This is a genomic window from Photobacterium proteolyticum (assembly GCF_001939735.1).
GTDB classification, from domain to species: Bacteria; Pseudomonadota; Gammaproteobacteria; order Enterobacterales; family Vibrionaceae; genus Photobacterium; species Photobacterium proteolyticum.
On sequence record NZ_MJIL01000048.1, the window covers coordinates 57,672 to 115,342 of the forward strand.

Consider the following 57,671-nt stretch of genomic DNA (forward strand, 5'->3'; position numbering starts at 1 on the left):
TGGCACGCTGCGAGATCTGATGAATGGATTCTTCGCCCGACACATACAGGGCAGATTTGTCTGCCGCTACCGCGCCGATGCTCTGCAGCAGCAGGGTCGACTTACCCGCACCGGGATCGCCGCACAGCAAAAGAACTGAGCCCGGTACGATACCGCTTCCCAGCACGCGGTCCAGCTCGGAGATCCCGGAGCTGAAACGGGGAAGATCTTTGCTCTCGACTTCAGAGAGCTTCTGAATTTTTGTTGCAGCCCCGGCATAACTGCTTGTGGCGGCCTGAGCCCCGGTCCCGATTGCCGAGCGGGTCTTCGGAACGGTAAATTCTGTAATGGTATTCCAGGCGGCACAGGCACTACACTGCCCCTGCCATCGAGGAAAATCCGCACCGCAATCACTACACACATAGGCACGCTTTGTCTTGGCCATGTTTCCCCTTTACTCGTTGATCGTCAGCACACTATTTGCTGCAGGAATAACTTTACTGGTACATCCAGCAAGAAATACTAACGACAGACTAAACTTTTGCTGCAAAATGCAGATAATAGACTAAGGACTAATGTATCAGAAAGAGCTATGTTGCTGGACGATTATAAAGGATTGATTGAACAACTTATCCCTGTCTATGACAGTGAGGATTTTGAGGACGTCTTTCAGATGATGACCCAAGAGGCCAGTGGCCCGGCCCGGCTCCAGATCAAAATGGAGCTAAACCGGATCATGGCCCCGTGTCATCAGCTTGTCGATCTTCGCGGCCGGGTCAAGGGGGAATGCCGCCCCTATGAGTTAAACGGCCTCAAACACTGGCTCGATGACGTTGCAATCAATACCTATCACAAGCGGATCAAGGTCTTTGGCGGCAAGTATCGAATCGGGCTATACGAAGCCCTAATGAATACCCGCAACAACTTCCGCGTCCTCCACCAGCAGGAAAAGCAAGATACCAATACCGCAGAGCAGCCTCAGCGAGATACCCAGTTTGATGCCAACCTTATACGCTTTGGCCACTACCTGACCCGGGGCGAGAACCGTCTTCAAATCACCACCCAGGTCAACCTGGCACTGCCATTCAACCAGTCGGTTCACGGCGTGACCTCAGATTTGTCCTACTCCGGCGCCAAATTCAAGGTACCGGCGGCATTTAAGTACAACCTCGGCCAGACCATTGTCGCCAAGTTTCCGAAAATGGCCGAGAAGTTCAATGATCCCCGGCTTGACCTCGGTACCGAATACCGAATTCTCGGCATTGATGACCACAAGGAAAATGACAGCTTCAAGTGGCTGCGGCTTAAAATCACCAGCGACAACACCGTCATCAAACAGGCGATTGACCGCAGCCAGCAAGTCTTGCAGCGCCGTACCCGCAGAAACCATGAAGACAAGGTTATTCAGGTCCGGACCAAGGGGTATGAACACTGCTACCTCAAGCACACCACCAGCATGCCGCTGTTTTTTGCCGGTGACGAGCTGAAGTATTGCCTGCTAACCGATCATAACCGGCACATCTGGGATAGCTGGCATGATGAGAGAAACCAGCCGGTCATCAACCACCTGCTTTCCAAAGAGCGCATGGCCAGCCTTGGCAAGGCGGGGCTCAAACAGTGTAGTACCTTAATTTATAGCTTCGCTCACGAACATGACCGTAAGCACTTTTTCTACTCGGCCGCCTTGCCGGAAATGAGCATAGAAGAACGTCACCTGTTCTGGCACGTCGGGGCAACCAGAAAAAGCTGGCAGGTGACCCGCCTGACCGTTCACCCTATCAGTGAAGAAGACCTGAAACGACTGCAGGATATTGCCCCCGAGATGTTTGACCAGCTGAGCAAGCTGACCCACATCGGCATTTTGCAGGATATCACCAATGAACAGGCGCAGCAGGACTACCGCCTGCCGGTCAAGCCCAAGCTACCGGGCAAAGCCCTCCAGGCCTTCCGGCACGTCAGGAACCCGGTATCGACAGCCAAGGCGATCTATTTTGATCCCAAGCCTCAGCGCAGCGAGTCGCGGTTTAAGTTCCAGACCCCAATCGAACTGCATCACCCGGACTTTCCGGCTGTTACCGGTATTACCCTCGATTTCTCGATTCGCGGCCTGAATATCGATCTCAGCCAGCCGCTCCCTATCAAGCGCGGCGATGAAGTCACCATCAAGTTTGTCGATCTACTCAAGCTCGACAAGAATGCACCGCTTAGCCATATGCCGTATAAGGTGGTCAGGGTAAGCCCAGACTTTAGCAACATCCAGCTCACCACAGGCAGCGGTGACTGCGCATTGAAGGGAGAGCAGTTTCTGCGTCGCCTGATCCAGCACAACGAAAGCAAGTTCAAGCTGCTGGAAGAGATCCTCCCGACCGGCGAGCTGCTATTGGCGATGCACCAGATGCTGCTAACCCGCCTCAACTGCATTCCGTACTTTACGGAAAAGCTCGACCACAAGATCAAGGTCAAGGCCATCGGCTGCAACTTCCCGATACCGGCACTGCCGAAACTGTTCAACCAGGTCGCCGGCGGGCAGGATTACTCGCTTGAGCCTCTTTTCAAAAACCGCCTCAAGCGGATGCTGGCCGAGACCATGCGCCCGGTCGAGATCCGCAAACCCTATGTTCACGAACTCTATCTATGGATTGAGAGAAAGGGCAATACCATCACCCGCCTGGACAGCAAACTCACCGAAGAGTTTGGCACCATTGACGAACGGATCAATTTCATCAAGGGCGCCAAGGCTAAAGGGGTATTCATGGCACTGCGGGTAACGGCCGTGCCGGTGCTGAATCCGATGACGGCCCTGACCGGTATCGAACTCGGTGAACTGGCCCGAATGGCTCTGCACCGTGCCCGTGCGCTGGAAGTAGAATTCAACTCGCTCATCGGCTGTGGTGAGATTTATGATATTACCGATGAAGTGCAGATAAGGCTGGAAATCGGTTAGAGGTACTAGGTACTAGGTACTAGGTACTAGGTACTAGGTACTAGGTAGAAGATACAATAAGAAAGCGAGAGGTGTACGCCTCTCGCTTTCTTTTAGCCCAAGGCTATGTAATAACAACCTAAGAAATTAAGCTCTTCCTAGAAACTCACCTCTAAAAACGAGTACCTTCCGTCTACCAGCTGATCCCTTGTGGCATCAGTGAGGCAGACAGAATACACATCACCCCACCCAAATCGGCTTGGCGGATCACCGCGGGAGCCTCAGCCTCGACTTTCGGCTTGGCATGATAGGCAATCCCCAGTCCGGCCGCCTTGAGCATCAGAAGATCATTGGCACCGTCACCGACAGCAACGGTATTGTGCAGGGCAATCTCGTGCTGATCCGCCAACTCGCGCAAAATATCAGCCTTGACCTGCGCATCAACCACGTCGCCCAGCACCTTGCCGGTCAACTTGCCGTCGACAATTTCCAGCGTATTCGACTGGGCATGAACAAGCTGTAACTCTTGTTTGAGGTAGTCCGAGAAATAGGTAAACCCGCCCGAGGCAATAGCGACTTTCCAGCCATAGTGATGGAGGGTTGCAACCAGCTCGCGCAGCTCCGGCATCATCGGCAGTGTCGAGCGCACGGATTCCAGAATCGATTCATCAGCCCCCGCCAGTGTTGCCACTCGCTGACGCAGGCTTTGTTCAAAATCAAGCTCGCCCTGCATTGCTCGCTCTGTCACCTCGGCAACTTGCTCCCCGACCCCGGCCAGCACGGCAATTTCATCGATACATTCGATCTCAATGGCTGTCGAGTCCATATCCATCACCACAAGGCCGGGCTCGGACAGATCCGGCAGATCGCTGGTAGAGGCATAGTCTAACCGGAAGTGGATCAAGGCCTGTTCCAGCAAGGCCGACAGCTCATCCCGGATCAGCAATGCATCATACGATCCCACCTTCCATGCGGCGACCACATCCAGATCATCACCGACATATGCCGCTATGTCCGCCAGCAGCTCAGGCGTTATTCGCCGCCCGTAAACCAGCAAGCCGGCTTGCTGTCTTATCAGATTAGAGGCTGAATTTATGCTGGGGAAGCGCTGTTGCAGCGAAGTGTGTTTTTTAACTTTTAGCACGCTATCTACATCCATGTTTAAGTTTGGTCATATTAATCCACTGCTACCAAAGTACCCTATTGCAATTTATTAGGGCAAGCCCCAATATGGCATTCGTGCATTTCGGCTTAGATTCCACTATATGTTGATATGATGATACTGAAAAAAACGCGACTACAGCGAACATGGCAACTCCTGGTATTGATAGCTTGCCTGGGCGGCTTGGTTACCATGCTGGAATATGGCTCGGACTTAAATCTCCGCAGCTACCGGGCGCTCAGCGAGCAGACCCAGTCTCTGTCACGCATTATCGTTCGGCAAGCCGCCGGGACGGCAGCCAAAGATATTCTTGATAACAATCAGGACAAGCTTCAGGCGCTGGTTCAGCAGCTCTCCGAGGAGCCACTCATTCTTGATGCCAGCATCTACGATCTGGAGGGTATCGCTGTCGCCAAAACAGAAGAGGCGATGCCGTTGGAGCAGGTTACGGGGATTTCGACCCCGCTGTCTGTTGCCAGCTTTGGCCGCCAGCAAATTGTCGAGCCGGTGATGGCCGACAAGCAGGTGATTGGCTTTGTCCGTATTACCCTGGAGCACGGCAAGCTATTGGAAGATGCCGCCAGCCAGGTTGAATACATGACCAATATCATTCGGGGACTGATACTGGCCGCCTTGTTCATCGGCTTCCTGCTGGCCTTCACCTTCGGCCGCCGCAAAGATATCTGGCACTTCCCGTTCCTGCTGACGTCAAATGCGAAGGATTAACTCGAGGTTCGAGGTTCGAGGTTCGAGGTTCGAGGTTCGAGGTTCGAGGTTCGAGGTTCGAGCATAAAAAAGGGCTTGCCATCACGGCAAGCCCTTTTTCAATCTAGCTTCTCGAAGCGAAGCGCACACGAAGCGCAGCAATCCTCGCCTCTTCTGCGAAACAGACCTTATTCAGCATCACCTAGCAGAACAGATTCCAGTGCAATTTCCATCATGTCGTTGAACGTCAGCTGGCGCTCTTCAGATGTCGTTGCTTCACCACGTAGGATGTGGTCTGAAACCGTACAGATAGTCAGTGCTTTAGCACCAAACTCTGCTGCCAGGCCGTAGATACCAGCCGCTTCCATTTCAACACCAACGATGCCGTATTTCTTCATCGTCTGGAAGAAATCGAAATCAGGGTTGTAGAACAGGTCTGCAGAGAAGATGTTACCCACTTTAACGTCGATACCCTTCGCTTTTGCCGCTTCTACTGCGTTTTGCACCATACCGTAATCAGCCAGTGCTGCGAAATCGTGATCGCCGAAACGGATACGGTTTACTTTAGAGTCAGTAGATGCACCCATACCGATAACAACATCACGCAGGTTTACATCGTCACGTACTGCACCACAGCTACCAACGCGGATGATTTTCTTCACGCCGAAATCTTTAACCAGCTCGGTCGCGTAGATTGAGCATGAAGGGATACCCATACCGTGACCCATTACAGAGATCTTACGGCCTTTGTACGTACCTGTGTAGCCGTACATGTTACGAACGTTACACACTTCTTTTGCATCGTCCAGGAACGTTTCAGCAATGTACTTGGCACGTAGCGGATCACCCGGCATCAGAACTACGTCTGCGAAATCACCCATTTCTGCATTAATATGTGGAGTAGCCATCGAAATTTCCTTCCATTTCTCCGTCGGCCCGATTCTAACCAACGGCTGTCATTAGTATTAGGTTGCTGTTTCGAACTATAACAACTATAGAACGAAACAGCGGCAGGGATATGTTATATGCGTTACAGGAACGACTTACCGTATTCCATGTCCGACGTACCGAAGTACTCAGCCAGGGTCTGGCCGATATCGGCAAATGTCTCGCGGCGACCCAGTGAACCTGCTTTCACTTTAGGACCTGTTACAAGAACAGGGATGTGCTCACGGGTGTGGTCAGTACCTTCCCATGTTGGATCACAGCCGTGGTCGGCAGTCAGGATCAATACATCGTCTTCCTGAAGCAGCTCAATGATCTCAGGCAGGCGCTTATCGAAGTATTCCAGTGCAGCCGCATAGCCTGCAACGTCACGACGGTGGCCGTAAGCTGAATCGAAGTCAACGAAGTTGGTAAATACGATAGTGTTGTCACCCGCTTCCTTGATCTGCTCAAGTGTTGCCTCGAACAGTGCCGGAATACCAGTCGCCTTCACTTTCTTAGTGATACCGCAGCCGGCATAGATATCAGAGATCTTACCGATAGAAACAACGTCACCGCCTTTCTCGTCAACCAGCTTCTGCAGTACAGTTGCTGCTGGCGGCTCGACAGAAAGGTCACGGCGGTTACCGGTACGCTCGAACTGACCTTTGCCAGCACCGATGAACGGACGCGCGATCACTCGGCCGATGTTGTACTCTTCCAGCTCTTCACGAGCAATCTGGCAAAGCTCCATCAGGTTATCCAGGCCGAATGTCTCTTCGTGACAGGCAATCTGGAATACAGAGTCAGCAGAGGTATAGAAGATAGGCATACCTGTCTTCATGTGCTCTTCACCCAGGTCATCAAGAACCTGAGTACCTGATGCGTGGCAGTTACCCAGGAAACCTGGCAGGCCGGCACGCTCAAGAATGCGATCGGTCAGCTCTTTCGGGAAGCTGTTTGAGTGATCAGTGAAGTAACCCCAGTCAAATAGTACAGGTACACCGGCAATTTCCCAGTGGCCTGACGGCGTGTCCTTGCCTGAAGACAGCTCTTTGGCATGGCCATACGCGCCGGTGATTTCAGCAGCCGCGTCAAGACCTTCAGGGAAAGTACCTGATGACTCTTCACACGCCTTACCCAGACCCAGCTTGTTTAGGTTAGGCAGGTTAAGCGGACCGCTACGGTCGCCGTTGTCAGCCTCGCCACGGGCACACTGCGCTGCAATATGGCCTAGGGTGTTCGAACCTACATCGCCGAAATCAACAGCATCTTCTGTTGCGCCGACACCGAAAGAATCGAGTACAAGAATAATTGAACGTTTCATTTTGACTCCATTAAACATCTTCAGGGCGAACGCGACGGTAAACCTCAGGAGTAGGCTCAGGTTTCTGCTCTGAAATCGTGATGTTCTCACGAACAGCCTTCGCCGCTTCTTCCCATTGCGCTTCAGTACGCGCATGGATAACCGCTAGCGGGGTATCAGCATTCACTTCAGTACCCAGTGCGATCATATCGCTCAGACCCACTGCATAGTCGATAGTGTCGGATGCAACGCGGCGACCGCCACCCATACCCACAACAGCCATACCCAGACCACGCGTATCCATCGCGAATGCATAACCTGTGCTCTCAGCATAAACAGGTTTCACGATTTCTGCTTTATCCAGGTAGTTGTCGTAGTTTTCCATGAAGTCAACCGGACCACCAAGGCCTGCAACCATCTTACCGAAACACGCTGCGGCTTTACCGTTATCCAGTACTTCCTGCAGTTTCGCGTTCGCTTGTTCCAAATCAGTAGCCAAGCCACTGTTTACAAGCATTTCGGCACACAATGCCATGGTCACGGCAAATAAGCGAGGGTTACGGTATTCACCGGTCAGGAACTGAACGGCTTCACGAACTTCCAGTGCGTTACCCGCAGTAGAAGCCAGTACCTGGTTCATGTCGGTTAGCAGTGCGGTCGTCTTGGTACCCGCACCGTTTGCGACAGCAACAATCGATTTTGCCAGCTCTTCAGATGCTTCGTAAGTTGGCATGAAGGCGCCAGAACCCACTTTAACGTCCATAACCAGCGAGCCAAGACCGGCAGCCAGTTTCTTAGACAGGATTGATGCAGTGATCAGCGAGATGTTGTCAACAGTTGCGGTTACATCGCGAGTAGCATATACACGCTTGTCCGCTGGTGCCAAATCGCCAGTCTGACCGATAATTGCCACGCCAGCATCTTTTGTCACCTGACCAAATACTTCATTGGTCGGCGTAATGTTATAGCCAGGAATAGATTCTAGCTTGTCCAGCGTACCGCCGGTGTGGCCCAGACCACGACCAGAAATCATTGGTACATAACCACCGCATGCTGCCACCATTGGACCAAGCATTAGCGATGTTACATCACCAACACCACCGGTAGAGTGCTTATCAACAATCGGACCGTCAAAATTCATATGATCCCAGTTGATCACCATGCCTGAATCACGCATTGCACATGTTAGGGCTACACGCTCGTTCATGGTCATGTCGTTGAAGTAGATTGCCATCGCAAAAGCAGCAATCTGGCCTTCAGAAACAGTGTCTTTAGCAACACCCTGGATAAAGAAGTTAATTTCGTCTGCAGATAGTTCGATGTTGTCGCGTTTTTTTCTAATGATTTCTTGTGGTAAATACATGGTATTCCCCGGTCAGATAATAATGTAGGGCAGATGACAATTTACCTTGCGCAACCCTTTTTATTGGAAAAAGTGGCTCACAGTATGATTCTCAGCCGCACAGGTGCCGCTCGCGCCGCAGCCGGGCAAGAACCAAACAGTAAATAGTCACAGGCAAAAAAAGTAAGGTGGCAATAAATGCCACCTTACGGGATTAGATTAGTAGCCGCCTTCAGCAGCTTTTTCGCCTTCACCTAGAGTGTGAAGTAGGTTAGCTAGCAGGCTAGATGCACCAAAACGGTAGTGCATGTTGTCAGCCCACTCTGCACCGTGAATACGGTCAGCCATGTCTAGGTATTGCTGTGCGTCTTCAGCAGTACGAACACCACCTGCAGGCTTGAAGCCAACAGTTTTCGCTACGCCCATCTCTTTGATCACGTTTAGCATGATCTCAGCGTATTCTGGTGTTGCGTTAACAGGCACTTTACCTGTTGATGTCTTGATGAAGTCAGCACCGGCTTTGATAGACAGCTCAGATGCTTTCTTGATTAGCTCTTCTGTTTTCAGCTCTCCAGTTTCGATGATCACTTTCAGCAGAATGTCGCCACAAGCTTCTTTACACTGCTTAACCAGCTCGAAGCCCACTTCTTCGTTACCCGCCATTAGGGCACGGTATGGGAATACAACGTCAACTTCGTCCGCACCGTAAGCAACAGCAGCTTTAGTTTCTGCTACTGCAATTGCGATGTCGTCGTTACCGTGTGGGAAGTTTGTAACAGTTGCAATACGGACTTCAGGTGTACCTTGCTCACGCAGTTGCTTCTTCGCTACAGGAATGAAACGTGGGTAGATACAGATAGCTGCTGTGTTGCCTACAGGTGTTTTCGCGTTCTTACACAACTCGATCACTTTTGCATCAGTGTCGTCATCGTTCAGAGTGGTAAGATCCATTAGTTTAAGTGCACGTAGTGCAGCAGCTTTTAAATCGCTCATGACTATCTCCAGTCCAGTTATTTTCTACCAAGCTTATAGAAACTGTTCCATACGCTTGACGGCAATCTGTTGCTATACCGTCAAACGGCCCGCCTACAGCGAACAGTTAGATGAGCGGACTTGGTTCCTTGAAGACTCAGGGAAACAATGCGAGATTGCCGACCTGATTGATATCCTTTTCACCGCGCAAGAAGCTCAGGAAACCTGAGCCCTTGCAAATTTTTATGCCGTCCAGCAAACCGTGACAGTACTCCCATCACGACGGGGAAACGCTGTAACAGCAATCGTCAGTTAATGATGGTGCTCACGTATAATACCAAGCTCCGGTACGCCTCACCATCAAAGTCGTGTTTCCAGTGGTGGATAATGTGTTTACCGCAAGAAAAGCCTGTAAACATATGTTATTACTCAAAAATCCTATTTAAGTAAAGAAACGTTCCACAATCCACTGATAAGCAATACCCCCTGCGTATACCCCGAAAATTCCCATCACTCCGGAGAGGACCGGCGGTGCCGGTATCGGCAGCTTTATCGCGGAAAATAACACCCCGACGATAAACCCAGCTATCAGCGCTAGTATGACTTCACTCATAACGTTTCTCTCTGTGTTTTACAGAAACAAACAAAGTGTAGCCTGCAGATACTGAGGTGTCGCTTGCAACGTAAAATGATGGTAGCAAAGGAATGTAACAGAAACCGGAGCGCAATCGATTTTATGATACAAAGAGTGAACGTGTTACAAGTTTTTACCGAATCTGTTGATCAATATTGAGGGGCTGAAGCCCTGGATTTTGAATCCGTGGAGAAGTATCGAGGGACCAGTGACACAACGCGAAAAAACATACCAGTCTGGGTAAATAATTATTCAGTTAGTGGCGCATGAGATGCCCTGAATAAGTCGCAGGAAGAAGCAGTGAATTGCGGCTAAATAGTTACTCTAATTTCAACTGTAGAGGCTCAGTTAACAGTGATTAATAAGCAGTGGCTGATAACCAGCAAAACTGTGCAAGAGCAAAGACGGGAGGATTGAAGATCGAAACCGACAGATACAAAAACGCCACGGCTATACCGTGGCGTTTATCATTCAGCTGAACGAGTCAGTGATTACATTGCGCTTAGTGAGAAGAACAGACCAGCGATAGTTGCAGACATTAGGTTAGATAATGTACCTGCCGCTACAGCTTTCATACCAAAGCGTGCAATGTCGTGACGACGGTTTGGCGCGATGCTACCAAGACCACCTAGTAGGATTGCTACTGAAGATAGGTTCGCAAAACCACATAGAGCAAAAGAGATAATTACTTTTGTCTTCTCAGAGATAACTGCAGGAGCAGCATCGCCTAGGTAAGGAACGTAGCTTAGGTAAGCAACGAATTCGTTCAGGATCAGTTTCTGACCGATGAAAGAACCAGCAATGTTTGCATCAGCCCATGGAACACCGATTAGGAATGCTAGAGGCTGGAATGCGTAACCAAGTAGCAGTTCCAGAGTTAGGTCCGGCATGCCGACCCAACCACCGATGCCACCTAGCATACCGTTAATAAGAGCAATCAGACCAACGAATGCCAATAGCATTGCGCCGATATTTAGAGACAGTTGCATACCAGCAGACGCACCGCCAGCAGCTGCATCAATTACGTTAGCAGGCTTGTCGTCGCCCTCAGCTTCGTCACCACCAAGCTGCTCAACAGGCTCGTCTGTTTCAGGCTTGATGATTTTAGCAAACAACAGACCACCAGGTGCTGCCATGAAAGATGCTGCAATCAGGTACTCTAGAGGTACACCCATTGCTGCATAACCAGCAAGAACACCACCAGCAACCGAAGCTAGACCACCACACATTACGGCAAACAGCTCAGACTGCGTCATTTTTGGTACAAACGGACGCACAACTAGCGGCGCTTCAGTCTGACCAACGAAAATGTTAGCTGTTGCAGACATTGATTCTGCGTTAGAGGTTCCAAGTACCTTCTTCAGACCACCACCAAGAACGTTGATTACAACCTGCATAACGCCTAGGTAGTAAAGAACACTGATCAGTGCTGAGAAGAAGATTACTGTTGGCAGAACTTTAAATGCGAAGATAAAACCAATACCTTCAACAGAGAAGTTCACTAGGCTACCGAATAGGAATTCGATACCGATGTTACCAAAATCAATGACGCTCTGAACACCGCTACTCGCAGCACCAAGAACATCTTTACCCCAAGGTACATACAGAACAAATGCACCTAATGAAAATTGGATGGCAAATGCGCCACCAACAGTACGTAGATTAATAGCTTTACGGTTATCAGATAGTAGAACAGCTAGAGCTAGCAGTACTAACATCCCAACCAGGCTCATAAACAGGCTCATAGTTTATGGCATCCCTTTAGTTAAGTTTGGCGTCTCGACAATTTGGCTCTTTAAGAGTCCGGCGCATTATACTAACGCAGCGGCGGATAAAGTAATGCCGCCATCACACTTTCCAAGGAAAGAGAGTGAAAGTTTAATCACAAACGTGACATAAATCACAAACGAAAACACAACTTACGCAACCGTTTCGCGCAATCGTTTTCTTTTAGATCTAGATCACATCAATATCCGAAAAAGTTCAGCCGCAGTTAAGCTGGTAGCTGAAGCTATTTCAGCTTCAGATTCCTCTCTGATCTCGACAAGTGATTGCATAATATTGAATAACCGATCAGGACGATTGGGCTCTCCCTGATAGCCGGCAACAGGCATATCCGGCGCATCGGTCTCTAGCATCAGTGCTGCCAACGGCAGTGCAGCTATTGTATTGCGGGTTTTGTTGGCACGGCGATATGTGATCGTTCCACCTACACCAATTTTGATACCCAGATCGATTAATTGCTCTGCCTGCGGCAGGCTGCCACTGAAACCATGATAAACCCCACCCGCAATCAGCGGCGTTCGCTTCAATACACTCACTAGCTCGGGAAAGGCCTTCCGGCAATGGAGGATGACAGGCAGGCGGTATTGGTTTGCCAGCAACAGTTGTGCCGACAGCAGTTCTATCTGCCGCTCCCGATTGGCACCCGCAATAGCAAAGTCGAGCCCACACTCACCCACGGCGACACATTTGCGATCCTTCTTCTCCTCTGTTCCGGCCACTTCTGCCAGTTGTTTGGATAACAAGGACATTGCATGCTGGCTGTGCTCCTGAGAAAAAAACGGGTGTAGCCCCAGTGCATAATACAAACCGTCAAACTGCTGACTGAGAGATTTCACCGCCTGCCAGTTCCGCTCACCGACGGAGGGGATCACGATGGTCCCCACCCCGGCACGACGCGCCAGCGTTAGGTAATAGGCAGGATCGGAGGCAAAAGGCTCAAAGTCAAAATGACAATGGCTGTCAATGAGCATTGGAAAAGCCCCTCATTATGTCTTCTCGTTCTGCAAGCTGCATGCAGTGCTCTGCGGCGGCTTGTCGTCCGGCCTTTGACGAGAGTGTCTCCGCATAGACGGGTTTCTCGGATCGTCATCATCATAACGCACAGGTGCGCAGCTGCGGCGGTTCTCCGGGACCAACCCCAACCGCTCACACCACCTGTCATATTTGGCGATCCCTCGTTTTAGCCACTTCAGCATCAATCTCTCCTACCGGCTGGTTGATTTGGCAATCATGATTATCATACTACGCCCGGAGACCAAAATAGTATCGCCACGATATCTCGGCGCCTGCTCGATAGTATAAATATCACGGGGGCTTGGCTCGGCGGTGTTGACCAGCAGGTGCCAGTCCCTGTCACCACCATCCGGCAAGGTGAACACCAGCGGGTCCCAGTAGGCATTGCAGATGACATATAGCTCATCCTCGCTGATAGGGTGAATCACGGTTGTTGCCAGCGAATGAGAATGTTCAGACCAGTCAGGCTGGTGCGGCTGAAGTCCATGCCAGTTGATCCCGACATTCTCGAGCACCGAGCTCAGCGACATATGCATGTTCCATTCAATGGTCGGCTCGGTGCGCCGGATCTGGTTCATTAACATCACGAACCGCAGCATATCGGCGTGCGTGTCGACCAGGCGCCAGTCAAACCAGCTGATTTCATTATCCTGGCAATAGGCGTTGTTATTACCCTGCTGGGTGCGCCGGACTTCATCTCCCATCGAAATCATCGGTGTTCCCAGTGAGAGCAGCAGTGTCGCCAGCATATTTTTACACTGGCGGTTTCGCAGTGCCTCGACCTCGGCTATATCCGTCGGCCCTTCCACACCATAGTTGTTCGACAGGTTATGGTTGTCACCGTCCCGGTTGGCCTCGCCATTATCCCAGTTATGCTTTTCGCTGTAGCTGACCAGGTCATTGAGGGTAAAACCATCATGAGCACAGATGAAATTGACCGAGCGATGCGGCGAATGGCGGTTACTGCAGTAGATATCGGGCGATCCCAGAATCCGTGAGGCAAACGGGCTGATACTCCCACTGTCCCCGCGCCAGAAGGCCCGCACATCATCACGGTACTTACCGTTCCACTCGTTCCAGCGATCGCCAATGAATGAGCCGACCTGATACAGGCCGGCGGCATCCCAAGCTTCGGCAAAGATCTTGGTACTGCTCAGGATAGGATCCGAATCGATTGACCATAACAGGGGCGGCTCCCTCATCGGATGGCCCTGGCTATCTCGCGCCAGTACCGATGCCAGATCAAAGCGAAAACCGTCTACCCGCATCTCGGTTACCCAGAAATGGAGGGCATCAATGATCATCCGCCGCAGAACGCTGTGGTTGGCATTGCAGGTATTGCCGCAGCCGCTGTAATTGGCATACTGGCCATTTTTCTTATCGACAATATAATACGCCCCGTTCTGCAGCCCCTTGAAGCAAAACGTCGGGCCGCTCTCGTCACCTTCTGCCGTATGGTTGAACACGACATCCAGGATCACTTCAATATCGGCCCGGTGTAGTTCCCTGACCAGGGTTTTAAATTCAGTGATCGCGGCAAGCGGATCTTTCTCGACGCTATAGCCGGCATGAACGGCAAAGAAATTAACCGGACTATAGCCCCAGTAATTTTGCCGTCCCTGCGGCGCATCATCGACATCAAACTGCTGGATAGGCATCAGCTCAACGGCCGTCACCCCGAGCGACTTAAGGTAGGGGATCTTATCGATAACACCGGCAAATGTTCCCCGCCTGGCTTCGTCGACGCCCGACGACGGGTGCTTGGTAAATCCGCCGACATGCATTTCGTAGATCACGGTATCTGTCATTGAATGGCGCGGTGCCTGAGTGCCTTGCCAGTCAAAGGCCCGCTGATCAACAACAACACTTTTCATCCCGCTCGCCATATTCGGCCCGGGACCAATGGCGTTGTCACGACAATAGTGACGCCCGAAGCTAATCGCCTGGCTGTAGGGGTCAATCAGTATTTTTTCCTTGTTGAAGCGAAGCCCTGCTTCAGGCTTCCAGGGACCATCCACCTGAAAGGCATACACCTGACCGTGACCGATATTGGCAACAAACAAAAACCAGTAATGCCCCCGCTTGTGCATAACAGGATCAAGCTCAAATGAAAGAAACGGCGCGGTAGCATCCTGACTGTCGAACAAGTGCAATATCACTTGGGTTGCGTCTTTGGAATACAGGCTGAAGTTCACGCCCTGCTCTTTAATGGTGGCACCTAGCGGGTAGGGTTCCCCTGGCCATGAGTAAATATCCCTGCCGGTCGAAAATTCCATAGTCCCCATTCCTTCCATTGTTCTTTCAATACGCAACAGGAAGAATACTAGACCGAGAATAAGGGAATAAAAGAGAGGGGAGGCGGATTCGCCAGAAAAGGATAAAAAAAGCCGCCACAACTGTGACGGCCTTAGACTATTGTAGGCAGGCTCTCGCCCGGAAAGCGCGATTAGTGCTCGCGAGTCGCCCGGAAGTCGACGTCAGGGAAGCGCTCTTTCGCCAAGTTCAGGTTCACCATGGTTGGCGCGATGTAACTTAGGTTATCACCACCATCTAGTGCCAGGTTTGTCTGGTTCTTGCGCTTGAACTCTTCCAGCGTCTTGGTATCGTTGCACTCTACCCAGCGTGCCGTGGCAACATTGACGCTTTCATAGATAGCTTCAACGTTGTATTCGGCCTTCAGGCGGGCAACAACCACATCGAACTGAAGCACACCAACCGCACCGACGATCAGATCGTTGTTCTGCAGCGGACGGAACACCTGCACCGCACCTTCTTCAGATAGCTGAACCAGGCCTTTTAGCAGCTGCTTCTGCTTCAGTGGATCTTTCAGGCGGATACGACGGAACAGTTCCGGAGCAAAGTTCGGGATACCGGCAAACTTGAGGCTTTCACCCTGGGTAAAGGTATCACCGATCTGGATGGTGCCATGGTTATGCAAACCGATAATGTCACCAGCATAGGCCTTTTCCGCACGTGAACGGTCACCGGCCATGAAGGTTACCGCATCAGAGATGCTGACGTTCTTGCCGGTACGGACATGGTTCATCTTCATGCCCTGGCTGTAGGTACCCGATACGATACGCATGAAGGCAATACGGTCACGGTGTTTCGGATCCATGTTCGCCTGAATTTTGAAGACAAAGCCCGAGAACTTCTCTTCGCTGGCTTCAACGTCACGCTCGTTGGCCTTACGTGGCATTGGCGTCGGCGCCCATTCAGTCAGGCCGTCCAGCATATGGTCAACACCAAAGTTACCCAGTGCCGTACCGAAGAAGACTGGTGTCAGCTCGCCGCTCAGGAACAGCTCACGGTCGAACTCGTGCGAGGCACCGATCACCAGCTCCAGCTCTTCACGCAACTGCTCAGCCAGAGAGTCACCAACCGCCACGTCCAGCTCAGGGTTATCCAGGCCTTTGATGATGCGAGCATCCTGAATCGTGTGGCCCTGGCCCGTCGAGTACAAAATCGTCTCGTCACGGTGAATATGGTAAACACCCTTGAACTCCTTACCACAGCCAATTGGCCATGATACCGGCGCGCAGGCCATGTTCAGCTCGGTTTCCACTTCATCCAGCAGTTCCATCGGATCACGGATATCACGGTCAAGTTTGTTCATGAAGGTGACGATCGGCGTATCACGCAGACGGGTAACTTCCATCAGCTTGCGGGTACGATCCTCGACACCCTTGGCCGCATCGATCACCATCAGGCAGGAGTCGACCGCGGTTAGAGTACGGTAGGTATCTTCCGAGAAATCTTCGTGTCCCGGGGTATCTAGCAGGTTGACCAGACAATCGTTGTACGGGAACTGCATAACCGAGGTAGTTACCGAGATCCCACGCTCTTTTTCCATTTCCATCCAGTCTGACTTGGCGTGCTGGTTAGAGCCACGGCCCTTGACCGTACCGGCTTTCTGGATCGCGTTTCCGAATAACAATACTTTTTCGGTAATCGTGGTTTTACCCGCATCCGGGTGAGAAATGATCGCAAACGTACGACGTTTGTTCACTTCAGCTAAAAAAGACATAAGCGTTGATAATCCTGTGAGAGATTTCAATAATCGAGCAGTAGCCCATCAAGCGTGAGCTACCCGGCTCCAAATAAGTAGACCGGAACCAAGTCTCGCTGCGAGACCCAGCCGGGTTCCATCATCTGCAAGGCAGAAACAAAGGGTGATTTAATTACAGTGAATTACATGTTTGCCTCTATCCTACGCAGCATGATCGTTGACTAGTGGAGCCTGAAAGATGGCGGAATTATACGCAAACTCCGCAGAAAGAAACAGCAGTAACACGGTGCTGATTCAAGTACCTGGCCCGTCGAGAGCGGCTACATGATCAGATAGGTCATGATCAGGGCGTCTTCGCGTCCGGTTTCAGCCGGGTAGTAGCCGATCCGGCGGTTGATCTCATTGAAGCCGACCGCCTCGTATAACTGGTAGGCACGGGCATTGCTGGCCCTGACTTCAAGCCAGATTTCCTCGGCATTCATGGCCGAGAGCTGATCGATAAAGCCTTCCAGCAATATCTTGCCGTACCCCTTGCCCTGACAGGCGGGATCAACGGCAATGTTGAGCAACGTCGCCTCGCCCGCCACATTCTGGCCAAAACAGTAGCCAACCGTCTGCCCGTCGATCTCAAGGACAAAATTGGCGGCAATCTTGCCCGGTGCTTTGCGGATCATCGATTCTGCCCAGGGAAACGCATGAGCAGCCTGCTCGATACGCCAGACGTCATCGAGATGGTGTGCGACTAAGGGAACAATTTTATGAGTCATAAGAACAAATCTGCTGCCATAAGGCTTTCTTGCTTGCTGGGTTGGTATGCATTTGTTTCAGTGATACTGATGTCAGCAACTGACACCCTGCCGGGTGCGCCGCCTGGCATCCGGCCAGCCAGCACCACGTTAAATGATGTTCACGGACCTGGTCCAGCGCCTGAGGAGGAAGTAACAGCGCCTGCTCGGGAGCCAGCTTCATACTCTTCAGGATCCGGCCAAAGAGCCAGCGGTCATGCTCATCCAGCACCTCGGAACAGACAAACAGCAGCTTACAAGTCTCCGGAAGGTCAATCACAGGTACTTGCATATCAGGAAAAAAGGACGGCTTCCTTACCTGCCAGTAAGTCAGGCCCATCTCCTGCAATACCTGTATATCTCTCTGATTCATCGTATTACCATTTTCTGTCTGGTGGCATCACTTCGGCAGGCGATCCTACCAGATCATGTGACGAAATAGAGCCATCGGTATCCGAATATTTTCAGGACCAATAAAAATACCACCCGCAGGTGGTATTTGACGGGCTCAGAACCTGTCGGGATCAGAGCTCGGAAAATTCCGCACAGTATTCCACCAGCCCGGTAATACCGGCCAGAGAATCCGGAACCAGCTCCAGCACCATGAACGCCTCATCCGGCACCGACCAGCTACAGCGCAGCCCGTGCTCAGAAGCTTTGACAAAGCCAGCCTTCGGATAATAGTCGCTGTGGCCCAGCACGACAGTCACCGGGTATCCCAGCTCAGCCAATATGCTCTTAGCCTCTTCCATCAGCGCCTGGCCAATACCTTGTCGCTGGTGTTCCGGCTTCACGGCCAGCGGTGCCAGCCCCTGCCAGTTACCTTCCTGTCCATCAACCGTGACCGGGCTGAAAAACAGGTGGCCAATCAACTCGCCGTCATCACTGCATGCCACCAAGGACAGAGTCCGGTGACCATTTTCACGCAGCTTCATCACCAGGTTTGCTTCCGCCTCGGTGTCAAATACGGCTTTCAGCAAACTGTCGATAGGAAGAATATCTGCCGGCGCTTCTGTTCTAATGAGCATTAATGACCTCTTTATCAGCCGCCATGTCCTGCATCCCTTTCTGGATGAAGTCTGCTGACTGCTGCAAAACAAATTTAACCGGGGCCGGAAGCAGCTCAAGATCAATACTGTCCATCAAGTTCTTCACTTCCAGTCCCAACTCGGTATCCCCTTCGATGCGAAGACGACGCTGGAAGAAGAGTGTATCAGGATCTTCCTTGCGCGCGGCAATTAATACCAAGTCATTACATTCGCCGCTGAAACTGACATCTTCCTGTTCAGCATGCTCCGAGACGACCAACTGCTCATCCTGGTAGCTGATATACCAGCGCAGACCAAGATCTCTGACCTCAACCTTTAGCCAGCGATCTTCCAGGAACTCAAAATCACCATCTTCCAGCGCTTCTTTAAACACCATCGCCAGACCATCAAGCATCACTTTTTTCTGAATGGCAAACGGGGTCATTTGGGCTGGCACGCGGATCAGAGCCGGGCCGTATTGCACCATGTGCTTTCGTAGTTGAGCAATCACTGTCTTATTATTCCTGTCTCTGTCGCAATTATTGACTGATTGTATGGCAATTATGGGGGAGCTTTTCATGCCTTGAGTCAAAAAAAACGCTTCTCTGAACGCAAAGTTTGGAATTACGGCATTATCACAGGTTATAGTACATAGCACTTAATTTACGGCTCCTCCCTGCCGGAGGGCAACGGATACGGATATACGCACCTTCAATGCCGACTGAGCAACTCAACTACTGGTTTCCGCTGCTGACCGATAACAGCCCTTTTCTGTTTGCAGTGCTAGATCCGGATCATAACTACCTGGTCGTCAACAATCGCTATTGCGAGATTAGCGGGCTGGAGCGCGAAGAATTAGTAGGCCAGAACGACAAAGACATTCTGGGTCAGGCATTCTATGACTCCCTTCGTCCCTATTACGAGCGCGCATTCAATGGCGAATCCGTCGAAGGCGAGGTGGTACTGAATGACAACCGTCATGATACCAGCATGCATTTCAGCCTGGCTCCGCTCAAAGATCAGGTTGGCGATATTCCCTATATCGTGCTGCACTCTGCCGATACCTCGGAGCGCCAGGTCCTGGTCAATTCACTGGCCGAACTGGAGCACCAGCTCAACCAGCTCAATGAATTAATCACCGACGGCAGTTGCCTGATCGAGGGAGAGATCATCATCTCGGCCAACCAGACCGCCGCCGATATGCTGGGTTTTGAATCCCCGCGAGATCTCATCGGCGAAGAGCTGGGACGGCTACTGATAGATAGTAGCAGCCAGCGCATTCTGGGCGAGCAGATCAACCAGCTGGGCAAGAACGAGCAGCGAAAGTGCCAGACCAGCCCTCGCTGCAGCACCGACAAGGCCCTGCAGGTATCATCGTCGGACATCACCCTGCTGGGTGCCCCGGCAAAACTCATTCTGCTGCAGGACACCTCCGAGCGAGCAGTCCAACAGGGCCAGGTTGAACTGCTTGTCCAAACCGACCCGCTCACCGGGCTTTATAACCGCCACGGCTTCAGCCGCCGGCTGGAGCAGTTGATCAACAACGAATCCCCGCTGGTGATGCTGTACCTTGATCTTGATAACTTCAAAAATATCAATGATTCACTTGGCCACCACATCGGAGACCGAGTACTGCAGGAAATCTCCCAGCGCCTGCGCCGCCTGCTGCCGGATACCGCCATTATCGGCCACCTGAGCGGCGACGAGTTTGCCATCATCCTGCAGGAACCCGAACATGACCGCAGCGGCGAGTTGATTTCGCAGCAGATCATCGCCCTGATCAACCAGCCCTTTGACCTGCACCACTTCAGCAAGCATCTGGCCTGCTCGATAGGCATGGTGACCTACCCGGGCGACGGTAACGATGCCCGTATTCTGTTGCAAAATGCCGATACCGCAATGTACGAGGCCAAGAACCGTGGTCGCAACCGTCTGGTCAAGTTCAGCGAGGAAATGAACAAAGAAGCCCGGATGCAACTATGGCTGGAAATCGAGTTGCAAAAAGCGCTGCAGCAAAATGGCCTGGAGGTCTGGTACCAGCCAAAGGTCAATGCCAAAGACTATGCCATCGACGGTGCCGAAGCCCTGGTGCGCTGGAAACATCCGGTAGAAGGCTATATCAGCCCGGCACAGTTTATCCCGGTCGCGGAGCGCTCCGGCATGATTGAGCAGCTCGGCCAGGTCGTGATAAGGGAAGTTTTCACCACGGTACGAAAATGGAAGCAGCAGGGTCTGCTATCCGGACGGGTGGCCATCAACCTGTCACCGCAGCAGTTTGGTAACCCGAACCTGATCAGCTTTGTTGAGAAGCTAAAGAAGGCAACCGGGGTCAACCCCAACGACATCACATTCGAGCTTACCGAAAGTGCCGTCATGAGCGACGGCGAGCATACTATCCAGATGCTCAATGCCATCAAGAAGCAGGGCTTTGCCCTCTCGATAGATGACTTCGGTACCGGCTACTCTTCCCTGTCCTATCTGGCGCGCTTCCCGCTCGACGAGCTGAAGATCGACCGGGCATTTATCAAAGATATCGAAACCATCCCCAAGCAGGTCACGCTCATCGAGAACATTATCAACCTCGGAAAGGCGCTAAGCATGAGTATTGTCGCAGAAGGGGTCGAGACCCGTCAGCAGGCGACCTTGCTGTCGAACCTCAATTGCGACTATATCCAGGGGTTCCATTTCTACAAGCCGCTACCCAAAAATGAGCTGGATGCCATTTTGCTCAAGCACAGCCGCCACAAGGACTAAGCGCTACCACTTTCTAGTTATAAAAGCTAGAGAAAAAAGTTGTCCTAAATCAACAAAACCTGCCTGACATCAAAACAAGGGGGCACTAAGCCCCCTACTATTTGCTCCATCACTTTTATTCCCACACTGGTAGAAATAATAATATGGAGCTACTTTGCCCCGCCGGTAACCTTCCGGCGCTGAAAACTGCCATTGATAACGGTGCGGATGCCGTGTATATCGGCTTTAAGGATGACACCAATGCCCGCCACTTTGCAGGTCTAAATTTTACAGGCAGAAAACTCGAAAAAGCCGTGCAGTATGTGAAAGATCACAACCGCAAACTGCATGTTGCGCTCAACACCTTCGCTCACCCGGACGGCTTCGAGCGCTGGAAACGTGCCGTCGACAATGCTGCTGCGATGGGGGTAGATGCCCTGATTGTGGCTGATATAGCGGTACTGGACTACGCGGCAACCACCTACCCGGACCTTGAGCTGCACCTCTCAGTACAAGCATCGGCAACCAATACCGCCGCGATCGATTTCTACCAGCAGAACTTCAACGTCAAGCGTGTCGTGCTGCCCCGCGTGCTGTCTATCCACCAGGTAAAACAGCTGGCCCGCAACACCGATATGCAGCTTGAAGTGTTTGCCTTCGGGAGCCTCTGCATCATGTCTGAGGGACGCTGCTACCTGTCCTCCTACATGACCGGCGAGTCGCCGAATACCGTCGGCGCCTGCTCACCGGCGAAATTTGTCCGCTGGCAGGAAACCCCACAAGGGCTGGAATCTCGCCTCAACGACGTGTTGATCGACCGTTACGAAGCAGGTGAGAACGCCGGCTACCCTACCTTGTGCAAGGGACGCTTCGAAGTGGACTTCGAGGGCGAGAGCAGACGCTATCACGCGCTGGAAGAGCCAACCAGCCTCAATACCCTGGAGATCCTGCCAGAACTGTTCAAAGCCAATATTGCCTCGGTGAAAATTGAAGGCCGCCAGCGCAGCCCTGCCTATGTCGAGCAGGTAACCCGTACCTGGCGCGCGGCTATCGATCGCTATCTGGCTGATCCGGAAGGCTACAGCGTCGATCCGGCGTGGAACGCCTGCCTGGGCAACGTGTCCGAAGGCAAACAGACGACCCTCGGCGCGTATCACCGCAAGTGGCAATAAAGGAAAACATGATGAAATATTCTCTAGGCCCGCTCCTTTACTTCTGGTCCAAGCCGGATGTCGAGAGCTTCTACCAGCAGGTCAAAGAAACCAATACCGATATTGTCTACCTGGGTGAGACAGTCTGCTCCAAGCGTCGTGAAATGCGCCCGGCCCATTGGCTTGATATCGCCAGAGATATCTCGGCTACGGGCAAGCAGGTCGTGCTGTCGACCATGGCACTGCTGGAGGCGCCAAGCGAAGTCAATGTAATGAAAAAGTACATTGATAACGGCGACTTCATCATCGAGGCCAACGATGTCTCCGCCATTCAGATGGCGCACGAGAAAGGCATACCGTTTGTCGTTGGGCCGGCAGTCAACTGCTACAATGCCCAGACCCTGAACCTGTTCCTGAAAAAAGGCATGGTTCGCTGGTGTATGCCTGTCGAGCTGTCCCGTGACTGGCTCCAGAATGTAGTTAACGAGTGCGAGAAAATGGGCATTCGTGATCAGTTCGAGACCGAGGTTTTCAGCTACGGCTACCTGCCGCTGGCCTACTCGGCCCGTTGCTTTACCGCCCGTGCCGAGGACCGTGCCAAGGACGATTGCGAAACCTGCTGCATCAAGTATCCAACCGGGATCACCGTCAACAGCCAGGAGTCGCAGAAGGTCTTTACCCTTAACGGTATCCAGACCCAGTCAGGCTACTGCTATAACCTGATCAACGATCTCAAGAGCATGGATAACCTGGTCGATGTGGTACGTCTCAGCCCGCTAGGCAACGAGACCCTGCCGCTTATTGACACCTTCCGCAGCAACGAACAAGGCGCCACGCAGCACAAACTGGCAGGCGGCCACCAGTGCAACGGTTACTGGCATAACCTGGCCGGACTCGATATCGCATAATGTCCATGCCGTTATGACCCAAACAAAAAAGCCGCGTCTGATGACGCGGCTTTTCTTTGTCTTTTTCACCTAGGCTTCGCCTTAGCTATCACCAGCGGCAACTGGCTGCTCGACACTTGCTTCTGCCATCAGGCGGCTTAGCTCCAGCAGCGAGAACCGGTGCTCGACAAACTCGTAGACATTGCCGGCAAGCGCCAGTTTATACAGCATCAACGCAGCCTGGAAATCTTTGTTATAATGATACAGCTTGGCCATGTAGAAATACGCTTCGGTCAAGCGCTGGGCCAGCATGTCGTTGTCTTCACTTTCGGCGGTGATCTGTGCAAGCAGCTCGCTCTCGGTCAGCTCGCCGACATACATCCTGACAATTTGCCATCCCCAGTCCTGCTTGTCGCTAACGTCATAGCGGCGTTTCAGCTTATCTTTGGCCGTCTCAGGCTCTCGTTCCAGGTCAACGAGGTACAGCCAAATCACCCGGTAGGGGTCGTTCACATTCTGCTGGTAGTGGGCAATGAGATCTTCATGGGCCAGCTCGTAGCGCCCGCCGTAATATAGGGCAATGCCCCGGTTGCGCTGAGCAAACGGGTGGCTGATGTTCAGCTCGAGCGTAGAATCAAACGCCTCATAGGCCGCATCAAAGTGCGCACTTTGAGTGAAATACACACCCAGAATATTAAAAACATCAGGTTGATCAGGCTTAAGCGACAGCGACTGGTTAAAGTCAAGGCGGGCAAGATCACGCAAACCAATGCTGTCGTGCAACAAACCGCGCTCGTAGTAGACCTGTGCCAGGGTGTCGTCATTAAGATCATTGCGTTTTAGTAACTGATCAATACGAGCCAGCTGGATCTGCTGTTGAATCGTTGGCTGGAACGGTACCGCCAGCGGCGGATTGGTCCAGTTTGACTGAGGGGCTGCCGTACAGCCAGCCAACACCATAATCATCGCAACGCATGCGATTGTTAACCTGTTTGCAATCAATGCAATTCTCCCTGAGGTGAAACTGACGAGTCTTCTTACTAGCTTATACCATCAGTACAAATAAGGCGGCTATCGATCGATGCCGAATACCCGCCTAAGTAACTCATGAGTATAAAAAAGGGGCTGAAGAGCCCCCTTTATAACATGCTTTTAGAAGAAAGACTTAAGCTTCTGGCTTTTCGTCTTGAGCGGCTGCCGGCGCTTGCTCGGCGGCTGCTTCTTTCATGCTTAGACGGATACGGCCCTGACGGTCAATTTCAAGTACTTTAACCTTCACTTCCTGGCCCATCTGTAGGTGATCGGCAACCTTCTCGATACGCTCCTGAGCGATTTGAGAAATGTGTACCAGACCTTCCTTCGTACCGATAACAGATACAAACGCACCGAAGTCAACGATACGCATAACCTTACCGGTATAGATACGACCAACTTCAACGTCGGCAGTGATTTCTTCGATGCGACGGATTGCTTCTTTCGCAGCAGTCCCTTCAGTCGCAGCAATCTTCACTGTACCGTCATCTTCGATTTCAATCGTAGTGCCAGTCTCTTCAGTTAGTGCACGGATAACCGCACCACCTTTACCGATAACGTCTTTGATCTTCTCTGGATTGATCTTCAACGTGTGGATGCGAGGAGCAAACTCAGAGATATCTTCACGGTGCGTGCCGATTGCATCGTCCATCACGCTCAGGATGTGCTTACGCGCACCTTTCGCCTGGTTTAGAGCGATCTGCATGATTTCTTTAGTGATACCTTCAATCTTGATATCCATCTGCAGCGCAGTGATACCATCGTCAGTACCTGCTACTTTAAAGTCCATGTCACCAAGGTGGTCTTCATCACCCAGGATGTCAGAAAGAACTACGAAATCATCGCCTTCTTTCACAAGACCCATTGCGATACCAGCAACAGACGCTTTGATTGGCACACCAGCATCCATAAGAGCCAGAGAAGTACCACAAACAGACGCCATTGAAGATGAACCGTTTGATTCAGTGATTTCAGAAACCACACGTACTGTGTACGGGAATTCGTCAACAGATGGCATTACCGCTGCAATACCACGCTTAGCCAGCTTACCGTGACCAATTTCACGACGCTTAGGCGAACCTACAAAACCCGTTTCACCAACACAGTATGGAGGGAAGTTGTAGTGTAGAAGGAAGTGATCTTTCTTCTCGCCAGTTAGGCCATCGATGATTTGCGCATCACGCTGGGTACCCAGTGTCGCGGTAACCAGTGCCTGAGTTTCACCACGAGTGAACAGAGATGAACCGTGAGTACGAGGAAGTACACCAGTACGTACATCTAGTGCACGAACCATGTCTTTTTCACGGCCGTCAATACGCGGGTTGCCGGCGATAATGCGGCTACGCACAACGTTCTTCTCAAGAGAGCTCAGCATGTCGCGAATTTCGCGCTCTTCCAGTGTCTCGTCTTCTGCAAGCAGAGCTTCAACAACGTCATTCTTGATCGCGCCAACTTGCTCGTAGCGAGACATTTTTTCAGTAATTTGGTACGCCTCAGACAGACGTGCTTCTGCTTTCTCGGCAACACGTGCTTTTAGCTCAGTGTTGACTTCAGGTGCAGTCCAATCCCATGCAGGCGTAGCAACTTCTGCTGCGAACTCGTTGATGGCATTGATTACTGTTTGCTGCTGGTCGTGACCAAATACTACAGCTTGTAGCATCTGCTCTTCAGACAGACGGTCAGCTTCTGATTCAACCATCAGAACCGCACCTTCCGTACCGGCAACAACAAGATCTAGACGGCTTTCTTCTAGTTCAGTATTGCTTGGGTTAAGAACGAACTGATCGTTAACGTAACCAACACGTGCAGCACCGATAGGACCATTGAATGGAATACCAGAAATAGCCAGTGCCGCAGACGTACCAATCATAGTAACGATATCTGGGCTTACATCTGGGTTTACAGAAACAACAGTCGCAATAACCTGCACTTCGTTTTTGAAATCATCTGGGAATAGCGGACGGATTGGACGGTCAATCAGACGTGCAGTCAGCGTTTCGCCTTCAGATGGACGGCCTTCGCGCTTGAAGAAGCCACCTGGGATTTTACCAGCCGCGTAAGTACGTTCTTGGTAGTTAACAGTCAGTGGGAAGAAGTCTTGGCCTTCTACTGCTGTTTTTTTACCAACTACAGATACAAACACAGATGTGTCATCCATGCTTACCATTACAGCAGCAGTTGCTTGACGTGCCATAACACCAGTTTCGATAGTAACCGTGTGGTTACCGTACTGGAAAGTCTTTACGATAGGATTCACGTGAATTTCCTTAATTATATTCCGCTTTCTATTTGCGTCGTTAAGTATATCTGACACAAGGAAAAGCGTCATGTGATGAAAGACACTTTACGGTGATTTCACGTATCGCGACTAATGAAAATTCTCTATGACTAGAAGAACTGTCATTAGCCGCGACCTGAAGGTCGACGAAAACGACTCGCGAACTCACGGTGTAAAATATCAGTGATGGTTCATCAATCAACTCGCTACAGGATCATTCAATCAGCAGTGACGATGCAGGTATCGGATGAGACGGTAGAGAGGAGTATTAACGAACAATAAAAAAGAAAGGAGCCATCAGGCTCCTTTCTCAAAGCAATCTTAGCGACGTAGGCCTAGACGCTTGATTAGGTCTTGGTAGCGATCTAGGTTCTTACCTTTAAGGTAGTCTAGAAGCTTACGACGACGAGAAACCATACGTAGCAGACCGCGACGGCTGTGGTGGTCGTGTTTGTGGTTAGCAAAGTGACCTTGAAGGTGGTTGATTTGTGCTGTTAGCAGTGCAACCTGAACTTCAGGAGAACCAGTGTCGTTTGCGCCTTGCGCGTATTCAGCAACGATTGCTGCTTTAGTTTCTGCATTCAGAGACATAACTCATTCCTAATACAAAGTGTTTCTAAATTTGTGCCAGCCAATCTCTGATTCAGCCGACACCCGAGCCGCGAATTATACGTGTAGCCCTGCATGACTACAAGGAAAGATTCAAATAAGTCGCGTAAGTGGCGAGTTTCGGGTTTATAGTGGCGAGATGCGAGGAGAGTCGGGTCCTGCTGATAGATATGAAAGAGCAGAATATTCTTATCAAATATTCTGCTCTTAAATACCAAACCTCAGGGAAGCTTTTTCCTAGGACCTAGCTACCTAGAACCCGCGCTTTCCGCTTTTTCTAGGAACTAGCTTCTAGGTTCTCGTCCCTTAGTCTTGCTTGTTCGCCATCACACGCTTCGGCGCCAGCATGCCATCTTCGTCGATAACACCGACACCGATAAACTCACGCTGTTCGCCAACCGTAATGCGAGCCAAGGTCCCCGTCTCGGGAACACGGCCAGCCTGCACCGGATTACCGTTCAGGATATACACCGCCAGTGCTGGCAATATATTGACTTCCGGCAAGTCCTGTACCGCACTGTCAGTCGGCAGCAGCAACGGGTCAAGCAGCTCGCTTGGCGCAATGTCCTGCTCCTTGGCCTGATCCAGCAATGCCTGTAGCTGCTCCAACGTCACAATGCGATCCATCGGATAGTTGGACACCCCAGTACGACGCAGATAGGTCACATGGGCACCGCAACCTAGCATCTCGCCCAGATCATCAACAATCGTGCGGATGTAGGTCCCTTTTGATACATGCAGCTCCATTTCGACTTCGTTGTTGTCAAAGCGGAGAAGCTCGACAGAATACACGGTGATCTTGCGAGACTCACGAGGCACCTCGATCCCTTCGCGGGCGTATTCATACAGCTTACGCCCCTGGTATTTCAGGGCCGAGTACATCGATGGAATTTGATCGGTTGTGCCGCGGAACTTGGCAATGCAACGCTCTAGCTGACCACGGTCCACTTTCACCTCGCGAGTCTGAACGACTTCACCGTCAGAATCCGAGGTATCAGTACGTTCACCTAACTTGGCCACAACGCGATAGCGCTTGTCCGAGTCGAGCAGGAACTGGGAAAACTTCGTCGCTTCACCAAAGCAGATTGGCAGCATACCGGTTGCCAATGGATCAAGTGCCCCGGTATGCCCCGCTTTCTGCGCGAAGAAGATACGCTTTACTTTCTGCAGCGTATCGTTCGAGCTAAGTCCGGTTGGTTTGTCGAGGAGGATAACCCCGTCGACCGGACGCCCCTTACGACGACGTGCCATGGATTACTCCTCGCCTTCTTCAGCGTCATCACCGCGACGATCTTCATCATCACGGACAGCCTTGCTGACCAGGTTAGAAATACGCATACCTTCGGTCAGTGACTTGTCGAAGATGAAGTTAAGCTCAGGGGTAACGCGCAGACGGATCTGCTTGCCCAGTAGCGAGCGGATATAAGGAGCCAGTTCGCGCAGTGCTTCCAGGCTGTCCTCAGGAGTTTGCTCACCCACGGTCAAAAATGTCACGTACACTTTTGCGTAGCCCATATCGCGTGATACATCGACACTCGAGATGGTTGCCATTGCGATGCGCGGATCTTTGATTTCGCGCTGCAGGATCACCGCCAGCTCTTTTTGCAGCTGCTGTGCAACTCGCTGGGTACGGCTGAATTCTTTTGCCATATTCGTTTTCTCTCTCTAAGAATTTAGCTCTTGAAAGAATGGGGAGCCGAAGCTCCCCATAAGATTAGTTGTTATAAAACAGCTTGTTGTCTTGAGTAATTAATCAAGAGTACGCTGGATTTCAACAATTTCGTAAACTTCGATCTGGTCACCAACGCGAACATCATTGTAGTTCTTAACGCCGATACCACACTCGTAGCCGTTCTTAACTTCGTTCACGTCGTCTTTGAAGCGACGTAGCGATTCTAGCTCACCTTCGTAGATTACAACATTATCACGTAGAACACGGATAGGGTTGTTACGCTTGATGATACCTTCAGTAACCATACAACCAGCAATTGCGCCGATCTTAGGTGACTTGAACACATCGCGAACTTCTGCAAGACCGATGATTTCCTGCTTGAACTCAGGAGATAGCATACCGCCCATTGCCGCTTTCACTTCGTCAATCAGCTGGTAGATGATTGAGTAGTAACGCAGATCCAGGTTCTCGTTCTCAACAATACGACGAGCCGGAACATCAGCACGAACGTTGAAACCAAGTACGATAGCGTTAGATGCTGCAGCAAGTACTGCATCAGTCTCGGTAATACCACCAACACCAGAACCGACGATATTCACTTTAACTTCATCGGTAGACAGTTTAACCAGTGAATCAGCAATCGCTTCGATAGAACCCTGTACATCAGCTTTTAGTACAACGTTCAACTCAGCAACGTCACCTGCAGTCATGTTAGAGAACATGTTTTCAAGTTTCGCTTTCTGCTGGCGAGCCAGTTTAACATCGCGGAATTTACCCTGACGGTAAAGTGCAACTTCACGTGCTTTACGCTCGTCACGAACAACGGTTGCTTCGTCACCAGAAGAAGGTACACCAGAAAGACCTAAGATCTCTACCGGGATAGACGGGCCAGCAGACTCGATGTCTTGACCAAGCTCATCACGCATAGCACGAACACGGCCATGCTCTAGACCACAAAGAACGATATCGCCCTTGCGTAGCGTACCTGACTGAACCAGAATGGTTGCAACCGGACCACGGCCCTTATCAAGGCGAGATTCAACAACCACACCGCTCGCCATACCTTCTTTAACTGCAGTCAGTTCAAGAATTTCAGACTGAAGCAGGATAGCTTCTAGCAGACCGTCAATGTTAGTACCTTGCTTCGCAGAGATGTGAACAAACATGTTCTCACCGCCCCACTCTTCAGGGATAACATCGTACTGTGCCAGTTCGTTCTTCACGTTGTCTGGGTTAGCGTCTTCTTTATCGATCTTGTTTACAGCAACAATCAGAGGTACACCGGCCGCTTTTGCGTGCTGGATTGCTTCAATTGTTTGTGGCATAACGCCATCATCTGCAGCAACAACCAGTACAACGATATCCGTCGCCTGAGCACCACGAGCACGCATAGCGGTAAACGCGGCGTGTCCAGGAGTATCAAGGAAGGTAATCATACCGTTGCCAGTTTCAACGTGGTATGCACCGATATGCTGGGTAATACCGCCGGCTTCGCCAGAAGCAACGTGTGCTTGACGAATGTAATCCAGTGTTGATGTCTTACCATGGTCAACGTGGCCCATGATAGTTACAACAGGAGCACGAGATTCAGTCGCGGCATTCTCGTCACGATCAGACATGATCGCTTCTTCAAGTTCATTCTCTTTACGAAGAATAACTTTGTGACCCATTTCTTCAGCAACTAGCTGTGCTGTTTCCTGGTCGATTACCTGGTTGATGGTAACCATAGCGCCCATTTTCATCATCACTTTGATGATTTCTGTCGCTTTCACTGACATTTTGCTCGCCAGTTCAGAAACAACAATGGTTTCACCGATCACTACGTCAGATTTAGCAACGGTTGCTGTTTTGTCAAAGCCATGCTGCATCGATGTAGGTGCATTAACCTGAGACTTTTTCTTACCACCGCGACCACGCTGGTTACGAGAGCCACGACCTTTGTTACGGTCATCAGCTTTCGCAGCAGGTTTTTTCTTCTTACGACGACCGCCTTCTTCTTTGCGATCGGCTTCATCTTCAGCTGCGCGAGCGTAGCTAGAAGTTGTTGTATGGTAATCTGATTTTTCCATGCTCGTTGTCGCCTGATCAGGTTTCGACCAGTTTTTCTCGTTCTGTTCTGCCATTTTGCGTGCCTCTTCTAGCTGGCGCTGACTCTCTTCTTCGGCTTTACGCTTGGCTTCCTCTTCCCTGCGACGTTGTAGCGCCTCAGCTTCTTTCTTAGCCTGTTGGTCAGCGGCGGCGCGCTTAGCCTTTTCGTCAGCTAAACGCTTGTCCTCAGCGTCACGATCCAGCTTGTCCTCAGCGTCACGATTGGCCTTATGTCCTGCATTTTGCTTAGCTTTCTCTTCAGCTAAGCGCTTTTCTTCAGCGGCACGCTTAGCTGTTTCTTCAGCTTCACGTTTCGCCTGCTCTTCTGCTTCACGCTTGGCAGCTTCTTCGGCTGCGCGCTTAGCGGCTTCTTCAGCTTCACGCTGAGCCGCTTCTTCAGCTTGGCGTTTCGCATCTTCAGCTACGCGCTGCTCTTCTTCAAGGGCAGAACGTTTTACATAGGTGCGCTTTTTGCGCACCTCTACCTGAACACTTTTATTCTTGCCGCCAGAGCCCGAGACACTCAGAGTACTTCGGGTCTTGCGCTGCAGAGTAAGGCGTGTAGGAGCCTCGCCAGTAGTGCTGTCGCCACCATGTTCTTTCTTAAGGTGAGACAACAACGACTGCTTTTCTTGTTGGCTTACGCTTTCTTCAGCTTTCTTGCTGATACCAGCATCGGCAAACTGTTGAAGCAAACGATCAATCGGAGTACCAATTTCCTCGGCTAATGCTTTAACTGTAACCTCTGACATGCTGCTCCTCCCTTGCTTTTTAAAATTACGCTTCGTCGCTGAACCAGCAAATATTACGCGCGGCCATGATTAGCTCGCCCGCTTTAGCTTCGTCCATACCTTCGATGTCAGTCAGGTCATCGGTACCCTGATCCGCCAGATCTTCAAGCGTGCTTACACCTTTCGCAGCCAGTTTGAACGCCATTTCGCGCTCAAGGCCGTCAAGACCAAGCAGGTCGTCAGCAGGTTCAACACCTTCAAAAGACTCTTCTTGAGCAAGAGCAAGCGTTGTCAGAGCTTCTTTAGCACGGCTACGAAGTTCGTCGACCATGTCTTCATCAAGACCGTCAACAGCCATCAGCTCGTTAACTGGTACGTAAGCGATTTCTTCGAGTGTAGTGAAGCCTTCTTCAACCAGTACAGTCGCGAAGTCTTCATCAATATCAAGATGCTTGGTAAACACCTCGATAGATTCCTGTGCTTCTTCCTGATGCTTTTTCTGCAGATCTTCTACAGTCATGACATTCAGTTCCCAGCCGGTCAGCTGAGATGCCAGACGCACGTTCTGGCCACTACGGCCGATTGCCTGAGCAAGGTTATCCTTCTCGACAGCAATATCCATAGTGTGGTTGTCTTCATCAACGATGATCGAGCTAACTTCTGCCGGCGCCATCGCATTGATAACATACTGTGCCGGGTTCTCATCCCAAAGCACGATGTCGATACGCTCACCGCCCAGTTCACCAGATACAGCCTGAACACGAGCACCACGCATACCCACACAAGCGCCGACAGGGTCGATGCGCTTATCATTGGTTTTCACTGCAATCTTGGCACGAGAACCTGGATCGCGAGCTGCACCCATCAGTTCGATAAGCTCTTCACCGATTTCCGGCACTTCGATACGGAACAGCTCAGAAAGCATCTCAGGCTTAGAACGGGTCATGAACAGCTGGAAGCCACGCGCATCAGGGCGAACAGCATACAGCAAACCACGAACACGGTCACCCGGACGGAAGTTTTCGCGCGGTAGCTGATCATCACGCTGGATAACGGCTTCAGCATTGTTACCCAGGTCAATGATAACAGCATCACGGTTTACTTTTTTGACCACGCCCGTGATTAGCTCACCTTCGTTGTCGATAAACTGTTCTACGATTTGCGCTCGCTCTGCTTCACGTACTTTCTGTACGATAACCTGCTTCGCGGTTTGCGTCGTGATACGGTCGAAAGTAACAGACTCGATCTCGTCTTCAACGAAGCCGTCAAGTTCGATGCTTTCATCTTCGAACTGAGCCGCTTCTAGGGTAATTTCAAGCGTCGGCTGAGTCACTTCCTCAACAGCTTTCCAACGACGGAAAGTCTCGAACTCACCGGTTTTACGATCGATAGCGACACGCACGTCGATTTCAGCTTCGTGCTTTTTCTTTGTCGCTGTTGCCAGTGCGATCTCTAACGCTTCGAAGATACGCTCACGAGGAACAGCTTTTTCGTTGGATACCGCTTCAACGACAGCCAAGATTTCTTTGTTCATTTCTAATGCCCCAATTTTAGCGGTTAGAATTTTGGAACCAGATTGGCTTTGGAAATATTGCTCAGCGCAAATGTTTCTTCATTGCCATCAACTTTCAGAGTGACTAGCTCGCCTTCAACAGCAATGATGTCACCTTTCCACTTGCGACGATTGTCCATCGCCATTTTTAATACCAAGCTGACCTCGTGGCCAATAAATTGCTGGTAATGTGCAGCTTTGAATAGCGGCCTTTCCAGACCAGGGGAAGATACCTCCAGGTTGTAAGCCACAGTAATAGGATCTTCTACATCCATTACCGCGCTGATTTGGCGGCTAACTTCGGCGCAGTCGTCAACCGTAATGCCGTTTTCATGGTCGATGAAAACACGTAACGTTGAGTGCTCGCCTGCACGGATAAATTCCAAACCGACTAGTTCATAGCCCAAAGCCGTTACCGGCGCTTCGAGCAGTTCGGTTAATTGCATCTCTAAAGCTGTCAAAACAACCCCCTGGAAACAAAAAAAGGGCACTAAAGCCCAGTAGATACCTGAATGGTCATTTTTCAGATAATAAAAAACCCCGAATTACGGGGTTTTTTATCACTGGACCCTGATTGCCACAGCCTTGGCTATGACAGAAAAAACATACTTCCTTAATAGGATAGTCGTTTTTTCGGAAAGTGGTTGCGGGGGCTGGATTTGAACCAACGACCTTCGGGTTATGAGCCCGACGAGCTACCAAGCTGCTCCACCCCGCGTCCGTAATCTGAGGCGATTATATCGCTCAGATGTTGCCCTTTCAAGCAACGAATAATGGTGCCGAGAAGGGGACTTGAACCCCTACACCTTGCGGCACTAGCACCTCATGCTAGCGTGTCTACCAATTTCACCATCTCGGCTAAATCTTTAATTACTGAGGAATGTCACTGTTTACAGGTGCACTCTCAGTTTTTTCTACAACTTGCTCAGTCGCTGGAGCACTCAGGTCTTCCCAGCCACTTGTTTCCTGCGCTTGCTTAGCACTCATGTTGCCAAGAACAAGACTAATTGCAAAGAAAACAGTTGCACAAACTGCAGTCATTCGGGTCAGAAAATTTCCAGAGCCGCTAGCGCCGAACAATGTTCCTGAAGCGCCAGCCCCAAATGAGGCTCCCATATCTGCGCCTTTACCTTGCTGAACCAAAACTAGGCCGATAACACCAAGCGCAGCCAACAGATAAATCACAAGTAGAATTTCGTACATGGGTTCCACCTATGGTTAAATTGTTGTGCCGGCTTTGCTAAAGCAGTGCCAGCGCACCCCCTTCAATCAAGGAGCGAATGCATACTAGCGAAAGCCTAAACCTGTGACAAGTAAAATTTCAACAAAAAGCTATATCAGTGAATCACTTGACCAAGTTTTAAGCAAAGCCGACGATAAAATCACCGTTCCCGGTGAATCAAATTAGCAGTTATCTTTTACTGCCTGAGCAATAGCTAATGCAGATTCTTTAACTAAATCAGCATCTTCGCCTTCAACCATCACACGAATCAACGGCTCGGTGCCCGACTTGCGCAATAATACCCGGCCGCTATCACCCAGTTTAGCCTCAACCGCCGCCTGTGCCGACAATACCGCATCTGATTCGAGCGGATTGGACTCACCGGCGAAACGGACATTCTCCAGCACCTGTGGGTACATTGTCATTCCGTCACACAGCTCTTTCAGTGACATCTTGCTACCGACAATGGAGGCCATGACCTGCAGACCGGCAACAATGCCGTCACCCGTGGTCACTTTATCCAGCATGATCACATGGCCAGAGTTTTCGGCACCGATCAACCAGTTCTGCTTAACCAGCTCTTCCATTACGTAACGGTCACCGACTTTGGCACGGACAAACGGGATACCGAGATTTTTCAGCGCCACTTCCATACCGAGGTTCGTCATTAGTGTACCGACAACCCCGCCTTTCAATTCACCTCGGCGCAGCGCATCACGGGCAATAATGTAGGCAATCTGGTCACCGTCAACCTTGTTGCCTTCCTCGTCGACCATAATAACCCGGTCGCCGTCGCCATCAAGGGCAAAACCAAAGTGTGCTTTTTCCTCCAGCACCTTGGCTTGCAGGGCTGCGACATCCGTTGCCCCGACTTTATCGTTGATGTTGGTACCATTTGGCTCACAACCTAGAGTGATCACCTCGGCACCCAGCTCTTTAAGCACATTCGGGGCAATGTGGTAAGTCGCACCATGGGCACAGTCGACAACGATTTTATAACCGGCCAGGCTCAGTTCAGACGGGAAGGTGCCTTTACAGAACTCGATATAACGACCGGCCGCATCGGCAATTCGTTTCGCCTTGCCCAGCATCGCCGACTCCACACAAGTCAGCGGCTTTTCCAGTTCTTCTTCAATCGCCAGCTCAATCTCGTCGGGCAGCTTGGTTCCTTCCGAGGAGAAGAACTTGATCCCGTTGTCATAATAAGGGTTGTGCGATGCCGAAATCACAATACCGGCCTCGGCGCGAAATGTCCGTGTCAGGTAGGCTACCGCAGGGGTAGGCATCGGACCGGTAAAAGCGGCCTGCAGGCCTGCTGCTGCCAACCCGGCTTCCAGTGCCGACTCCAGCATATAACCAGAGATACGGGTATCCTTACCGATGATCACTTTCTTGGTGCCCTGCTTAGACAACACGCGACCCGCCGCCCAGCCCAGTTTCAGGACAAAGTCCGGGGTAATTGGGGCCTGTCCGACCAAGCCACGGATCCCATCGGTACCAAAGAACTTACGTTCAGCCATTTTCAGCTCCTAGCTATTATTTATTTTATTCCTGCTCTAATGTCATCCGACACACTTTCAAGACATCAACGGTTTCTTGTGCGTCATGGACACGAATAATCTGCGCCCCTTTCATGGCAGCAATGGCTGCACATGCCAGGCTTCCAGCCATACATTCGGCAGGTTTTTTATCAAGTAACTTAAATATCATTGATTTACGCGACATACCAACAAGCAGGGGTAAACCAAATTGGTGAAATTTATCCAGATGCGCGAGCAACTGATAATTATGCTCCAGGGTTTTACCGAATCCGTACCCCGGATCCAGCAACAACTGTTCGCGGCGGATCCCGGCCGCCTCGCATGCCTCGACCCGCTCGGCGAGGAACTGGCCGACATCGGCAATCACATCTTGATAAGTCGGTTGCTGTTGCATTGTACGCGGCTGCCCCTTCATATGCATCAGGCAAACCGGCACATTGGCCTTCGCCGCTGCCGCCATCGCCCCCGGCTCTTGCAGAGCGCGAACATCATTGATCAGATCTGCACCTGCTGCAACCGCCTCGGTCATCACCTGCGCCTTGCTGGTATCGATAGAGATCCAGCAGTCAAACCGCTGGCGGATCGCCTCAATCACCGGAACGACCCGATCAAGCTCATCACTCTGCACAACATCGGCAGCACCCGGACGGGTTGACTCCCCCCCGATATCAATAATGCTGGTTCCGGCAGCCAGCATCGACTCGACATGGTAAAGCGCATTATCAAGGCGATTAAATTTCCCCCCATCGGAAAATGAGTCCGGGGTCACATTGAGGATCCCCATTGCATGGGAGTGCGAAAGATCGAGGGTTTTGTCTTTACTGGTCAGAATCATCACAGTGTCCATTTGCTACAAACCACAGAATAAAAAAAACCCCGAGCCTGCTCGGGGTTTCATTTTCAGAACAACAATTACGCTTGTGGCTTGTCGTCTTCTTTATCTTCAGTCTTCGGTGCTTCAGCACTATCAGACACCGGCTTTTCTTCAGCAGGCGTGTCAGCCTTTTCCGCATCAGAATCCGAGTCGACATCAGACGCCTTCAATGTATCACCTTCATCAGTCCAGCCTTTCGGCGCACGGATTTCAGCTTTACGGGCCATCAAATCATCGATTTGACCAGCATCGATTGTCTCATACTTCATCAATGCTTCTTTCATCGCATGCATGATGTCCATGTTCTGGCTCAGAATTTCACGCGCTCGCTCGTAGTTACGATCAATCAGCGCACGAACTTCCGTATCGATGGCACGGGCTGTTTCATCAGACATGTGTTTTGTCTGTGTTACAGAGCGGCCAAGGAATACTTCACCTTCGTCTTCAGCATACAGCAGCGGACCTAGCTTGTCTGAGAAGCCCCACTGAGTCACCATCTTACGGGCAATGTCAGTTGCTCGCTCGATATCATTCGATGCACCGGTCGACACTTTATCTACACCGTAGATAAGCTCTTCCGCCAGTCGGCCACCGTATAGGCTCGAAATCATCGACTCGAGGAACTCACGAGAATGGCTGACTCGGTCTTGCTCAGGCAAGTACATAGTCACACCCAGCGCGCGGCCACGAGGAATAATCGATACCTTGTAAACCGGATCATGGTCCGGTACCAGGCGACCGATAATTGCGTGACCAGCCTCATGGTAGGCGGTTGACTCTTTCTGCTCGTCCGTCATCACCATTGACTTGCGCTCTGCGCCCATCATGATTTTGTCTTTGGCAAGCTCGAATTCCACCATAGAAACGGTACGCTTGTTGCCGCGAGCCGCAAACAAGGCAGCCTCGTTGACCAGGTTAGCCAAATCGGCACCAGAGAAACCCGGTGTACCACGTGCAATCAGTGATGGTTTAACATCGCCGTCCAGCGGTACTTTACGCATGTGCACTTTCAGGATTTGCTCACGACCACGTACATCCGGCAGACCAACCACAACCTGACGGTCGAAACGGCCCGGACGAAGCAATGCTGGGTCCAGTACATCTGGGCGGTTAGTCGCGGCAATAACGATGATACCTTCATTACCCTCGAAACCATCCATCTCAACCAGCATCTGGTTAAGCGTCTGCTCACGCTCATCGTGACCACCACCGACACCAGCACCACGCTGACGGCCGACAGCATCGATTTCATCGATAAAGATGATACAAGGTGCCGCTTTCTTCGCCTGCTCAAACATGTCACGGACACGGGATGCACCCACACCAACGAACATTTCTACGAAGTCAGAACCCGAAATGGTAAAGAACGGAACCTTCGCTTCACCGGCAATCGCTTTAGCCAGCAAGGTTTTACCCGTACCAGGAGGACCAACCATAAGAACACCCGTCGGGATCTTACCACCCAACTTCTGGAAGCGGCTCGGATCACGCAGGTAATCCACCAGCTCCTTCACGTCTTCTTTGGCTTCGTCACAGCCTGCAACGTCGCTGAAGGTCGTTTTAATCTGATCTTCACTCATCATGCGTGCTTTAGACTTACCGAACGACATGGCACCTTTGCCACCGCCGCCCTGCATCTGGCGCATGAAGAAAATCCAAACACCAATAAGAAGCAGCATTGGGAACCAGGAGATGAAGATAGAAGCCAGCAGGCTCGGCTCTTCAGGTGGTGTACCCATCACCTTCACATTAGCGTTAATAAGGTCGTCTAATAGCTTTTGATCGTTGTAGACAGGCAGATAAGTGACGTATCGCGTGTTATCACGTTTATATACGGTGATCTCACGATCATTGAATCGCGCTTCCCTTATCTGATCCTGACCGATTTCACGGACAAAGGTTGTATAGTCGACTTGACGGCCAGCACTGTCACCGGGACCAAAGCTCTGAAATACAGACATCAGAACCACAGCGATGACCAACCACAAAATCAAGTTTTTTGCCATGTCACTCAAGGTGTTAACCTCGCGATAACTTAAAGATGAATTTAGGGTACTACAGTTTGTAACCTGTAGCTACAATATAGACCTCACGAGAGCGATCTCGTGACGAATCCGGTTTACGAATTTTAACCACTTTGAACATGCTACGCACGTCAGCCAGGTACTGGTCAAAGCCTTCACCCTGGAAAACTTTTACCGCAAAGCTGCCGTTCGGCGCAAGTACTTGCCTACACATATCTAATGCTAGTTCAACAAGATACATTGCTCTAGGTTGATCTGACGCCAAGTTGCCGCTCATGTTAGGCGCCATATCTGAAAGTACCACATCAACCATGTCTGGCTGAATACGATCCAACAGTGCATCCAACACAGCCTCTTCACGGAAATCACCTTGCAAGAAACTTACTCCCGGCAGCGAATCCATAGGCAGAATATCACAGGCAATCACCTGTCCTTCATCACCGACGACTTCAGCTGCATACTGAGACCAGCCCCCAGGTGCCGCACCCAGATCGACAACTGTCATACCGGGCTTTAGCAGCTTATCCTTATTTTGAATCTCTTCAATTTTAAAGATAGCGCGAGAACGGTAGCCTTTCTTCTGTGCCTCCTGAACATATTTATCATCAAAATGCTCTTTCAGCCAACGTCCGGAGCTCCCCGATTGTTTTTTTCGACTCATGATTTACCTAATGAGTTAGCGTACTTATAAAGTATACTCGACCACTTTACAGTGACGTATACTAAACAAATTAGTCTTCTAGACTAGATGGCGTTAGAATACCGTGTTTTCAACCCTTATCATCAAAAAATAGAGTCTCCATGAACCTAAGCACCAAACAGAAGCAATACCTGAAGGGTCTTGCCCACAACCTAAAGCCTGTTGTCCTTATGGGTGCAAACGGCCTGACAGAAGCGGTTCTGGCCGAAATCGAACTCGCGCTTGACCACCATGAACTTATCAAGGTTAAGGTTGCTGCAGAAGAACGCGAAACAAAAGTTTTGATCGTCGATGCAATTGTTCGTGAAACGAAAGCAGAAAAAGTACAAGTTATCGGTAAAACACTTGTTCTTTACCGCCCGAGCGAAGAGCGTAAAATCGAACTTCCTCGCAAATAAAAAAGGCCGCCGACGCGGCCTTTTTTACACCCAGGTAATGGCATGGAGTGCCACTATCTACCGCAACCCGTTGTTACATTCACTAACAATATAATCACAGCGACAGTCAATTAGATGTACGACACTTCCGCAATTTCGAACTCTTTTTGACCACCAGGCGTGGTAATGACCACTTCATCGTCCTGCATTTTGCCAATCAGACCACGAGCAATCGGCGAGTTAACCGAGATCCGACCCGCCTTGATGTCAGCTTCATCGTCACCAACAATCTGGTACTTAACTTCATCTTCGGTATCAACGTCGATCAGCGTCACTGTCACACCAAAGATAACCTTTCCGGTGTTCTCCATCTTGGTGACATCAATCACCTGAGCCACCGATAGCTTATATTCGATATCGCGGATCTGCGCTTCACAGATACCCTGCTCTTCGCGTGCAGCATGATACTCGGCATTTTCCTTCAGGTCGCCCAGCTCACGAGCCTCACCAATCGCCTGAGAGATAATAGGACGGCGCTTCATTAATGCATCCAGTTCATCACGCAGCATCTTCTCGCCGCGTACCGTCATTGGAACCTTATCCATAACTTTACTTACCTCAAACCCCGTATAGTACCTAGCACTATTTTGGGCAAAAAAAAGCTAGTCCAGCTCCATGCTGAACCAACATTGTTAATAGGGAACAGAATTCATTTTAAACAAAGATGAGCAAGAGATCACCCTAGATACTGTCTCCAGTAATATAAGGCTTTTCCTCCTACAGGAACCTGACCCATTTTAATGTGGATTAGTTCACAAATATAATCAAACTTACAAAATAAGTACCACAATAAAATATCAATCATTTCTAAAGACAACTAAAAGCTCATCTCGGTAGAGAACTTTCCCGACCAAATATAAACACCTGATAAAGAAAGGCTTTTAGAACCAAAAAACACCAAAAAGTATTCCGGAAAAGTATTTTTCAGTTTTTTTTACTAACTGTCTGCCCGCAATAACCAGTAAAAAGAACACCATGCATTTAGCACTCTCATGCATACAACAAAATAATTCCAAAAGGATTCGACAATGAACAAGAAACTGATTGCTTTGGCAGTAGCAGCAGCATCAATCTCGGGCGCAGCAACAGCTGCAGAAGTCTACTCTGACGAAACTTCTAGCCTGGCAGTAGGCGGCCGTTTTGAAGCTCGCATGGTAATGGCTGATAACGAAGCGGGTGACAGCAAAGTTACTGACGCATCTCGTGTTCGTGTAAACATCGCAGGTAAAACTGATATCACTGAAGACATCTACGGTATCGGCTTCTGGGAAGGCGAATACAAAGATGGTGAAGATGTCGATAACCGTCACCTAAACGCAGGTCTTGGCGGCGAGTTCGGTCAGGTTCGCTACGGTAAGACTGACGGCTCTCTGGGCATGCTGACAGACTTCACTGATATCATGGCTTTCCACGGTAACGAAGCGGGTAACAAGCTAGCTGCTGCTGACCGTACAAGCAACAACCTTGCTTACGTTGGTTCTTTCGACCTTTCAGGCAACAACCTGACAGTTAAAGCAAACTACGTGTTCACTGGCGAAAACGAAAACGCTAACGGCACTTACGATGTTGACGGCTACTCTCTTGCTGCAATGTACGCTATGGACATGGGCCTGGCATTCGGTGCGGGTTACGGCGAGCAGGACGGTCAGGCAGCCCTAAACACTGAAACTGGCAAGCAGGCATTCGGTGCAATTTCTTACACTATCGGTGACTTCTACTTTGCAGGCCTATACCAGGACGCAGAAAACACTGAAGTACACGGCCTGAACGTTGAAGAGTCTAAGGGTTACGAATTTGCTGCATCTTACACGATGGGCGATACAGTATTCATTGCAACATACAACTACCTGGAAGACTCGAACAACGACAAGGATCTACGTGATTCTATCGCTGTTGACGCAACTCACTACTTTAACAAGAACTTCCGTGCTTACGCTTCATACAAGTTCAACAACCTAGACACAGACTCTACTGTTGGCATTACTAAAGCGAAGACATCTGACGAGTTCGTACTGGGTGCACGTTACGACTTCTAATCCCGACTGGATTAGCAAGGCTACATGCTAATAAGGGCGCTGACCTTCGGGTCGGCGCCTTTTTGCGATATGATGGTTAAACGACTTTCATATGGTTATTAACTTAATGCTCCGTGTTTTTCCCCTATTGCTAGGCCTGCTGCTTAGCCAGCCTGTACTTGCCAACTTTTCTCCCCAGCCTGCAATCAAACACTTACCCGGAGGCCAAGATGCAGCCCTGATTGTTGTCGACCCGGCTAGCGGCCAGGTAAAGTACTCCCAGCGAGAAAAACAGCTCCAGGCACCGGCCAGTACCCAAAAGCTCATCACGGCACTGGCAGCCAAACTCTACCTGGGCGACAGCTTCCGTTTTACAACCGATTTTGAGCGCAGCGGTGACGATATTATCGTTCGCTTTAGCGGCGATCCGACCCTGTCTCGCCCTCAGCTGGCCGCTCTGCTGGCCCAGCTAAAAAAAGCTAAAATCAACACGGTAAAAGGAAACATCGTGCTCAATGGGGCTGTATTTAGCGGCTATGAGCGGGCGCCTGGGTGGCCCTGGGATATTCTCGGGGTTTGCTACAGCGCCCCTGCCAGCAGCATCTCACTGGAACATAATTGCGTGCAGGGTGCTCTATACAGCAACAAGGCTCTTGGCCAGACAACACGCGTCAATATACCTGCCCACCAACCTGTCAGGGTCACGACTGATGCGGTGGTTGTCAGCAAGGAACAACAAAAAGCACGCTACTGCGACTTAACTCTGGTTGCCGATAATAACAATACCTACCAGCTAAGTGGGTGCTTACATAAACGCAGCCAACCGTTGCCGCTTAACTTCGCAGTGCAAAATACCGAGCTCTATGCCGGGGCAGTGATCCGCAGCGAACTCAAACGTGTAGGCATTGGCTTTGAAGGTAAAATCGTTCGTGATGATACGGCTCGGGGCAAACGCATAGCCCGCCATCAGTCCGACCCGTTGCCTTTGTTACTCGATACTATGGTCAAGGACTCCGATAACCTGATCGCAGATAACCTGGCCAAGACACTTGGCGGTCAATATTTCAAGCAGCCGGGCAGCTTTAGCAATGGTGTGGCCGCTATCAAGGCAATCTTGAATGAAAAAGCGGGGATTGATTTAAGCAAGGCCGTACTGGTCGACGGTTCCGGTCTGTCTCGCAATAACAGGGTTTCGGCGGCCCAGATGATGGAAGTGATCACTTACCTCTACCAGAATGACAAGCAGCTCAACTTGCTCAGCACACTGCCGGTAAGCGGAAAAAGCGGGACCTTACGCTATCGCCAGAGTATCCGCCACCAACCGCTCCAGGACAAGATAGCAGCCAAAAGCGGCTCGTTGTTCGGCACCTACAACCTTGCCGGGCTCATCACGACAAAATCTGGCAAGCAGTTGCTGTTCGTCCAGTTTGTGACCAACTATCACCCTGAAGAACCTGAAGAAGGGGCTCCGAAAGTCGCACCGCCCATTGAGCATTTTGAGCGTGAACTGTATCGAAGCTTATATGAGAGTTTCTAACGGCGTTTTTCGATACTTTAGGAGAACAAAGAATGCTCCTCCCCATTTTCAAGGGGGAGGGTAGCTTTACCTTAAACCCCACCCTAACCCTCCCCTTGAAAAAGGGAGGGGACATAAACAGCGCCCTCGATGTTGTTGCCCCTACTATAGGGGCACAAAACTTATGCCAGACCTAGCATCCAGTTCACCGTGGTGAAGTAGATCATCATCCCGGTAATATCTACCACCGAAGCCAGCACCGGGCTGACCAGCACTGCCGGATCCAGCCGGCAAGCCCTCGCGATCATTGGCAAGATACCACCGACAGTCGTCGAGAGGACAACCTGCAGCGATATAGCCATACCAATTGCCAGCGCAATATCATGTAACTGCATCCCCATCGGCAGAGCAGTACCGTCGCTGAACATCAGCACCCGGCCGACAATCACCATGGCCAGTACCGCAGCTATCACAATCGCGACCCGGAACTCTTTCCACATCACAGCCACCCAGTCCCGGCACCGTATTTCTTCCATCGCCAATGCCCTGACCACCAAAGTGGCAGCCTGAGAGCCTGTGTTTCCCCCGGCAGCGGCGATCACCGGCATATAAATTGCCAGCAATACCAGTTGGCTCAAGGTGTCCTCGTAGTGAGAGATGATGAGGCCCGAGACAATCCCCAGCAATGCTAAGCCGACGATCCAGCCGATACGCTCGCGGACGTGACTGAACACACTGTTTTTCAGGTAGTGTCCGGCCGGTTCGGCTTCAGAGCAGATCAAGCCAAGTCCGTTGGCCAAATGACGCATCCGAACGTGTTCGTTCATCTCATCCAACAGATCCAGCAGCGTCTGGACATGACGCAACGGACACTCATGTAACACTGCAATCGCCTCTGAAATCGGCATTCTCGCCAGCAGAGTGGCCTGCTCTTCAATGTTGTATTTCAAAAAAGCATTACGTACTGCCAGAACATCGTTCTGACCAAGATTTTCTGTTGCAGCTACAGACTGAGCTGCATAGTTCATTACCGCCATGGCGAATCTCCCGATTGGCAATGCCCGCCCTATCAGACAAGGCATGGGTAACGACCACCAGAATGGCGCTATACAACAGCATAAATGTGCCGAATACTACCGGAACCGGGCAACAAATAAGCCCAGATAGCCGACAGCATAAAGCCTGTCATTCATTACAAATTAGCGACATTCACTATTGAGAAATAGGCAAGAAAACCAGGAATGGTTTGTCAGGAAAGATATCGAAAAGAAAAGATACAAGACATACTATTCCGAACCCGGGCTGGCTCGGAATCACAGGAGACCGACACCGTTAGCGGGTTTGATTTTCCACCTTCATACTCGGGGGATGGTCGGTATCGTTCATTAAAGTCTCCAAAAAATATATCGCTTATGCGACGCCGCCAATTGTACGCAATTAAGTTGTCAGTTCAAGCAGTATCAACCGCGAATTTGACACAAAATATAAATGCCGTGCTCGAGTGCCAATAATAAAACAGCCCGCACAAGGCGGGCTGCTCATTCGTATCGACAACAGCCGTTAGGCGTTATTAAGACGAGCGTGAAGCTCCTGTACCGATGTCACCTTATTACGGTCATCGGCAGCCCAGGCCATGCAAGTTGCAAAGGCTGCATTAAGGGTAGTGGTATAGTTCACCTTCTCGGCCAGCGCACCGCGGCGAAGTACTTTCGAGTCTTCAATCGCCTGACGCCCTTCGGCGGTGTTCACGATATAGGTGTACTCATTGTTCTTGATACGGTCAAGAATATGAGGACGACCTTCGTGTACCTTGTTGACCAGACGCGGGTTAATACCCGCCTCGCCCAACACCACTGCGGTACCGTGAGTTGCATCCAGCTCGTAGCCCTGTTTCACCAGCTTGGAAGCCAGGTCAACCACGCGCTGCTTGTCATTGCTGCGTACCGACAGCAGGGCTCGGCCCTTCGCCAGCTTCTCCTTGCCACAGCCCAGCTCAGCCTTGGCAAACGCCTCGGCAAAGGTATCGCCCACACCCATTACCTCACCGGTAGAGCGCATTTCAGGGCCCAACAGCGGGTCAACACCCGGGAACTTGTTGAACGGCAATACAACTTCTTTCACCGAGTAATAAGGAGGAATGATTTCCTTGGTAAAGCCCTGGGACTCCAGCGTCTGACCAGCCATAACCCGTGCAGCAATTTTCGCCAGCGGTGCACCGGTCGCCTTCGAGACAAACGGAACCGTACGCGCGGCACGAGGGTTCACCTCAATCAGGTAAACTTCATTATCTTTTACCGCAAACTGGGTGTTCATCAGGCCTCGAACGCCTAGCTCGAAAGCCAGCTTCTCGACCTGCTGGCGCATCACATCCTGAATGTCCTGGCTTAGGGTATAAGCAGGCAGCGAACAGGCCGAATCACCCGAGTGGACACCTGCCTGCTCGATGTGCTCCATGATACCGCCAATCACCACGCGCTCACCGTCGCAAATCGCATCGATATCCACCTCGGTCGCATCATCCAGGAAGCGATCAAGCAATACCGGTGATTCGTTCGACACACTGACCGCCTCGTTGAAGTAACGGCGCAGGTCTGACTCGTCGTAGACGATTTCCATCGCGCGGCCGCCCAGTACGTATGACGGACGGACGACCAGCGGGAAACCAATTTCTTTTGATTTCTCAACGGCCTGCTCCATAGTCGTGACCGTGGCATTGTCTGGCTGCAACAAGCCCAAGCGCTCAACCGCAGCCTGGAAACGCTCACGGTCTTCGGCACGGTCAATCGCATCCGGGCTGGTACCGATGATAGGCACACCGGCCGCTTCCAGTGCTCGCGCCAGTTTCAGCGGGGTCTGGCCGCCGTACTGAACAATCACACCTTTCGGCTTCTCGACGCGGGCAATCGCCAGCACGTCTTCCAGCGTCACCGGCTCGAAGTACAGACGGTCAGACGTATCGTAGTCGGTTGATACCGTCTCAGGGTTACAGTTGACCATGATGGTTTCGTAGCCGTCTTCGCGCAGTGCCAGGGAAGCGTGTACACAGCAATAATCGAACTCGATACCCTGGCCGATACGGTTAGGGCCACCGCCCAGAACCATGATCTTGTCTTTGTCGGTCGGGTTAGATTCACACTCTTCATCATACGATGAGTACATGTAAGCGGTATCTGACGAGAACTCGGCGGCACAGGTATCAACACGCTTGTAGACCGGGTGAATATCGAACTGGTCACGCAGCCTGCGGATCTCGCTCTCTGCCACGCCAAGCAACTTCGCCAGACGCGCATCGGCAAATCCCTTGCGCTTAAGCTGGCGCAACACTGTCGCGTTCAGGCCGGCAAAACCGCCCTCTTTCACCTTCGCTTCCAGCTTCACCAGCTCTTCAATCTGAACCAGGAACCAGCGGTCGATATTGGTCAGGTTAAACACGCCGTCGACCGACAGACCGGCACGGAAGGCATCGGCGATATACCAGATACGCTCGGCACCGGCATCTTTCAGCTCATGGCGGATTTTAGTCAGTGAATCCGGGGCATCAAGGTCGACCATTTCGTCAAAGCCGGTCGCGCCGACTTCCAGGCCACGCAGGGCCTTTTGCAACGATTCCTGCTGGTTACGGCCAATCGCCATCACCTCACCAACCGACTTCATCTGAGTAGTCAGACGGTCATTGGCACCGGCAAATTTTTCGAAGTTGAAGCGAGGGATCTTGGTGACGACGTAGTCGATAGTCGGCTCAAACGATGCCGGAGTTGCACCGCCAGTGATGTCGTTCATTAGCTCATCAAGGGTAAAGCCGATAGCCAGCTTGGCGGCCACTTTGGCAATCGGGAAGCCGGTTGCTTTTGATGCCAGAGCAGAAGAGCGGGATACACGCGGGTTCATCTCGATGATAACCATGCGGCCATCTTTCGGGTTGATACCGAACTGAACGTTCGAACCACCGGTTTCAACGCCGATTTCACGCAGTACCGCCAGGGAGGCGTTACGCATCAGCTGGTATTCTTTGTCTGTCAGCGTCTGGGCCGGTGCTACCGTGATAGAGTCACCGGTGTGGATACCCATGGCATCGAAGTTTTCGATAGAACAGACGATAATACAGTTATCGTTCTTGTCCCGAACCACTTCCATTTCATACTCTTTCCAACCAATCAGCGATTCATCAATCAGCAGTTCATTGGTCGGCGACAGATCCAGACCGCGACGGCAGATCTCTTCGAATTCTTCTTTGTTATAGGCAATACCGCCACCGGTTCCGCCCATAGTAAAGGAAGGACGGATAATACATGGGAAGCCAACCATATCGAGGACTTTGTAGGCTTCTTCCATGGTTTTCGCCGTGTCGGCACGCGGACACTCAAGACCGATAGACTTCATTGCAGCATCAAAGCGCGAGCGGTCTTCCGCCTTGTCAATTGCGTCTGCCGTGGCACCAATCATCTCGACACCGAACTCTTCAAGCACGCCGTGCTTTTCCAGATCCAGTGCACAGTTTAGTGCCGTCTGACCGCCCATGGTCGGCAGTACGGCATCCGGACGTTCTTTCTCGATGATCCGGCGAACCACTTCCCAGTGGATCGGTTCGATATAGGTGGCATCGGCCATGTCCGGGTCGGTCATGATAGTAGCGGGGTTAGAGTTAACCAGGATAACGCGGTATCCCTCCTCACGCAGCGCCTTACAGGCCTGTGCACCCGAATAGTCAAACTCACACGCCTGACCGATAACAATTGGGCCAGCACCCAGAATCAGAACACTTTTAATGTCATTACGTTTTGGCATCTCTTACTACTCCGGCTTAGGCGCTGTGCTGCTTAATTAATTCGATAAAATGATCAAAAAGTGGCGCTGCATCATGTGGGCCAGGGCTTGCTTCCGGGTGGCCCTGGAAGCTGAATGCAGGCTTATCGGTACGGTGGATCCCCTGCAGGGAGCCATCGAACAGCGACTTGTGCGTTGCACGCAGGTTATCAGGCAGCGTCGCTTCATCAGCGGCAAAACCGTGGTTCTGGGAAGTGATCATGACGACATCGCGGTCAAGATCCTTAACCGGGTGGTTCGCACCGTGGTGGCCGAACTTCATTTTCACCGTCTGGGCACCGCTTGCCAGTGCCAGGATCTGGTGGCCAAGACAGATACCGAAAATCGGCAGCCCTTTCTCCAAAAAGACCTTGGTCGCTTCAATCGCGTAGTCGCAAGGCTCCGGATCACCCGGGCCGTTTGACAGGAACACGCCATCCGGCTTCAGTGCCAATACCTCTTCAGCCGAAGTCTGGGCCGGGACTACCGTCAGGCGGCAGCCACGGTCAACCAGCATACGCAGGATGTTACGTTTGGCACCAAAATCATAGGCAACCACGTGATACGGCAGTTCATTATCATCTTTGGCTTCAGGCAAGCCATTTTCCAGTGTCCATGACCCCTGCTTCCACTGGTATGTTTCAGCCGTGGTCACTTCCTTGGCTAAATCCATGCCTTTCAGGCCAGGAAACTCTTTTGCCTTCGCCAGCGCCAGTGCTTCGTCCAGGCTGTCGCCTGCCATAATGCAGCCGTTCTGCGCACCTTTTTCACGCAACACGCGTGTCAGCTTACGCGTATCAATATCGGCAATACCGACAATGTTTTGTGATTTCAGGTAGTCAGAAAGGGATTGTTGATTACGGAAGTTTGAAGCAATGAGGGGAAGATCGCGAATGACCAGGCCTTGCGCGTGGATTGAGGAGGATTCTTCGTCTTCGGAATTGGTTCCGGTGTTGCCAATATGGGGATAGGTAAGAGTAACAATCTGTTGGGAATAAGAGGGGTCAGTGAGAATTTCCTGATACCCCGTCATCGAGGTGTTAAAAACAACTTCACCAACGGCCGAACCATCTGCCCCTATGGACACGCCGCGGAACACTGTCCCATCTTCAAGGACTAACAGCGCAGATTTGCTCAAGACAACCTCCAAAAAAATAATCATGCAATTAAAACAGATAAACTTGCAACTACCCATTCCATACAAAGTCAAAAAGCGAGTCAAGCTGATTTTTGACAAATTCCGCGCAGTCTAGAGATCGCAGATAATTCTGTCAAGAAATCGACAAAAATAAATTTAATTTATATCAACCTTACACCATAAAGCCACCAAAGGCGTAAAAATAACAAGCTTTCTGTGGTTTTTAGGCCTAACGAATGACGCCCGATCTCATTTTATCGTTTGCTAAAATTTATCGAGCAACCCAAACAACAAAAACAAGGCAAACATCTAAAATAAGCAAAGTTAAGGCGATATTTTACCACCAAGACCACAAAACATAACCGAAGAGCGCAAAAACAAAAGAAAAGGGAGGGTATACAAGAAAAAAAGGAAGTGAAAATAAAACAGCGAAAAAACAACAAGACAAACCACTGTTTATGCAAAGATGACAACAAGGCGCATATCTCCTCGCCTCTTCTGGAGCACCAAGGTGCCCAGAAGAGGGAGTCAATCTAGAAAGGCCAGCTTACAGCTCGTCCAGCCCCAGCACATCCTGCATGGTGTAGAAGCCAGGCTTTTTATTGTTCAGCCATGCTGCAGCACGCACAGCGCCATTGGCAAACGTCATGCGATCTGTGGCCTTATGGGTAATTTCCACCCGCTCGCCAATATCGGCAAACATCGCCGTATGCTCGCCGACAATATCGCCGGCACGGATTGTGGCAAAACCGATTTCATCCCGGCTGCGTTCACCGGTGATCCCCTCACGGGCATACACCGCAACATCGTTGAGCTTATTGCCCATCGCACCGGCTATCGCCTCGCCCATACCAATCGCAGTTCCCGACGGCGCATCAACCTTGTGGCGGTGGTGGGCTTCAATGACCTCGATATCGCAATAGTCGCCCATCACCTTGGCCGCTTTCTCGAGCAGCTTAAACACCAGGTTCACCCCGACGCTATAGTTAGGGGCCATTACAACCGGGATATGCTCCGCCGCCTTGTCAATCAACAAGCGTTCGTCATCGCTGAAACCGGTCGTCCCGATCACAATTTTTTTGCCGTGCTGACGGCAAAACTCGATATTCGCTAACGTGGCTACCGGCGCAGTAAAATCAATCAGGACGTCGAAGTCATCTTTAGCCGCCGCCAAATCATCGACAATAGCCACAGAGACAACCCCGACACCAGCCAGCTCACCGGCATCTGCGCCCACAAGCGTCGAACCGCTGCGTTCTGTCGCCGCCCCCAGCTGTGCCTGCTCGGAAAGGTATGTGGCTTTTAGCAGCTGGCGGCCCATGCGTCCTGCCGCTCCAGCAATCGCAATTCTAACCATTGCGTCTATTCTCCCTGTTTCTGGATCTTGTTTGTATTACGACAATGTAGCCTGTTGGTGAATATAAAAAAAGCCCCGGCAGTGGCCGGGGCTTAATTTGAGATTCGATTCGTACCGTCTAGCTAGACATTTTTAACCTGTAGCTCACGCGGTACTTCGAAGAACATATTTTCTTCACGGCCGCTTAACTCTTCCACTTCCGCGCCGCTCAACTGCCGAATACGCTCAATGATCTGGTTGACCAGCTCTTCCGGTGCCGATGCGCCCGCAGTCACACCGACCTTGCTTTTGCCTTCGAACCACACCGGCTCGACATCTTCCGGGCAGTCTGTCAGGAACCCCGGCGTGCCGAGCTTTTCAGCCAGCTCGCGCAGGCGGTTGGAGTTCGAGGAGTTTTTCGACCCTACCACGATCATGACATCGACAGCCTCGGCCATTTCACGCACCGCGTCCTGGCGATTCTGGGTGGCATAGCAGATATCGTCTTTACGGGGGCCCTGAATGTCCGGGAACACCTGGCGCAGCTTGTCGATCACATCCGCCGTTTCATCTACCGACAGGGTCGTCTGGCTGACATAGTGCAAGTTAGATGGATCTTTGACTGTTAGCTTATCCACATCTTCCGGTGTCTCGACCAGATACATCCCGCCGGTTTCGCTGGCATATTGCCCCATGGTGCCTTCCACCTCAGGGTGACCGGCATGGCCGATCAGGACAACTTCCATATTTCGGCGGCTGGCACGCGCCACTTCCATATGGACCTTGGTTACCAGCGGGCAAGTGGCATCGAATACCGTCAGCTGACGGGCTTTGGCTTCGTTGCGCACAGCCTGCGAGACGCCGTGAGCAGAGAAAATCACAATATTGTCATCAGGGACTTCATGCAGCTCTTCGACAAAAATAGCACCACGCTGCTTGAGCCCCTCAACCACAAAGCGGTTATGGACGACTTCATGGCGGACATAGATTGGCGGCTGATACATTTCGAGTGCCCGCTCGACAATACTGATGGCACGGTCAACACCGGCGCAAAAGCCGCGTGGATTGGCTAATAAGATTTTCATTGCTAACAGCTCTTAATTTTCTATGGTCACAACTTCGACATCAAAGGTGACACGTTGCCCGGCAAGCGGGTGATTGAAGTCAACAGTCACAGAGTCGCCGACAACGTCAGTTATAATTCCGGGAATATCGTTACCATCAGGGCCGGCAAAAGCGATGATGGTTCCCACCTCGGCCGGCGCATCGGCACCGAACCTGGCTAAATCCACATGGTGGATGTTATCAGGGTTGGACAGACCAAATGCATCTTCCGGCTCAAGCGTAAAACTACTTGTCTGGCCTGCGGCCAATCCCAATAGACACTTTTCAAAATTATCCGTCAGGCTACCATCGCCCATCCGGAATTTTGCCGGCTTTCCCATCGCCTGGGTCGACTCTGCTACCGAGCCATCTTCCAGCTTGATGGCAAAGTGCATCAGTACTTCACTGCTTTCCGTAATTACCGACATGTAGGGTCCTTTTGTGTAGTGTCCGTTATATTTTATCCGCCCATTTAACAACAAAGCGCCGCCCGTATCAACGGACAGCGCTCAGGGTTATAGCTTGTAACGGCTTTTAGCGGTTAACTGGTTGTTTATTCTTGTCAGCTAAGAAGCCTTCCAAAATAATCAGCCCGGCACCACAGCAAATAGCAATATCGGCAATATTGAATGCCGGCCAATGATGGGTTCCGACGTAAAAATCAAGGAAGTCGACAACGAAGCCATGATACAGGCGGTCAAACAGATTACCGAGTGCGCCGCCAATGATCAGGGCATAGGCGCTGTTGGCCAATCGGTTCGACGCCGGAGAACGACGCATCCAGAATACCAACAGACTACATACCGCCAGTGCAATCGCTGTAAACAACCAGCGCTGCCAACCTCCCGCATCACTCAAAAAGCTAAATGCCGCCCCGTAGTTATGGACATAAAGCAGATTGAAGAACGGCAACAGCTCAATACGGTTAGGCCAACCGTATTCCATGGTGTTCATGACCAGGAGCTTGCTGCCAATGTCGAGTACAAACACCAGAGCTGCCAGCCACAGCCAGCGAACTCCAGATTGTTTAAGCGACAGCGTTTGTTTCGGCGATAACTTAGTCATTAGGCAAACTTACGCTCTTCACCTTCGCCGCTGATGTTGCTCACACAGCGACCACATACTTCTTCGTGCCCTTCGATCGTGCCCACATCAGCCACATGGTGCCAACAACGGTCACACTTCGCCGCTTCCGAAGCCGCAACTGTCACGAACAGACCTTCAACGTCAGTTTCCTGCGCACCTTCCGGCTTGCTGTCAGCAACCACGACTTCCGCTTTCGATGTCAGCATCACAAAGCGCAGCTCGTCTTCCAGCTTGTTCAGCTTCGCTGCCAGTACTTCGTTAGCATGAAGGGTAACTTCTGCCTGCAGAGCACCGCCAATCACTTTATCTTTACGCGCACCTTCAAGCAGCTTATTCACGGCACCACGTACCTGCTGGATCTCAGCCCAGAACTCGTTGTTCAGCTCTTCGCCTTCAGCCAGGCCGAACAGGCCGTCGAACCACTCGCCCGTGAATACGAACTTCTCGCGCTGCTCACCGTCACCTTGAGAAGCTGGCATCTCGTTCCAGATCTCATCGGCAGTGAACGACATAATCGGTGCCATCCAGCGAACCAGTGCCTCGACGATGTAATACAGCGCCGTCTGACAGCTACGCTGCGCGTGGCCACCACTCTTCGCGGTGTACTGGCGGTCCTTGATCACATCAAGGTAGAAAGAGCCCATTTCGATAGAACAGAACTGCATCAGGCGCTGAGTAACCGTGTGCAGGTTGTACTCGTCATACGCTTTGATGATTTCTTCCTGCGCCGCCATTGCTCGGCCAACCGCCCAACGGTCCAGTGCTACCATCTCTTCCGGTGCGACCAGATCGGTTTCTGGGTTGAAACCGCTCAGGTTGGCCAGGAAGAAACGTGCCGTGTTACGGATACGGCGGTATGCATCAGCAGAGCGCTTAAGGATTTCATCAGAAACAGCCACTTCGCCCGTATAGTCAGTAGAGGCAACCCATAGGCGCAGAATGTCAGCACCCAGCTTGTTGGTCACGTCCTTCGGTGCAACCACGTTACCAATTGACTTCGACATCTTGCGGCCCTGGCCATCAACCACGAAACCGTGGGTCAGCACCTGGTTGTAAGGCGCCTTGCCTTTCATCGCCACAGACGAAATCAGCGACGACTGGAACCAGCCACGGTGCTGATCCGAACCTTCCAGATACAGATCAGCCGCGTTGCCGTTGTACTCTTCGCGGCTATCAACCACTGAGAAATGGGTAACACCGGAGTCAAACCATACGTCCAGGGTATCTAGCACTTTCTCGTAGTTCGCTGCGTCTTCTTCACCCATCAGCTCAGCGTGGTCAAGATCCCACCATGCCTGAATACCTTTCTCTTCAACCAGCTTGGCAACTTTTTCGATCAGCTCAGGCGAGTTCGGGTGAAGTTCCTGTGTTTCTTTATGTACGAACAGGGCAATCGGCACACCCCAGGTGCGCTGGCGTGAGATACACCACTCCGGACGGCCTTCAACCATACCTTCGATACGGCTCTGGCCCCACTCCGGCATCCACTGTACATTTTTGATTTCTTCTAGTGCCTTGGCACGTAGACCCGCCTGATCCATCGATACAAACCACTGTGGTGTTGCACGGAAAATGATCGGCGTCTTGTGGCGCCAGCAATGCGGGTAGCTATGCTCATAAGCATGATGGTGAAGTAGCGCACCGTGCTCTTTCAGCGTTTCTACCACAGCATCGTTGGCTTTGAATACGTGTTGGCCTGCAAACAGTTCGGTATCAGGCAGATACACACCGTTGCTACCGACAGGGTTAGCCACTTCAAGGCCATACTTCTGGCCGACAGCAAAGTCTTCCTGACCATGGCCTGGCGCGGTATGTACACAGCCAGTACCTGATTCGGTTGTGACATGATCACCAAGGATTGCCGGTACGTCAAAGCTGTAGAACGGGTGGTTGAAGCGCATTAGCTCCAGATCCGCACCTTTACAGAAACCAAGGTTGTGGAAGTGCTCGATACCGGCACGATCCATAACCTCTTTTGCCAGCTCAGCCGCGACGATCAGGCGCTGAGGCGCTTGTTCACCATCAGAGCTGCCTTCAGTCTGGATCAGCACATATTCAAGATCTTCACGGATAGCAACCGCACGGTTTGCAGGCAGTGTCCAAGGCGTTGTCGTCCAGATTACGATCGAGACATCACCCTGGCCTTCGTGACCTTCCGTACAGCCAAACTTGGCAACGACGGCCGCTTCATCGACAGCTTTGAACTTCACGTCGATAGATGGCGAGACTTTATCTTTATACTCGACTTCCGCTTCTGCCAGTGCAGAACCACAGTCCGTACACCAGTGAACAGGCTTGAAGCCTTTTAGCAGGTGGCCCTGATCGGCAATCTTGCCCAGAGAGCGAATGATGTTCGCTTCTGTTGCAAAATCCATCGTACGGTAAGGCTTGTCCCACTCACCCAGTACACCCAGGCGCATGAAGCTTTCTTTCTGGCCTTCTACCTGACCGGCAGCATAGGTACGGCATTTCTCACGGAACTCGGCCGCCGTCACTTTGTGGCCCGGCTTGCCGACTTTCTTCTCTACCATCAGCTCGATTGGCAGACCGTGGCAGTCCCAGCCCGGGATATAAGGTGCATCAAAGCCAGAAAGAGTCTTTGACTTAATAATAATGTCTTTAAGAATCTTGTTCAGTGCGTGACCAATGTGAATATCACCGTTGGCATATGGAGGGCCATCGTGTAATACGAAGGATTTTTTACCCTTCTTGGCTTTACGGATCTCACCGTAAAGATCTTCATCATACCAACGCTTAAGCATCGCAGGCTCACGGTTGGCTAGATTGCCTCGCATCGGAAACCCTGTTTCAGGCAGGTTCAGGGTATCTTTATAGTCGCTCATTGATTCTCGATTCCGTTACTTGGGCGAAGTTGGACATTATTACGCTCAGACAGCCACACCCGTGCCGTTTGAGCATCACGCTCTATTTGCGCTTTTAGCGCATCAAATGATTCAAATTTAATTTCGTCACGCAGCTTATAGTGCAGCACAACTTCAATCTGACGTCCGTAGAGATCAGACTGGAAATCAAACAGGTGTACTTCTAGTTGCTGGCGTACACCATTGACTGTCGGCCGTCGGCCGACATTGGCCACTCCCGGAACGGGAGCACCTTCGACGCCGAAGACCTCTACCGCATAGACACCGGACACCGGTGACACACGCCGTTTGAGAGGGACATTCGCCGTCGGGAAGCCTATTGTACGGCCGAGTTTTCGTCCGTGGGATACCCGCCCGCTTATACTATACGGACGGCCCAGCATCGCCTCGGCCTGTTGCAAGTTGTCACCTGCCAGCGCCTGGCGAATCGCCGTACTGCTGACCCTTTGCTCAGAGACACAGAAGCTCTGTGTGCTGACAACGGTAAAGCCATATTCCTTGCCGGCTGCTACCAGCATAGCAAAATCTCCACTGCGACCCTTGCCGAAGCGAAAATCATCACCGACTACCAGAAACTTAACACCCAATTGCTCGACCAACAAGCGGCGAACAAAATCTTGCGCCGACATATCGGCAAAATGGGCATTAAAATTGACGCAAAGCAAACGATCTACACCAACTTGCTTCAACTGCAAGTACTTATCACGAAAGCGTGTCAGCCTTGCCGGTGCCTTTTCACCTGCGAATAGTTCCATCGGCTGCGGTTCGAAACTCATTACCGCGGCCGGGCATCCCAGCTCATGCGCTTTAGCCAGAACCCGGCGCAGTACCGCCTGGTGGCCTAAGTGAACACCATCAAAATTACCAATCGTCAACACGTTACCGTGATGCTCTGGCTTGATATTATGTATACCTCGGATTAATTCCATGCGCCGCTTTCATTTTCGCAGAGTGAAAAACTGACGGATTATATACTACTCTGCGCCCATCATACCAATCTGAATCAGATTCTGACTAGTTCACCACATTAATAGAGGCAAACCAATCATCCCTCGGCCTTCAGATGATGCAGACGGACTCCCAGTACAAGCACGGTAACCAAGTAGGCACCAGCACCGAGAGCGATCAGACCAGCCAGCCAGAGAACCCGGTAGCTCAGGCTCCAGGCCAGCCACTGGCTCATCGCCGGCAGCACCCACAACAGGGCTGCAACCATCACCGCCCCGGCAAACGCCAGGCGCAGGACAAACAGCAAGGTTGTTTTTGATACCCGGTATACATTGGCACGGTGCAGACCACGGTAGAGCAAGGAGGCATTCACCAGCGCCGACAGTGCCGTGGCCAATGCCAGTCCGATGTAGCCATACAGGTAGGCAAAAATCGCATTAAACACCATATTGGTCAGCATGGCGATGATACCGTAGCGCACCGGTGTCTTGGTATCCTGACGGGCATAATAACCCGGCGCCAACACTTTGATTAACATGAAGTTAAGCAACCCTGATGCATAGGCAAGCAACGACAGCGACGCCTGTTCGACATCCGCCGGGGAAAACTCCCCGCGCATAAACAGCACCATCAGCATCGGCTTGGCCAGCACCATCAGCCCCAGCATCGCAGGGATCCCCAGCAGCAGTACCATGCGTACCCCCCAGTCCATGGTCTGGGCAAAATGCTCACTGCTTTTCTCAA

At 51.3% G+C, this 57,671-nt stretch carries 47 protein-coding genes and 2 tRNA genes (2 of these 49 cut by a window edge); 8 read left to right on the forward strand and 41 right to left on the reverse strand.

Annotated elements, in window-relative coordinates; translation table 11 throughout:
• Positions 1–424, reverse strand: the start of a protein-coding gene (radA, locus tag BIT28_RS04735) for a DNA repair protein RadA (protein WP_075762495.1). The gene continues 965 nt to the left of window position 1, outside the view; 424 of the gene's 1,389 nt are visible here — the first part of the coding sequence; its start codon is at positions 422–424; the stop codon falls past the left edge of the window.
• A 147-nt stretch (positions 425–571) separates the two neighbouring features.
• Here radA and BIT28_RS04740 point away from each other — a divergent pair, with 147 nt between their 5' ends.
• Positions 572–2,923, forward strand: coding sequence for a PilZ domain-containing protein (locus BIT28_RS04740; RefSeq protein WP_075762496.1), 2,352 nt, complete (start codon positions 572–574; stop codon positions 2,921–2,923).
• A gap of 172 nt (positions 2,924–3,095) precedes the next feature.
• On the opposite strand, the gene serB is transcribed toward BIT28_RS04740, so the two are convergent.
• The gene (gene serB, locus BIT28_RS04745; RefSeq protein ID WP_075762497.1) at positions 3,096–4,061 is read right to left on the reverse strand and encodes a phosphoserine phosphatase; all 966 of its coding nucleotides are present in this window, start codon (positions 4,059–4,061) and stop codon (positions 3,096–3,098) included.
• Positions 4,062–4,175: 114 nt separating this feature from the next.
• On the opposite strand from serB, the gene BIT28_RS04750 reads away from it, so the two are divergent.
• The gene (locus BIT28_RS04750) at positions 4,176–4,790 is read left to right on the forward strand and encodes a YtjB family periplasmic protein (RefSeq protein ID WP_075762498.1); all 615 of its coding nucleotides are present in this window, start codon (positions 4,176–4,178) and stop codon (positions 4,788–4,790) included.
• Positions 4,791–4,957: 167 nt separating this feature from the next.
• Here the strand turns inward: BIT28_RS04750 and deoD are convergent, their stop codons facing one another.
• The 13 genes from deoD to ubiT all read right to left on the reverse strand — a co-directional run bounded on the left by deoD (position 4,958) and on the right by ubiT (position 19,079).
• On the reverse strand, positions 4,958–5,677 hold the full coding sequence (gene deoD / locus BIT28_RS04755) for a purine-nucleoside phosphorylase (RefSeq protein WP_075762499.1): 720 nt from the start codon (positions 5,675–5,677) through the stop codon (positions 4,958–4,960).
• Positions 5,678–5,799: 122 nt separating this feature from the next.
• Positions 5,800–7,020, reverse strand: a complete 1,221-nt coding sequence (gene deoB, locus BIT28_RS04760) for a phosphopentomutase (protein ID WP_075762500.1) — start codon at positions 7,018–7,020, stop codon at positions 5,800–5,802.
• A 10-nt stretch (positions 7,021–7,030) separates the two neighbouring features.
• Positions 7,031–8,362: a thymidine phosphorylase gene (deoA, locus tag BIT28_RS04765; RefSeq protein WP_075762501.1), complete on the reverse strand. Its 1,332-nt coding sequence runs from the start codon at positions 8,360–8,362 to the stop codon at positions 7,031–7,033.
• Between the two features lie 198 nt (positions 8,363–8,560).
• Positions 8,561–9,334, reverse strand: a complete 774-nt coding sequence (gene deoC, locus BIT28_RS04770) for a deoxyribose-phosphate aldolase (protein WP_075762502.1) — start codon at positions 9,332–9,334, stop codon at positions 8,561–8,563.
• A 421-nt stretch (positions 9,335–9,755) separates the two neighbouring features.
• Complete coding sequence (locus BIT28_RS04780; RefSeq protein ID WP_075762504.1) at positions 9,756–9,926, reverse strand: XapX domain-containing protein; 171 nt, start codon at positions 9,924–9,926, stop codon at positions 9,756–9,758.
• Between the two features lie 512 nt (positions 9,927–10,438).
• A complete protein-coding gene (locus BIT28_RS04785; protein ID WP_075762505.1) occupies positions 10,439–11,692 on the reverse strand; it encodes a NupC/NupG family nucleoside CNT transporter in 1,254 nt (417 codons plus the stop codon).
• A gap of 216 nt (positions 11,693–11,908) precedes the next feature.
• The gene (locus BIT28_RS04790; protein ID WP_075762506.1) at positions 11,909–12,703 is read right to left on the reverse strand and encodes a TatD family hydrolase; all 795 of its coding nucleotides are present in this window, start codon (positions 12,701–12,703) and stop codon (positions 11,909–11,911) included.
• A gap of 234 nt (positions 12,704–12,937) precedes the next feature.
• Positions 12,938–15,022, reverse strand: coding sequence for a glycogen debranching protein GlgX (gene glgX, locus BIT28_RS04795; RefSeq protein WP_075762507.1), 2,085 nt, complete (start codon positions 15,020–15,022; stop codon positions 12,938–12,940).
• A gap of 170 nt (positions 15,023–15,192) precedes the next feature.
• Positions 15,193–16,773 carry a peptide chain release factor 3 gene (gene prfC, locus BIT28_RS04800; RefSeq protein ID WP_075762508.1) on the reverse strand — a complete coding sequence of 527 codons (1,581 nt, stop codon included), beginning with the start codon at positions 16,771–16,773 and terminating at the stop codon, positions 15,193–15,195.
• Positions 16,774–17,075: 302 nt separating this feature from the next.
• Positions 17,076–17,522 carry a ribosomal protein S18-alanine N-acetyltransferase gene (gene rimI / locus BIT28_RS04805; RefSeq protein WP_075762509.1) on the reverse strand — a complete coding sequence of 149 codons (447 nt, stop codon included), beginning with the start codon at positions 17,520–17,522 and terminating at the stop codon, positions 17,076–17,078.
• Positions 17,512–17,913: a DNA polymerase III subunit psi gene (locus BIT28_RS04810; protein ID WP_075762510.1), complete on the reverse strand. Its 402-nt coding sequence runs from the start codon at positions 17,911–17,913 to the stop codon at positions 17,512–17,514. The genes rimI and BIT28_RS04810 overlap by 11 nt, the downstream gene beginning before the upstream one ends.
• Before the next feature lie 151 nt (positions 17,914–18,064).
• On the reverse strand, positions 18,065–18,568 hold the full coding sequence (locus tag BIT28_RS04815) for a GNAT family N-acetyltransferase (protein ID WP_075762511.1): 504 nt from the start codon (positions 18,566–18,568) through the stop codon (positions 18,065–18,067).
• Positions 18,558–19,079, reverse strand: a complete 522-nt coding sequence (gene ubiT / locus BIT28_RS04820) for a ubiquinone anaerobic biosynthesis accessory factor UbiT (RefSeq protein ID WP_075762512.1) — start codon at positions 19,077–19,079, stop codon at positions 18,558–18,560. The genes BIT28_RS04815 and ubiT overlap by 11 nt, the downstream gene beginning before the upstream one ends.
• A 203-nt stretch (positions 19,080–19,282) precedes the next feature.
• Here ubiT and BIT28_RS04825 point away from each other — a divergent pair, with 203 nt between their 5' ends.
• From BIT28_RS04825 to BIT28_RS04835, 3 genes are all read left to right on the forward strand, one after another.
• Positions 19,283–21,322: a sensor domain-containing protein gene (locus BIT28_RS04825; RefSeq protein WP_075762513.1), complete on the forward strand. Its 2,040-nt coding sequence runs from the start codon at positions 19,283–19,285 to the stop codon at positions 21,320–21,322.
• Between the two features lie 143 nt (positions 21,323–21,465).
• Positions 21,466–22,473 (forward strand): ubiquinone anaerobic biosynthesis protein UbiU, encoded by a 1,008-nt coding sequence (gene ubiU / locus BIT28_RS04830; RefSeq protein ID WP_075762514.1) that lies wholly within the window; start codon positions 21,466–21,468, stop codon positions 22,471–22,473.
• An 11-nt stretch (positions 22,474–22,484) separates the two neighbouring features.
• Positions 22,485–23,360, forward strand: coding sequence for a U32 family peptidase (locus BIT28_RS04835; protein WP_075762515.1), 876 nt, complete (start codon positions 22,485–22,487; stop codon positions 23,358–23,360).
• An 81-nt stretch (positions 23,361–23,441) separates the two neighbouring features.
• Here the strand turns inward: BIT28_RS04835 and nlpI are convergent, their stop codons facing one another.
• The 15 genes from nlpI to rlmE form a co-directional block, all read right to left on the reverse strand.
• The gene (gene nlpI, locus BIT28_RS04840) at positions 23,442–24,341 is read right to left on the reverse strand and encodes a lipoprotein NlpI (protein ID WP_075762516.1); all 900 of its coding nucleotides are present in this window, start codon (positions 24,339–24,341) and stop codon (positions 23,442–23,444) included.
• Positions 24,342–24,504: 163 nt separating this feature from the next.
• A complete protein-coding gene (gene pnp / locus BIT28_RS04845; protein WP_075762517.1) occupies positions 24,505–26,628 on the reverse strand; it encodes a polyribonucleotide nucleotidyltransferase in 2,124 nt (707 codons plus the stop codon).
• A gap of 342 nt (positions 26,629–26,970) precedes the next feature.
• Positions 26,971–27,240, reverse strand: coding sequence for a 30S ribosomal protein S15 (rpsO, locus tag BIT28_RS04850; RefSeq protein WP_007464817.1), 270 nt, complete (start codon positions 27,238–27,240; stop codon positions 26,971–26,973).
• A 324-nt stretch (positions 27,241–27,564) separates the two neighbouring features.
• Positions 27,565–28,509 (reverse strand): tRNA pseudouridine(55) synthase TruB, encoded by a 945-nt coding sequence (gene truB, locus BIT28_RS04855; protein ID WP_075762518.1) that lies wholly within the window; start codon positions 28,507–28,509, stop codon positions 27,565–27,567.
• 3 nt (positions 28,510–28,512) lie between these two features.
• Positions 28,513–28,908 (reverse strand): 30S ribosome-binding factor RbfA, encoded by a 396-nt coding sequence (rbfA, locus tag BIT28_RS04860; RefSeq protein ID WP_075762519.1) that lies wholly within the window; start codon positions 28,906–28,908, stop codon positions 28,513–28,515.
• A 99-nt stretch (positions 28,909–29,007) separates the two neighbouring features.
• The gene (gene infB, locus BIT28_RS04865; protein ID WP_075762520.1) at positions 29,008–31,770 is read right to left on the reverse strand and encodes a translation initiation factor IF-2; all 2,763 of its coding nucleotides are present in this window, start codon (positions 31,768–31,770) and stop codon (positions 29,008–29,010) included.
• 25 nt (positions 31,771–31,795) lie between these two features.
• Positions 31,796–33,283, reverse strand: a complete 1,488-nt coding sequence (gene nusA, locus BIT28_RS04870) for a transcription termination factor NusA (RefSeq protein ID WP_075762521.1) — start codon at positions 33,281–33,283, stop codon at positions 31,796–31,798.
• Positions 33,284–33,306: 23 nt separating this feature from the next.
• Positions 33,307–33,762: a ribosome maturation factor RimP gene (rimP, locus tag BIT28_RS04875; RefSeq protein ID WP_075762522.1), complete on the reverse strand. Its 456-nt coding sequence runs from the start codon at positions 33,760–33,762 to the stop codon at positions 33,307–33,309.
• 180 nt (positions 33,763–33,942) lie between these two features.
• A tRNA-Met gene (locus BIT28_RS04880) sits at positions 33,943–34,019 on the reverse strand.
• Positions 34,020–34,075: 56 nt separating this feature from the next.
• Positions 34,076–34,160: transfer RNA gene (locus tag BIT28_RS04885), tRNA-Leu, on the reverse strand.
• An 11-nt stretch (positions 34,161–34,171) separates the two neighbouring features.
• A complete protein-coding gene (gene secG, locus BIT28_RS04890; protein WP_075762523.1) occupies positions 34,172–34,504 on the reverse strand; it encodes a preprotein translocase subunit SecG in 333 nt (110 codons plus the stop codon).
• Between the two features lie 201 nt (positions 34,505–34,705).
• Positions 34,706–36,043, reverse strand: coding sequence for a phosphoglucosamine mutase (gene glmM / locus BIT28_RS04895; protein WP_075762524.1), 1,338 nt, complete (start codon positions 36,041–36,043; stop codon positions 34,706–34,708).
• Between the two features lie 25 nt (positions 36,044–36,068).
• Positions 36,069–36,899 (reverse strand): dihydropteroate synthase, encoded by an 831-nt coding sequence (gene folP, locus BIT28_RS04900; RefSeq protein ID WP_075762525.1) that lies wholly within the window; start codon positions 36,897–36,899, stop codon positions 36,069–36,071.
• A 77-nt stretch (positions 36,900–36,976) separates the two neighbouring features.
• Positions 36,977–38,953 carry an ATP-dependent zinc metalloprotease FtsH gene (gene ftsH / locus BIT28_RS04905; protein ID WP_217696617.1) on the reverse strand — a complete coding sequence of 659 codons (1,977 nt, stop codon included), beginning with the start codon at positions 38,951–38,953 and terminating at the stop codon, positions 36,977–36,979.
• A gap of 40 nt (positions 38,954–38,993) precedes the next feature.
• Positions 38,994–39,623: a 23S rRNA (uridine(2552)-2'-O)-methyltransferase RlmE gene (rlmE, locus tag BIT28_RS04910; RefSeq protein WP_075762527.1), complete on the reverse strand. Its 630-nt coding sequence runs from the start codon at positions 39,621–39,623 to the stop codon at positions 38,994–38,996.
• 140 nt (positions 39,624–39,763) lie between these two features.
• Here rlmE and yhbY point away from each other — a divergent pair, with 140 nt between their 5' ends.
• Positions 39,764–40,060 (forward strand): ribosome assembly RNA-binding protein YhbY, encoded by a 297-nt coding sequence (yhbY, locus tag BIT28_RS04915; protein WP_007464838.1) that lies wholly within the window; start codon positions 39,764–39,766, stop codon positions 40,058–40,060.
• A gap of 110 nt (positions 40,061–40,170) precedes the next feature.
• On the opposite strand, the gene greA is transcribed toward yhbY, so the two are convergent.
• Positions 40,171–40,644, reverse strand: coding sequence for a transcription elongation factor GreA (gene greA / locus BIT28_RS04920; RefSeq protein ID WP_075762528.1), 474 nt, complete (start codon positions 40,642–40,644; stop codon positions 40,171–40,173).
• Between the two features lie 483 nt (positions 40,645–41,127).
• Between greA and BIT28_RS04925 the strand changes: the two genes are divergently transcribed.
• Positions 41,128–42,135, forward strand: coding sequence for a porin (locus BIT28_RS04925; protein WP_075762529.1), 1,008 nt, complete (start codon positions 41,128–41,130; stop codon positions 42,133–42,135).
• A 106-nt stretch (positions 42,136–42,241) separates the two neighbouring features.
• Positions 42,242–43,651, forward strand: coding sequence for a serine-type D-Ala-D-Ala carboxypeptidase (dacB, locus tag BIT28_RS04930; protein ID WP_075762530.1), 1,410 nt, complete (start codon positions 42,242–42,244; stop codon positions 43,649–43,651).
• Between the two features lie 161 nt (positions 43,652–43,812).
• On the opposite strand, the gene BIT28_RS04935 is transcribed toward dacB, so the two are convergent.
• The 10 genes from BIT28_RS04935 to murJ all read right to left on the reverse strand — a co-directional run.
• Positions 43,813–44,667, reverse strand: coding sequence for a magnesium transporter (locus BIT28_RS04935; RefSeq protein WP_075762531.1), 855 nt, complete (start codon positions 44,665–44,667; stop codon positions 43,813–43,815).
• Positions 44,668–45,190: 523 nt separating this feature from the next.
• Positions 45,191–48,415, reverse strand: a complete 3,225-nt coding sequence (gene carB, locus BIT28_RS04940; protein WP_075762532.1) for a carbamoyl-phosphate synthase large subunit — start codon at positions 48,413–48,415, stop codon at positions 45,191–45,193.
• A gap of 16 nt (positions 48,416–48,431) precedes the next feature.
• Positions 48,432–49,571 (reverse strand): glutamine-hydrolyzing carbamoyl-phosphate synthase small subunit, encoded by a 1,140-nt coding sequence (gene carA / locus BIT28_RS04945; RefSeq protein WP_075762619.1) that lies wholly within the window; start codon positions 49,569–49,571, stop codon positions 48,432–48,434.
• Between the two features lie 547 nt (positions 49,572–50,118).
• Complete coding sequence (gene dapB / locus BIT28_RS04950) at positions 50,119–50,928, reverse strand: 4-hydroxy-tetrahydrodipicolinate reductase (protein WP_075762533.1); 810 nt, start codon at positions 50,926–50,928, stop codon at positions 50,119–50,121.
• A gap of 122 nt (positions 50,929–51,050) precedes the next feature.
• On the reverse strand, positions 51,051–51,992 hold the full coding sequence (gene ispH, locus BIT28_RS04955; protein WP_075762534.1) for a 4-hydroxy-3-methylbut-2-enyl diphosphate reductase: 942 nt from the start codon (positions 51,990–51,992) through the stop codon (positions 51,051–51,053).
• 12 nt (positions 51,993–52,004) lie between these two features.
• Positions 52,005–52,439, reverse strand: a complete 435-nt coding sequence (gene fkpB, locus BIT28_RS04960; RefSeq protein WP_075762535.1) for an FKBP-type peptidyl-prolyl cis-trans isomerase — start codon at positions 52,437–52,439, stop codon at positions 52,005–52,007.
• A 106-nt stretch (positions 52,440–52,545) separates the two neighbouring features.
• The gene (gene lspA, locus BIT28_RS04965) at positions 52,546–53,076 is read right to left on the reverse strand and encodes a signal peptidase II (protein ID WP_075762536.1); all 531 of its coding nucleotides are present in this window, start codon (positions 53,074–53,076) and stop codon (positions 52,546–52,548) included.
• Positions 53,076–55,940, reverse strand: coding sequence for an isoleucine--tRNA ligase (gene ileS / locus BIT28_RS04970; protein ID WP_075762537.1), 2,865 nt, complete (start codon positions 55,938–55,940; stop codon positions 53,076–53,078). The genes lspA and ileS overlap by 1 nt, the downstream gene beginning before the upstream one ends.
• A complete protein-coding gene (ribF, locus tag BIT28_RS04975) occupies positions 55,937–56,908 on the reverse strand; it encodes a bifunctional riboflavin kinase/FAD synthetase (RefSeq protein WP_075762538.1) in 972 nt (323 codons plus the stop codon). The genes ileS and ribF overlap by 4 nt, the downstream gene beginning before the upstream one ends.
• 116 nt (positions 56,909–57,024) lie before the next feature.
• Positions 57,025–57,671: the 3' portion of a murein biosynthesis integral membrane protein MurJ gene (gene murJ, locus BIT28_RS04980; RefSeq protein WP_075762539.1), read on the reverse strand. 913 nt of this gene lie beyond the right edge of the window; 647 of the gene's 1,560 nt are visible here — the last part of the coding sequence; its start codon lies off the right edge, out of view; it ends in the stop codon at positions 57,025–57,027.

Coding starts and splice junctions, on each gene's coding strand:
- rpsO (WP_007464817.1), bottom strand. CDS start 27,240: ATGTCTCTGAATGCAGAAACTAAAGCAGCAATCGTTGCTGAATACGCG.
- BIT28_RS04835 (WP_075762515.1), top strand. CDS start 22,485: ATGAAATATTCTCTAGGCCCGCTCCTTTACTTCTGGTCCAAGCCGGAT.
- glgX (WP_075762507.1), bottom strand. CDS start 15,022: ATGGAATTTTCGACCGGCAGGGATATTTACTCATGGCCAGGGGAACCC.
- rlmE (WP_075762527.1), bottom strand. CDS start 39,623: ATGAGTCGAAAAAAACAATCGGGGAGCTCCGGACGTTGGCTGAAAGAG.
- fkpB (WP_075762535.1), bottom strand. CDS start 52,439: ATGTCGGTAATTACGGAAAGCAGTGAAGTACTGATGCACTTTGCCATC.
- secG (WP_075762523.1), bottom strand. CDS start 34,504: ATGTACGAAATTCTACTTGTGATTTATCTGTTGGCTGCGCTTGGTGTT.
- BIT28_RS04810 (WP_075762510.1), bottom strand. CDS start 17,913: ATGAATCAGAGAGATATACAGGTATTGCAGGAGATGGGCCTGACTTAC.
- BIT28_RS04815 (WP_075762511.1), bottom strand. CDS start 18,568: ATGCTCATTAGAACAGAAGCGCCGGCAGATATTCTTCCTATCGACAGT.
- deoC (WP_075762502.1), bottom strand. CDS start 9,334: ATGAGCGATTTAAAAGCTGCTGCACTACGTGCACTTAAACTAATGGAT.
- dapB (WP_075762533.1), bottom strand. CDS start 50,928: ATGGTTAGAATTGCGATTGCTGGAGCGGCAGGACGCATGGGCCGCCAG.
- BIT28_RS04785 (WP_075762505.1), bottom strand. CDS start 11,692: ATGAGCCTGTTTATGAGCCTGGTTGGGATGTTAGTACTGCTAGCTCTA.
- ispH (WP_075762534.1), bottom strand. CDS start 51,992: ATGAAAATCTTATTAGCCAATCCACGCGGCTTTTGCGCCGGTGTTGAC.
- BIT28_RS04935 (WP_075762531.1), bottom strand. CDS start 44,667: ATGGCGGTAATGAACTATGCAGCTCAGTCTGTAGCTGCAACAGAAAAT.
- ubiU (WP_075762514.1), top strand. CDS start 21,466: ATGGAGCTACTTTGCCCCGCCGGTAACCTTCCGGCGCTGAAAACTGCC.
- rbfA (WP_075762519.1), bottom strand. CDS start 28,908: ATGGCAAAAGAATTCAGCCGTACCCAGCGAGTTGCACAGCAGCTGCAA.
- truB (WP_075762518.1), bottom strand. CDS start 28,509: ATGGCACGTCGTCGTAAGGGGCGTCCGGTCGACGGGGTTATCCTCCTC.
- folP (WP_075762525.1), bottom strand. CDS start 36,899: ATGATTCTGACCAGTAAAGACAAAACCCTCGATCTTTCGCACTCCCAT.
- yhbY (WP_007464838.1), top strand. CDS start 39,764: ATGAACCTAAGCACCAAACAGAAGCAATACCTGAAGGGTCTTGCCCAC.
- deoA (WP_075762501.1), bottom strand. CDS start 8,362: ATGTATTTACCACAAGAAATCATTAGAAAAAAACGCGACAACATCGAA.
- BIT28_RS04780 (WP_075762504.1), bottom strand. CDS start 9,926: ATGAGTGAAGTCATACTAGCGCTGATAGCTGGGTTTATCGTCGGGGTG.
- BIT28_RS04750 (WP_075762498.1), top strand. CDS start 4,176: ATGATGATACTGAAAAAAACGCGACTACAGCGAACATGGCAACTCCTG.
- deoB (WP_075762500.1), bottom strand. CDS start 7,020: ATGAAACGTTCAATTATTCTTGTACTCGATTCTTTCGGTGTCGGCGCA.
- rimI (WP_075762509.1), bottom strand. CDS start 17,522: ATGACTCATAAAATTGTTCCCTTAGTCGCACACCATCTCGATGACGTC.
- BIT28_RS04825 (WP_075762513.1), top strand. CDS start 19,283: ATGCCGACTGAGCAACTCAACTACTGGTTTCCGCTGCTGACCGATAAC.
- serB (WP_075762497.1), bottom strand. CDS start 4,061: ATGGATGTAGATAGCGTGCTAAAAGTTAAAAAACACACTTCGCTGCAA.
- greA (WP_075762528.1), bottom strand. CDS start 40,644: ATGGATAAGGTTCCAATGACGGTACGCGGCGAGAAGATGCTGCGTGAT.
- lspA (WP_075762536.1), bottom strand. CDS start 53,076: ATGACTAAGTTATCGCCGAAACAAACGCTGTCGCTTAAACAATCTGGA.
- ribF (WP_075762538.1), bottom strand. CDS start 56,908: ATGGAATTAATCCGAGGTATACATAATATCAAGCCAGAGCATCACGGT.
- dacB (WP_075762530.1), top strand. CDS start 42,242: ATGCTCCGTGTTTTTCCCCTATTGCTAGGCCTGCTGCTTAGCCAGCCT.
- nusA (WP_075762521.1), bottom strand. CDS start 33,283: ATGAACAAAGAAATCTTGGCTGTCGTTGAAGCGGTATCCAACGAAAAA.
- carB (WP_075762532.1), bottom strand. CDS start 48,415: ATGCCAAAACGTAATGACATTAAAAGTGTTCTGATTCTGGGTGCTGGC.
- deoD (WP_075762499.1), bottom strand. CDS start 5,677: ATGGCTACTCCACATATTAATGCAGAAATGGGTGATTTCGCAGACGTA.
- ileS (WP_075762537.1), bottom strand. CDS start 55,940: ATGAGCGACTATAAAGATACCCTGAACCTGCCTGAAACAGGGTTTCCG.
- prfC (WP_075762508.1), bottom strand. CDS start 16,773: ATGTCTTTTTTAGCTGAAGTGAACAAACGTCGTACGTTTGCGATCATT.
- BIT28_RS04790 (WP_075762506.1), bottom strand. CDS start 12,703: ATGCTCATTGACAGCCATTGTCATTTTGACTTTGAGCCTTTTGCCTCC.
- BIT28_RS04740 (WP_075762496.1), top strand. CDS start 572: ATGTTGCTGGACGATTATAAAGGATTGATTGAACAACTTATCCCTGTC.
- infB (WP_075762520.1), bottom strand. CDS start 31,770: ATGTCAGAGGTTACAGTTAAAGCATTAGCCGAGGAAATTGGTACTCCG.
- glmM (WP_075762524.1), bottom strand. CDS start 36,043: ATGGCTGAACGTAAGTTCTTTGGTACCGATGGGATCCGTGGCTTGGTC.
- BIT28_RS04925 (WP_075762529.1), top strand. CDS start 41,128: ATGAACAAGAAACTGATTGCTTTGGCAGTAGCAGCAGCATCAATCTCG.